Genomic DNA, 56541 nt, shown 5'->3' on the forward strand with positions numbered 1-56541 from the left:
GATCCGGGATCCATGTTGGTTTGCTCGTGCCGCTGGGTATGCCTGCTGGCCGGGACTCGCCCCGGCGGGCGAGGCACTTTTCTTTGCTTCGCCAAAGAAAAGTACCCAAAAGAAAGGCGACCCGATGGTCTGGGTCCCTTCGCTTCGCTGCGGGCAACCTGCGGTGCTCGCCGAAAGCGGGGTCGAGCTCGAACTCGCTACGCTCAGACAATCGCTCGCCCTGATCCGCTTTCGGCTGTGCTCCTCGGCCCAGCCCGACGGGTTTTGTGGATCGGAAGCCAATACCAATTCGGGGAGACAGGACGCGCGAAGCGCGTCCTGTCGGTCTCAAGCGGCCGGCATGTTTGCACGCGAGCGCAGCACACGCGGCCAAATGAAGTCCCCCTCCATCGCCCAGCGGGGCGAGGGAGGGGTTAGGGGTGGGAGTGGGGAGTTGCGCCTACTGTCCAAGGCAAACCGCAGGCGCAGCGTGACGTCTCATGGATTTTTGCGCAACCCTGCCAAAATCTCTCCAATGCAATTTTTTCGAGACCTCAACCTCTCCGCGTTCACCGCAGGCTTCGTGGCCGTGCTGGTCGGCTTCACGAGTTCGGTCGCCATCGTTTTCCAGGCGGCGCAGGCCTTCCACGCCACGCCGGAACAGATCAGTTCCTGGATGTGGGCGCTGGGCTGGGGCATGGGGCTGTGTTCGGCGATTCCTTCGCTGTGGCTGAAAAAGCCGGTCATGGTGGCCTGGTCCACGCCGGGGGCGGCGGTGCTGGCGACAGCGGGGCTGGCCGGCGGCTTCTCGATGGGCGAGGCGGTGGCGGCCTTCATGGTCAGCGCCGCGCTGATCACGCTGTTTGGCGTGACTGGCTGGTTCGAGAAAGTCATGAACCGCATTCCGCTGGCGATTGCGTCGGCGCTGCTGGCCGGGGTGCTGGCGCGTTTTGGCTTGCAGGCGTTTGCCGCGGCTCAGACGGCCTTGCCGCTGGTGCTGCTGATGCTGGCGATTTACCTGGTCGGCAGACGTTTCATGCCAAGGTATGCGGTGGTTCTGACCTTGTTTGGCGCCATCGTGTTTGTGGCTGCACGCGGCGAGATGGCCTGGACGGCCATGAACTTTTCGTTTGCGTTGCCGGTGTTTGTCGCGCCACAGTTCACGCTGGCGGCCATCGTTAGCCTGGCGCTGCCGCTGTTCGTGGTGACCATGGCCTCGCAGAACCTGCCGGGCGTGGCGGCGATACGCGCGGCCGGTTACGGGCCCGACGCGCCGGACGGCGGCATCCCGGTGTCCAAGGTCATCACGCTGACGGGCCTGGCGACGCTGGTGCTGGCGCCTTTCGGCGCCTTTGCGCTGAACCTCAGCGCCATCACGGCCGCCATCTGCATGGGCCCCGAAGCGCACGAGGATCCGCGCAAGCGTTACACCGCGGCCGTGGCTTGCGGCGCGATCTATGTCGTGATCGGCATTTTCGGCGCTGCCGTGACGGGCCTGCTCACGGCGTTCCCCAAGGAACTGGTGGTGGCGATTGCCGGGCTCGCCTTGCTGGGCACGATTGGCAGCGGCCTGGCGCTGGCGGTGCGCGACGAGTCGCACCGCGAGGCCGCGCTGATCACTTTTCTGGTCACGCTGTCGGGCGTGACCCTGGCCGGCATCGGTTCGGCCTTCTGGGGCGTGGTGGCCGGCGCGATTGCGCTATTTGTACAACAATACCGGCAGCGCACTGCCTGAGCAGTCACCACCTCTTTTACCGATGGACCCCGTTCATGAACATTCTCTTCATTGCCGACCCGCTGGCTTCTTTCAAGATCTACAAGGACACCACCTTCGCGATGATGCGCGAGGCGCAGCGGCGCGGCCACAACATCAGCGCCTGCGAGCAGCAGGACCTGATGTGGCAGCGCGGCGCCCCCGTGATGGCCCATGTGCGCGACATCACGCTGACTGGCGACGCGAAGGACTGGTTCAGTGAGCGCGGCACGCGCCAGGTGGCGCTGAAGGCGTTCGACGCCATCCTGATGCGCAAGGACCCGCCGTTTGACAGCGAGTATTTCTACGCCACCCACCTGCTGGAGCAGGCCGAGCGCGACGGTGCCCGGGTCTTCAACAAGCCGCGCGCGCTGCGCGACCACCCGGAAAAACTCGCCATCATGGAGTTCCCGCAGTTCATCGGCCCGACGCTGGTGACGCGCGACCCCGAGGACATCAAACGTTTCCACGCCGAACACCAGGACATCATCCTCAAGCCGCTCGACGGCATGGGCGGCATGGGCATCTTCCGCGTCGGCCCCGACGGGCTGAACCTGGGCTCCATCACCGAAACGCTGAACCGCCACGGCGCACAGAGCCTGATGGTGCAGAAATTCCTGCCCGAGATCGTCAAGGGCGACAAACGCGTGCTGATCATCGGCGGCCGGCCGGTGCCGCACAGCCTGGCGCGCATCCCGCAGGGCAGCGAGGTGCGCGGCAATCTGGCGGCCGGTGGCTTGGGCGTGGCGCTGCCTTTGTCGGCGCGTGACCGCGAGATCGCCGAGGCGCTGGGCCCCATCCTGCACAGCCGCGGCCTGCTGCTGGCCGGTGTCGACGTGATCGGTGATTGCGTGACCGAGATCAATGTCACCAGCCCGACCTGCTTCCAGGAAATTTTCGACCAGACCGGTTTTGATGTGGCGGCGATGTTTGTCGATGCTCTCGAAGCTGCTATCTGAATCAAAAAGCCCTTTAGCCAAGGAAGGACGGGCGCCAATAGCTCCTGAATCGATAGCGTTCAGGGGCGGGCGGCGAGCCGGCGCGCGTGGCGCTTGCGCGCCCAGATCACCAGGCCAGTGACCGACAGCAGCGCCACCATCACGCCCATGAAGGACATCAGGATGCGGCCCGGCAGCCCCAGCAGGCGGCCCGAGTGCAGCGGCAGCTGCAGCTGCACGAAGACGTCGGCGGCCGTGCCTTTCCAGGGCCGGTACTCGCCGAGGACGCTGCCATCCTTCGCGTCGATGTAGAGGTTGGACAGGCCCATGCCCATGGCACCGCTTTCATCGGCCGGGTCGAAGAAGGACACGTTGTAAAACGCAAAATCCCCGCCGTAGTAGATGCCGCTGGGCGGGTATTCGTAGCCGCGCCGTACCGACTCCAGCGTCGCGACCTTGACCGCTTCGGCAAAACCCACGGTCGGCGGCACGTAGCTGCCGAAGGGGGTGGGCGTCCGGGTTTCGTAAGGCCCCGGCGTGGTTGTCGACACCAGCGACATCAGCGGGTAGAACACCTCGCGGTAGAGGTTCAGTGAAAACGAGGTGAAGGCCAGCACGATGATCACGCCCCAGACCCAGAGGCCGCCGGCGCGGTGGATGTCGAAGTTGAGCTTGTAGCCGCCCGCCTTCCAGCGCAGCAGCCAGGACGGTTTCCAGCGTTGCCACCAGCTGGCCGGCGTGCGGTGCGCGGGCGCGGTGTCGCTGCGCTGCTTGAGCCGGCGCGGCGTCGTCAGGTACAACGCCACAAAACTGTCAAGCAGCCAGACCAGCGCCACCCCGCCCATCAGCCAGTAGCCCCAGCGGTCCGTGCCCCAGAAGGCCGGCATGTGCAGGCTGTAGTGCACCGTGCGCAGAAAGGGCATCAGGCTGCGCCGCGACAATGACACCGCCTGCGAATCGCGCCGGCCGGTGATCTGCGCGGTGACCGGGTCGACAAACACGTTGTTGTAATCGGGCGCGTGAGGCTTGCCGGTGGCCGGGTCGGCCAGCGGGCGCACCAGGAAGGAGGCGGCATGGCCTTCCTCCAGCGCCAGCGGGATGTAGCTGACCTGCACGCGCGGGTCCGCCGCCTCCACCACGGCGACGAGTGCCAGCGGGTCGCGCAGCGGACCGCGACCCGGCGTGGTCATGATGTCGGCATTGAGCCACTCGTCGAGTTCGTGGTCCCAGGAGGTCACCGCGCCGGTCAGGCCGGCGACGATGAGGAACAGCGCGACCGTCAGGCCGGCCCAGCGGTGGATCAGCGTCCAGAAGGCCCGCATCGTGATCAGGCGCGCTTCAGAAGTCGAGGGATGCGCTCACGACCAGGGTGCGCGGTGCGCCGAGCACGAGGTAGTTGTCGCTGGGTGTGCTGCCGCCGGCCGAGGCCCAGTAGGACTTGTTGGCCAGGTTGTCGATGCGGGCGCGCCAGGTGAGGGCACGGCCGTTGCCGATGTCCGTCATGTAACGCGCGCCGACGTCCACGCGGCTCCAGGCCGGCACCACCTGGGTGTTGGCCGCATTGGCGTACTGCTTGCTGGTGTGCAACAGCCGTGCATTGAATGCGAGACCCCGCACGCCCGGCACCTCCCATTCGGCGCCGATGTTCCACTGCTGCCGGGGCACGCCGATGGCGTCCTTGCCATCGGTCAGGCCGCCCTGGGTTCTGGTCTGTTCCGCGTTGAGCAGGGTCAGTCCGCCCAGCAGGCGCAGGCCGCGCACGGGCTCGCCATACACCGAGAACTCCAGGCCCTGGTTGCGCTGCTCGCCGAAGGTGCCGTAGGTCTGGTTCTGCACGAAGGCCAGCGGCCGGTTGGTCGAGAACGCGGCCACGCTGGCGCCGAAGCTGCCGCCGTCGTACTTGACGCCGACTTCCTTTTGTTTCGAATGGAAGGGTACGAACACCGCGCCCGCGTTGGTCACCGGCAGGCCGCCGGAGGTCAGCGGCGCGACCGCGCCGGGCACCAGGCCTTCGATGTAGTTGCCGTAGACGGACAGGTTTTTGTTGACCTTGACGACCAGACCGGCGATCGGTGTCGTGCGGCTGGCCTTGTACTGGCTGTCCTGCACGCCGGTGTTGTAGTTGTAGGTAATCTGCTCGATCTCCTGGTTGCGTGCACCGAGGGTCAGCAAGACCGTGTCCTGCGCAAAGGACAGCGTGTCGGCAATAGCCACACTGGAAGTTCTGGTGTTCGCCTGGACCAGGGGGTTGTCGAGCCGCCCGCCGGTGAAGAAATTGGCCGGTGGTGCGGTGACCGTGGTCGGGCTGTAGATGTTGTTGGCAAAGCCGGCGAAGTTGGCAAAACCGTAGGCATTGCGGCGCTCGTTGTCATAAGCGGCGGCCGAAGCGACCACGGTGTGGCCCACGCTGCCGGTGTGGAATTTTCCGCGCAGACCGATCTCGGCAGTGCTGATGCTGTCTTCGCGGGTGTTGTCGAAGCGCGTGGTGGTGGTGGCGCCGGCCGCATTGGTCAGGGTCGGGTTGGCCAGCACATTGGCCTCTTTGCTGCTGCGCACGCCGCCGGCGACCCAGCCGGTCAGGTTGTCGGTGAAGTCGAGTTCGCCGCGCACCGTGGCGAAGGTGTCCCGCTCTTTGGAATACGTCCAGGGCTGGGCAAAGTTGCTCTTGGCATCGGGTGCGTCCGGAATCGGCAGAGTGGCGGCCGGCGTCACGCTGGGGCGGCCACCCGTCAGTTGGTAGTCCTGGTAACCGATGTCGGCCGAGATGCGCGCCCTGCTGCTGCGCCAGTCCAGGCCAAGGCCAACGGCCGTCAGGTCCACTTTTTCATTGTCCACGCCGGTGCCGCCGTCGCGGCGCACCGCGTTCAGGCGGATGCCGGTGCTCTGGTCCGGGCCGAAGCGGCGCGCGATGTCGGTGGAGACCGACGCCTGGCCGCCGCTTTGCACCCCAAAACCGATGCGGGTCAGGGGCTCGTTCGGGGCGCGCTTGGGCAACAGGTTGATGCTGCCGCCCAGGCCGCTGCCGCCGGGCGCGGCGCCGTTCAGAAAGCTGTTGGCGCCGCGGAAGACTTCCACGCGCTCCAGGAATTCCGCTGCGATGTACTGGCGCGGCAACATGCCGTACAGGCCGTTGTAGGCCACGTCGTCCGAGTACACCGGGAAGCCGCGCACGATGTAGACCTCCTGGAAGTTGCCGAAGCCGCGCGCCTGCCGCACCGAGGGGTCGTTGAGCAGCACGTCGGCCACGCTTTTGGCCTGCTGGTCCTGGATCAGCTCATTGGTGTAGCTGGTGCTGGAAAACGGCGTTTCCATGACGTCCTGGTTGCCCAGGATGCCGACACGCCCGCCGCGTGCCACCTGGCCGCCGGCGAACGGCTTGGTCAGACCCTCGGCCGACGCGTCAGCGCTGGCGTTGACGGTCACGGTGCCCAGCGTCGCCACCGGGGGTGTCGCCGCCGGCCCTTGGGCGAAGGCCGGCGGAAGCCAGAGGACCAGGGCGGTGGCGACCGCGACAGGGGTGAGGGCAAAGCGGGAGGACAGCATGGTGATTTTTACAAATGTTAATGAGAATGATTATTATTACTTAATGTTGTCGCCTTTCCAGCCCGGACCCGGTTTCGGGCGGACATATCGCCGGGGTTGTGGCCCGGGTGCAACGGCGGCGGTGGCGACCGGCTGCTGCCGGCCGTGGGTGGTCAGGCGCGCAGGGCGCCGCCTTCGAAAACCTTGAGCTCGCCCGGCGCGAAGGCGACCCAGTGTTCATTGGTGGTCAGCGGCGCCGTCACCACCACCGCGACCCGGTCGGTGGGCTGCGTGTGTTCCGCAAAGTTCACGCTGAGGTCTTCATCGCTGAGCGTGGCGTGCGCAAACGGGTGTTTGCGTTCGACGTAATACAGGCTGGTCGAGGCATGGGCCCACAAGGCCTGGCCGTTGCCGAGCAGAAAGTTGAAGGTGCCGTGGGGCGCAATCTGCGCGGCCAGTTCGCGCAGGGTCAGGGTCAGCTCGCCCACGCTGGGCACACCGGCGTGTGATTTGGCCAGCTCCTGCATGATCCAGCAGAACGCGCGTTCGCTGTCGGTCGTGCCCACCGGCCGGAAGCTGCCGTGCAGGCGCGGTGAAAAATCCTTCAGGTCGCCGTTGTGCGCGAACACCCAGTAGCGGCCCCACAGTTCACGCACGAAGGGGTGGCAGTTTTCCAGCGCGACCCGGCCCTGCGTGGCCTTGCGGATGTGGGCAATCACGTTTCGGCTTTTGATCGGGTAACGCCTGATCAGTTCGGCCACCGGCGAGGCGCAGGCCGACTGGTGGTCGACAAAATGGCGCAGGCCCTTGTCACTGCCGTCGCTGCCGAGGTCGCCGTTGCCTTCAAAAAAGGCAATGCCCCAGCCGTCCGTGTGTTCGCCGGTGTTGCCCCCGCGTTGCGCAAAACCGCTGAAGCTGAAGGTCACGTCGGTCGGCGTGTTGCAGTTCATTCCGAGGAGCTGGCACATGATTCAGGACCCCCTGGACGAAGCAGGTGGCACTTCGCGCAAGCGCCAGGCCGCCACCAGCGCCAGTGCGCACAGTGCCGCCAGCATCATGAAGGACTCGTTGAACGCCGCCAGCCGCGCCGGGCTGGTCGCTGCCTGCGTCAGCGAGTCGCCATGCGCCGCGAGCCGCCATTCCAGCACGATGCCGCACAGGCTCACGCCGATGGCGCCGCCCAGCATGCGCACGAAGTTGATGGCGCTCGAGCCTTGTGAAATCAGGCTGCGGTCCAGCGCCCGCAAGGAGCCGAGATTGAGCGACGGCAAAATGAAACCCAGCCCGATGCGGCCCAGGATGGCCCAGAGCACCAGCACCCAGATGGCGCTGGTCAGCGTCACGGTCAGCATCAGCGCAAACGACAGCGCCAGCAGCGCCAGCCCGGTGCTCACCAGCAGCCAGGTCGGGTGGCGGTCGGCCAGCCGGCCCACCAGCGCAATCGTGACCGCCAGCACAAATCCGGCCGGCAGCAGGATGGTGCCGACATAAGAGGCCGACAGGCCCAGTCCGAGCTGCATGTAGACAGGCAGCAGGTAGGTGGAGCCGAACAGCGCCGTGCCGTAGATGAAGGCCACGATGCTGCCCATTGCGAACGTCCGGTAACCGAACAGCGCCAGGTTCATCAGCGGCTCGCGCCCGGTGCTCGTCATGCGTCGCTGCCAGGCCAGAAAGGCCACCAGCGCCAGCGCCGCGCCGCCCAGCAGCAAGGCCGCTTGCAGCACCGAGCCGCCATGCAGGGCCACCATGCCGTTGAGCAGGCAGAGGGTGCCGACGCCGCCCAGCAGCAGGCCGCGCCAGTCCAGGGTCGCGCCCTTGCGGTTCGGCGCGACGCCGCCCGGGGCGGTGACCGGCACATAGCGGTAGGCCATCCACAGCGAGGCCAGGCAAAACGGGATCACCATGAAAAAAATCGAACGCCAGCCAAACAGGTCGACCAGCACGCCACCGAGGCTGGGGCCGATGGCCGGTGCCAGCACCACACCCATGCCGAAGATACCGCTGGCGCGTCCCTGTTCGTTCGGCGCAAAAGCCCGCATGATGATGATGGCCGGAATCGGCTGCACCACGCCGGCCGCCAGGCCCTCGGCCACGCGCGCGCCCAGCACCAGCGCGAAGCTGTTGGCAAAGCCGCCGCCGATGCCGCCGGCCAGCAGCAGCAGCATGGTGCCCACATAGGTGCTGCGGTAGCCGTAACGCGCCAGCAGCCAGGGCGTGGTCAGCATGGAGACCGTCATCGCCACCATGAAACCCGAGGTGACCCATTGGGCCCGCTCCTGGCCCAGGGTGAAGTGCTGGCTCATGTCGGGAATCGCCACGTTGACGATGGTCGAGGACATGATGGAGGCCATCGTGCCGATCATCACCGACAGCAGCAGCAACCAGCGGTAACGCGCGCCGTAACGCGCCTGCATCTCGTCCAGCGTGGAAGGGCCGCTCACGACCGGCCTTGTTCTGTCGCGGCGCAACGAAACGGCATCAGTCGCGCGGTTCGGACCAGAGCTTGCCGCCGGTGGACCAGTTCTCGCGCTTGATGTCGGTGATGATCACATCCACCGAATCGGGCGCGCCGCCCAGGATCTCGACACTGACCCGGGTGATCTCGGCAACCAGCTTTTTCTTCTGCTCGATGGTGCGGCCTTCCATCATTTCGACGTGGTAGGTGGGCATGGGTTTCCTTTGAATTGATGTGAACCGGTGCCCTGATGATAAAAGCCCGGCGGACGCATGCCATTTTTTTGTCGGCAAAGACTGACAGAAGAACAAGGCGGCCGGGTGCCCGGGCGACGCACCAACCATGGGAAACTCCAAAGGAAACGGCCCACCGGCCCTGCCGGCACGGGCTATTGCCCTTGTTTCCCGCGTCAGGCGCCTTGAGAAATTCCCTTGTTCAACGACAGCCCTTCCTCCGCCCCCGCCCATCTGCCGCGTCTGGCCGGCCGTGCCTACCACTGCCAGTGCGGCTGTCCCGTGTTTTTCAGGAACAGCACCTGCCTGGCCTGCGGCACGGCGCTGGGTTACGACCCGGCGCAGGCCAGCCTCCTGCCCCTGATGCCGGGCGAGCAGCCCGACACCTGGGTCGCCTGGCAGCCCGAGGGTGGCAGTGAGGCGGGACCGGACGGTGCCGCGCAGCCAGACACCCCGGCGGCGGTGTACCTGCGCTGCGCCAACCTGCAGACCCCGGCGGCCTGCAACTGGCTGGTGCCGGTCACCCCTGACCAGCCGCAGCCGCTGCTGTGCCAGGCCTGCCGCCTCAACCGCACGATTCCCGACCTGAACGACCCGGCGCACCCGGACAACGGCGAGCTGTGGGGCAAGATCGAGCTGGCCAAGCGGCGCCTGGTGTCGGCTCTGTTGGTGCTGGGCCTGCCGGTGGCATCGCGGGCGAGTGAGGACAGCGAACACGGCCTGATGTTCGACTTCCTGCGTTCACCCGATTTCGGCCCACACATCATGACCGGGCACGACACCGGCCTGATCACCCTGAACCTCAACGAAGCCGACGACGCCACGCGCGAGGCCACACGCAAGGCCATGCATGAGCCTTACCGCACCTTGCTGGGCCACTTACGCCATGAGGTCGGTCACTACTACTGGGACCGCCTGGTCGCCGGCACCTCCTGGCAATCCGGTTTCCGGACGCTGTTCGGCGACGAAAGCCAGGATTATCTGGCCAGCCTGCAGACCAATTACCAGCAGGGGCCGCGGCCGGACTGGCCGCTGCACTATGTGAGTGCCTACGCCAGCGTGCATCCCTGGGAAGACTGGGCCGAGTGCTGGGCCCACTACCTGCACATGCGCGATACCGTCGATACGGCCCTGAGTTTTGGCCTGTCGGCCGAAAGCGCCCAGCTGGAGTTCACGCCCTTCACGCTGGATGCCTTGTACGAGCCGGAGCACCCGGGCGCGCAGGTCTTCCTGGACTTCCTGAACCAGTGGACACGGCTGACCACCCTGCTCAACGAAATGTCGCGCGCCATGGGGCAGCCTGACTTTTACCCCTTTGTGTTGCCGCGCGAAGTGGTGGCCAAGTTGCATTTCATCCACCTGGTGGTGATTTCCGTCCGTGACGGGGCAGGCCATGGACAGGCGCAGGCCCCAGGCCAGCAGCAACGCCAGTCATGATCAAAAGCGGCCTCAGCCCACTATCCGCGGGCGAAGGCAGCTCCTGATTTGATAGCGGTGGACTGATCAGCCAGGCTGGCCGATGCGGCCCGAGGCAGCTATTCGAGCGCCTGCACGGACAGGCCGTGTTGTTCGGAAAACGCCTTCAGGATGCCGGCAATCTGCATGTCCTGCAAGCTGGTCACCAGCTCGACCATCTTGTGGCCGCTGCCCTTGTGGCTGTCGCTGACGGCCACCGTGGCCGCGCTGTCGTCCACGGCAAACAGCGCCTGCAGCGTCGGGCCCAGCGAGGCCATCAGCTGCGTGCGTTGCGCCTCGGGTGCGTGCGTGTCGGCCGGGTAGTGGATCTCAAACGAAAAATTGGTTTTCTGGCTCATCCTGATCCTTCGTGTGCGTCGGGAAACTCCCAGTGTGCCTGCGCGCGCCATGCAGCGGGCGTCGGACAGGGGCGCGCGCTGCCGTCGGCGGCCCGGCCCCCTAAGCTTCCCCGGCGAGGTCTTTCATTTCCCAGGCGATGCGCCCCAGTTCGGCTTTGAGCTGCAGGCGCGCCGCGTCGTCCAGGCCAGCCAGGCTTCTGGCCAGGCTCAGGCGGCGCGGTGAAATCGCCGGGCCGCGGGAGGCAAACACGACCGCATTGCTTTTTTCCGCAGCCATGACTTCGACCGCGTTGCCGCCGAAGCTGCGCTGGATGCGGCCGGCCAGCACCGGGTAGTCGGGGTGGTCGTGGTGCAGGTTGACCGCCAGCACACCGTCCTCGCCCAGGGCGGCAAAGCAGTCGTCATAAAAACGCTGGGAGCACAGCGCAGCGGGCTGGCCGTCCTGGTCGAAACCATCGACCAGCAGCACATCGAAAACCGGCGCTGCCGCCTGCAGGTAAAGCGCGCCGTCGGCGGCGATCACGACAAACCGTTCGTCGTCGTCGGGAATCTGGAACTCGCGCCGCAGGGCGATCACATGCGGATTGATCTCGAGCACGGTCATGCGCGAGGCCGGCAACTGCCGGTGGCAGAATTTGGCCAGCGAGCCGCCCCCGAGGCCGATCATGCCGATGTGCGTCGGCGCGGGCTGGAACAGCAGGAAACCCATCATGGTCCGGGTGTAGTCCAGGTCCAGCCGCCAGGGCTGGTGCGTCAGCATGCGGCTTTGCAGCTCGCCCAGCGTGAAATGCAGCGACTTCGACGCGCCGTCTTCCCGCACAAAGGGCACGGTGTACTGCAGCGACTGAAAATCGCCGGGCGCCGTGGTCACAGCGACCTCGCGATCTTGCGCAGGTCCAGCACGACGGCCGGCAGGGCCATCGCCACCAGCAGCAGGGCGATCGGCAGCGTGGCACTGAAGCCCATGGCCTTGAAGGCGACGGCGCCAAAAATCCCGCCCGAGAAAAACAGCCCGAGCAGGGTGGCGTGGATGAACAGCTTGTCGGTGTTGGCCTCGACGAACTGGATGCTGTTGGCCTTTTTCGACTGGTTCCAGTAGATCAGCCGCCCCAGCTCGATGCCCAGGTCGGTGATGACCCCGGTCATGTGGGTGGTGCGGATCTCGGCGTGCGAGATCTTGGTGATGATGGCGTTTTGCAGGCCCATGATGAAACACAGCAGCAGCACCGCCGTCGGCACCAGCAGGGTGGCGAACGATTTCAGGTTGGCACCCACCAGGCCGAACAGCAGCAGCAGCACCGCCTCCAGCAGCAGGGCCAGCGCGTACTTGCTGCGCAGTTCCTGCCGCCGCGCCCAGCTGATGAGCAAGGTGGTCGTGATGGCCCCGCCGATAAACGCGGCCAGGCTCACCAGACCGGCCAGCGCCAGGCCGATGCTGCCGACCACCAGGTCGTCGGCGATGGACGAGACGATGCCCGTCATGTGCGAGGTGTAGCGCTGCACGGCGAGAAAGCCGCCGGCATTGATGGCCCCGGCCACAAACGCCAGGATGCCGCCAAACTGCCGGTTGCTGCGGCGCGTGCGTTCCCTGGCGGTGAGTCGAAGCAGAAATTTGAACAAGATGAACCTCTGCCATGCAAGAAGCATGACAGTGGACATTATGGTGCGGGGAACCGGTCGTCCCGGCGGCGCCCGCAAGATTTTTGACGAAACCGGCTTCCGGCCCTCAACTGACGGGCGCAAGACGCTATTGAATTTATAGCGTTCCGGAAATGAGACCCGGGAGCGACCGGCCCGCCGGCGCTAGGCGGCACGGCCTGGCGGATCCACCGGCGCGGCTTCCTTGACGAGGTGGTCCAGCGCCTGGGCCACCACGCCGTGTGTATCGACGGGGCGCATCAGCTTGTCCCTGATCAGGCGTTCGCAACTGCGTTTGGTCATCGAATGGGGCTGGCCGCCGTGGCTGACGAACATGAACAGGGTGCCGCGGGTGCTGGCCCAGATCAGCTGCGCGCGCAGCCAGTGGCGCCGGGAGTAGATGTCCACCCAGCTGCCTTCGCGCAGGCCCATCAGGATGTCTGCGGGCTGGCGCGCACTGTCGCCGGCGGCGTCTGACGGGGTGTCAGCTGCGCCGCTGTCGGGCGCTTTGGAGGCCGGCGTGTTGTCTTGCGGCTCCGGCGTGGCGCCCAGTGCCGCCGGCCCGGACGGCAGGGTGTCTTCGAAGCCGGCCTGGTCGAGTTCCTGCGGCGCCAGCCAGGGCTGGCCGGCGGCCTTGGCCTTGCGCTGCTCGGGGGTGGCAGGCAGAAGGTCGCTCAGGTCGCTCAGGTCGGTTTCCCCCATGCCCACTTCCAGCGGGGCGCTGTCCGATTCGACCGCATCGCGGCGGCTGCGCACGCGGCGCAGCTTGAGCACCGGGCGGTGCAGCCTTTCCATGGCGTCGAAAAACGCCTCGGTCTCGCCCGGGTCCAGCCCCAGCGATGCCAGGCCCGCATGCAGCTTGCCGAGCAGGCCGGGAATCATCGCGATGAGTTTGCCCGGGCGCTTGAGCGTGGCCTGGCGCTTGACACTCCAGAGCAGGTCGGTCACCAGCGAGCCGTAACCCTGGGGGTCGATCTGGCGCGCGGTGTCGGTCAGCCGGGCGTGCGCCATCACCAGCGCCCAGGGCCCGAACAGGAAGTCCAGCACCACCCCGGGCACCTGGTCGAGGTCGGCGCGCAGGCTCATGTCCAGGGCAATCTGGTCGGCCTGCGCCTGCCGCTCTTCGGCAAACTGCATGGTCTGGCGCATGGTGCCGCGCAGGTCGCGCTCGTGCCGGTCCTGCTCGTCCCACAGCGCCTGCAGTTCGGCCAGCGCAGCGCCGAAGGGCCGGGCATCCTCGATCTCGAGGGCGTTGAGCCCGTTGAAGGCCTCGGTCAGCGAGTGGAAAAAAATGTCGAAGGCTGGGCTGTGTTCGTCGTGGTACTTGAAGCTGCGTTGCGCCACCCGTTCCATCAGCCGGCGCGCGGGGTGGTTTTCCTCGCTGAAAAAGCGCGAGTCCACCATGGCCAGGCGCAGCAGCGAAGGCTCCAGCGCCACAATCGCCTCGCGCACCGGCACCAGCAGGCGCGGGTCCTGCGCGACCTGGTTGACCAGCTTTTTCACCACCTCCATGCCCAGCACCTGGCCGACACGGGTGGCGTCTTTCCTGAGCTGCGTGCGCACCAGCGCGCGTTCGCGGGCGCGGCCGTAAACACCCCAGACCTGCGAGCTGAGCTGGCTCAGCACGTCCACGATGCGCGACGGGTTGTGCGGTTCCTCGTCGGCGTCCTGCGCCGGCAGCGCCGGGCGGCGCGGGTCGCTGCGGGTGCCGCGGTAGCTGCGGGCTTCATCGCCAGCATCGGGGGCGGCGGGCTCGGGCTGCAGCGCCGCCTGTGCCGAATCGGGTGTGCCCTTCAGCGCGATCAGTTCTTCTTCAATGGTGGCGTAATAGGCGGGTGCCAGCCCGTGGTCGGCGTTGCTGCCGCCGCGAAACAGGAAGTCCTGGAACAGCGCATCCTTGACGTCGTGGTTGGACAGGTCCGCGTACTGCGACGGCGCCCGGGTGAAGGGTTCGTCCGAGGCGTAGCCGATGCCGACCGGGCCGCCTGGCGCGCCCGGGCCGGCGGCGGTACTGCCGGGCTTCTGGCCGGTGCTGGCGGGCGTCTGCAACACCCGGTAGCTGGCGGCCCGCACCTGGGCCAGTTCCAGCACATTGATCAGGCGTTCGTAGATGCGTTTGAGTTCGCGCCCCAAGGGCTCGCCAAGGTGTTTGATCCACAGCGTGCTGATCGTGGGCGCGACCGGCGCGTCCAGCAGCAGGGTGCGCAGCGTCTGCGCATACACCTCGGGCCGCACCGGGTTGGCCTGCGCGCGGACGTTGACCAGCCCCTGCGCCGAACTCATCAGGCCGTCGAGTTCCGCCAGCACCTGCTCGACCATGGGTGCGACCTGCTGCTGCAGCCGCGCGGACTCGATGCCTTGCTCGACCTCGGTGTCGTCAATCAGCGAGAACATGTCGGCACCCGCCAGCGCATGCACCGGGGCGCGCGTCGCGACGGGCTGCGTAGCCGGCGTTGCGGGCTGGTGGAAGGCGGTCAGCAGGGCCCCGGGGTAGCGCGCACACCAGCCGTCGCGGTGGCGCAGCAGTTCGCGCCAGGCCAGTGCCAGGTCGTCGCGCTCGTTGGCTTTCAGGCTTTGCGCCTCTGCCAGCTGCAGCGCTGCTACCGCGTGGTCGATACAACGTTCAAGCGCCGGCTTGGCGGCTTTGGCAGCCTCCTGCAGACAGCGGAGTAAGACGTCGGCTTGCGATGCCATGGTGGAGGGCGATGTGGCTAAGAGAGGAGAGGGCCTGAGGAGCGGTCAAGTCATGGGTGGGGGAAAAATCCCGGTTCACCCGACCCCGAAGTGTGGGCTGAACTGGCGCAATGCTGCTGGAAATCCCGAAGTATCTTGTAACGATTTCTAACTAACTGCGCAGTAAACAGAGACTGCTTACATTCCGGCGGCGCGGCCGCAGCCGCTCGCGCCTCGGGGCGGCTTTTTTTGCGCGGATCGACCAGGCGATGGGGGTGTGCAGGCAAATCCGGCATGCGCCCAACAGGAACGGGCGCCTTCAGCTATGGTTTGCATAGCGAATCAGGGCGACCGGTGCGGGTGCTGCCGCTGACTGGCCGGTGCACCCCGTTTCTGCGTGGCCAGACCGCAACGGCCAAAGCCACCACAAACCGTTGCAGTTTGTGGTGGCTTTGCAAGGGGCGGCGCGGCCGGTCTGGCCGCCCCGCCCCGGGGTCGGTTCAACCCGGGATCAGTTGGGCAGCAGCACCTTGTTGACCACGTGGATCACGCCGTTGGACTGGTAGACGTTGGCAATGCTGACCATCGCGGTGCCGCCTTTTTCGTCGGTCACCATCACATTGGAGCCGCTGGCCGTGACCACCAGGCTGTCGCCGCTGGCGGTGGTCAGGGTGGTGCGGCCATTGCCGGCCATCACGCGCTGGCTCAGGGCGGCAGCGTCGAGCTTGCCGGGCACCACGTGGGCCGTCAGGATTTTTGTCAGCAGGGCCTTGTTCTCGGGCTTGAGCAGTGTGGCGACGGTGCCGGCCGGCAGGGCGTCAAACGCGGCATTGGTCGGTGCAAACACGGTGAACGGGCCGGGGCTCTTGAGCGTGTCGACCAGACCGGCCGCCTTGACGGCGGCGACCAGCGTCGTGTGGTCCTTGGAATTGACGGCGTTGTCCACGATGTCTTTGGTCGGGAACATGGCGGCGCCGCCGACCATGACCGACGGGCCGCCGGACATCTGGCTGCCGGACATGCCACCGGCACAAGCGCTGAGCAAAACGGCAGCACCGGCTGCAATGAGTAGTTTTTTCATAGTGAGACTCCTGTTGAGGGTTGTTGGTCTGTGTAATCCGCCACAGCGCGCCGGCGTGTTGTCCGCCTGGGAGGAATACGCCCGGAATGCCCCACTGGATTCAAGGGGCAATCGACAACGCGCCATGGCCGGCCCGCGGGGAACAAAGCGGGGCCGGGCGAGGTCAAATTTTTCGCAGCGGGCCCTGTTTTTCCCCGCTGTCAGGAGGTGTCACCATGGAGCAACTGAAACACTGGCAAGACCCGGTCAATGCCTTGTTGGGTCTCTGGGTCCTTCTTTCGCCCTGGGCGTTGGGCTTCCAGGATGAGCGGGTGATCATGCTGAACGCCGTCATCGTCGGCGCGGCCCTGGTCGCCGTGGCGCTGGGGGCGATATTTGTCCCGCGCGCCTGGGAAGAGTGGACCGAGGGGGCGCTGGGCCTCTGGCTGGTCGCCTCGCCCTGGGCGCTGGGATTCAACACGCATGAGCAGGCCACGCTCAATGCGGTGGTCGCCGGCCTGGCGATTGCCGTCCTGGCCCTGTGGACGCTGCTGACCGACAAGGATTACAGCGGCTGGACACGGGACTGGACGGTGCGCTGAGCGGTCGGCGTCGGCCAGCTTGGGCTGGCTGACGCCGGGCTGCGGCCAATGACCACCACAGCGCAATGCGGTGGTGCAAGGGTGTTGGCCCGAGCCCGCTCAGCCCTTGAATAAAAACGGCGCCCGAGGGCGCCGTGGAGGGCGGTTTGTGCATCAAATCTGGCCTCAGCCCAGATGGGGCGGGCGCAACCAGCTATTGATTTCGTAGCGAATCAGGCGCTGCCAGCCTTGACCTTCAGGCGCCAGGCGTGCAGCAGCGGCTCGGTGTAGCCGCTCGGCTGCTCCAGGCCCTTGAAGACCAGATCACAGGCGGCCTGGTAGGCGGCGGACGTGTCGAAGTGGCCGGCCATGGGCCGGTACAGCGGGTCGCCGGCGTTCTGCTTGTCCACCACGGCGGCCATGCGTTCAAAAGTCTCCTTCACCTGCGCTTTTGTCACCACGCCATGCAGCAGCCAGTTGGCCATGTGCTGGCTGGAGATGCGCAGGGTGGCGCGGTCTTCCATCAGGCCGACGTTGTGGATGTCGGGCACCTTGGAGCAGCCCACGCCCTGGTCGATCCAACGCACCACGTAGCCCAGGATGCCCTGGGCGTTGTTGTCGAGCTCCTGCTGTTTCGCTTCGGCGCTCCAGTCGGGTGTGGCCGTGACGGGAACCTGCAGCAAGCCGTTCAGCAGGGTATTGCGCTCCTTGCCGGCGTCGATTTTTTCGAGGTCTTTCTGCACCTTGCTGACCTTGACCTGGTGGTAGTGCAGCGCATGCAGCGTCGCGCCGGTCGGGCTGGGCACCCAGGCGGTGTTGGCGCCGGCCTTGGGGTGGGCAATCTTCTGCTCCATCATGGTTTTCATCAGGTCGGGCATGGCCCACATGCCCTTGCCGATCTGTGCCTTCCCGCGCAGGCCGCAGGACAGGCCGACCAGCACGTTGTTCTTTTCATAAGCCGCGATCCAGGCGCTGCTTTTCATGTCGCCCTTGCGGATCATGGGGCCGGCGTGCATGGCGGTGTGCATCTCGTCGCCGGTGCGGTCCAGGAAGCCGGTGTTGATGAAGGCGACGCGGCTTTTGGCCGCGGCAATGCAGGCCTTCAGGTTGACGCTGGTGCGGCGCTCTTCGTCCATGATGCCGAGCTTGACGGTGCTGTCGGGCAGGCCCAGCATTTTTTCAACACGGCTGAACAGCTCGGCGGCAAAGGCGACTTCGGCCGGGCCGTGCATCTTGGGCTTGACGATGTAGACCGAGCCCTTGCGCGAGTTCTTGATGCCTTTTTTGCCCTTGCGCTTGAGGTCGTGGATCGCGATCGTGGTGGTGACGACGGCGTCCAGAATGCCTTCGGGGATTTCTTTCGTCGAGCCGTCGGCGGCGGTGTAGAGGATGGCCGGATTGGTCATCAGGTGGCCGACATTGCGCACAAACATCAGCGAGCGGCCGTGCAGCGTGACCGGTTTGCCCTTGGGCGAGGTGTATTCGCGGTCCGGGTTCAGGCCGCGGGTGAAGGTCTTGCCGTCCTTGGTGACGCTTTCCGTCAATGTGCCCTGCAAAATGCCCAGCCAGTTGCTGTAAGCCAGCACCTTGTCGTCGGCATCGACCACGGCCACCGAGTCTTCCAGATCCAGAATCGTGGACAGCGCGGCTTCCACCACCAGGTCGCTGACGCCGGCCGCATCGCTTTTGCCGATCGGCGTTGTACGGTCAATCCGGATGTCGATATGCAGGCCGTTGTGCTGCAGCAGCACCGACGACGGCGCCGAGGCCTTGCCCTGGTAACCGATGAGCTGGCTCGCGTCGGCCAGCGTGGTGTTCTTGCCGCCCTGGAGCGTGACGACCAGCTTGCCGGCGCGGACCGCGTAGCCGGTCGAATCGATGTGCGAGCCCTTGACCAGCGGCGCGGTGCGGTCCAGCACATGGCGTGCGTACTCGATCACCTTGGCGCCGCGCACCGGGTTGTAACCCTTGCCCTTTTCAGCGCCATTGTCTTCCGAGAGCACGTCGGTGCCGTACAGCGCGTCGTACAGCGAGCCCCAGCGCGCATTGGCCGCGTTCAGCGCATAACGCGCGTTGAGGATGGGCACCACCAGTTGCGGGCCCGCCTGTTTGGCAAGTTCGGCATCGACATTGCCCGTGGTGATGGTGACTTTTTTCGGCGCGGGCACGAGGTAGCCGGTTTTCTCGAGGAAGGCGCGGTAGGCCTTCATGTCGGCAATCGGTCCGGGGTGGGCCTTGTGCCAGCTGTCCATCTCGGTCTGCAGGCGGTCGCGCTCGGCCAGCAGGGCGATGTTTTTCGGCGCCAGGTCCGCCACGATGGCGTCAAAACCCTTCCAGAAGGCAGCGCGGTCCACGCCGGTGCCGGGCAGGACCTGGTCATCGACAAAGCGTTGCAGAACCGTGGCCACCTGCAGGCCGTGGAGTGTTGTGCGTGGGGTGGTTGTCGTCATGGGGGAACCTCAAAAAAGGGCAAAAAGAAGGAAAGAAAAAAAGGAAGGTCGAATCAATGAAACGGATTATCCCGCCGGGAAGAAACCCAGCACGTCGCGCAGATTGCTGCCGCTGCGCGTCGGCTGTGTGCCCAGCTCCTCGAAGGACAGGGCGTAACGGTTGACCCAGAGTGTCTGGTAGCCGTACCAGGTCGCGGCCAGCGCGTCCCAGCTGTTGCTGCTGACAAAGGCGATCTGCGCTGCGGCCAGCCCGGTGGCCTGGGGCCCGAGCGCATAGGCCTCGGGGTGGGTCTTGTATTTGCGGATGCTGTCGACACTGATCACATGGTCGAGCAGGTCCCCGAGCCCGGCGGACTTGACGGCCACGTCCAGCATCGAAGGATCGCCGTTGGACAGAATGCCGGTGACGATGCCGCGCTTTTTCAAAGCCTGCAGCACCTCGCGGTTTTCCGGAAAGGCCGACAGGTGCCGGTACTGGTTCATCAGCCGCTCTTCGCGTTCGGCCGTCAGGTCCAGGCCCAGACGCTTGCACGCGTAACGCAGGCCGGCACGGGTCAGCGCCCAGAAGGGCTGGTAAAACTCGCCGCCGTTGCTGGTGGTGACCAGGCGCGTGTATTCAATCTGCTTGTCGCGCCACAGTACGCCCAGCGCCTGTCCCTGGCCCGGAAACAGCTGCTCCGCCAGCAGGCCGACGCTGTACACATCGAACAGCGTGCCGTAGGCATCGAACAGGACGGCCTTGGGTTGCTTCATGCCGTGACTTTATTTGATCCTTGGGCAGAGATTAATGTCGATAAATCACATTTATCTTTGACTTGAATGAATGGAATCGACCGCGACCCGAAGCCGGCCAGACCGGCGAAGTCGCCCCGTCTTCAAGCTGATTTGCGCAGGCATAAGTTGCCCAGCCCAAAAATAATAACTATGTATTACTTGTTGAAGATCACGTCAACGCTGTCAATTCATAGAATAATAAATACGTGTTACTAAATGTGCCAAGGAGAAGAGTCACCTTGCATCCACCACCGTCCCGGCGAGCCCGGGGCTTCACTTTGCTGGAGATCATGCTGGTGCTGCTGACGGTGGCGGTGCTGGTGGCGCTGTCCGTGCCGGCTTACAGCCTCTACGTGCAGCGTGCCCAACTGGCGCAGCTGTTGCTGCAGATCGACCAGATCTCGACGGCCGTGCAGATCGAGGACGCGACCGGCGTGAAACGCCTGCAGCGCGACGCCCAGCCGGGCAAGTCGCCGCCGGGTCTGGCGGTGGTGCCCGATGCGTCTTTCAACGAGCCGGGCGGCATTCGCCTGCTGCTGATCCAGGCCCCTGCCGGCTTCTTCCCCTCTTCGCCCAGGGAGGTCCGGTATGGCCTGATTGCGGATCTGACCGGGGCCGCCGATGTCGGCCGCCTGGCGCAACTGCGTCAGGCACTGTCCTTTGACGCGGCCGACAAGATCTGGATTGCCGACGGCCAGCTGGCATTTCCGCTTGTCGCGCTTGCGGTCTCTGGCGCCGTCACGCCGCCGCCACTGCCCGTTACAGGCTGGGAGGGCGTGGGTGTGCCCGGCCGCAAGGACACCTGGTCGGCCCAGGGCACGCTGTCGGTTTATGGCACCGATGGCCAGCCGCTGACCGGCGTGAATGCCGGCATGCGCATCAAGGTCACTCTCCAGGTGACGACCTGGGACGGCCGGCAGATCGAACGCTCCTGGACCGACTTGGGCAACCTCAGTGCCGGCAAGACCTCGTTCCGTATCGATGGACTCGCCGCCCGGACCGGCAAGGGCGAGGTCGTGACCAGTTGCCGTCTTGAGGTGACGGGCATCGACTACTACTGGCCCAGGGATCCGCCGATCAGGTGGGACGGCGTTCTGGCATCGATCCAGATGCCGATGCCACCCTAAGTACTGGCCTGCACGCCATGACCAAACCGTCATCATCTTCTGATGTTCCTCCAGTGACCGAGCTGGACGGGAGGGGGGCCGATTGGGGCTTGCTGATGTCACGCGCGCAGCGTGAAGAGCAAGCCCAGCAGGCTGCAGGCGCTGCGCGTGCACAGGGTGCTGGCCCGGCGCTGCGGCGGGTCGTGTTGGTGCTGCTACTGCTGGCGCTGGCTTGCGCATTGGCCGTGTGGCAGGGGCTGGGGACGCCGGCCGGCCCGAGCCCGGCCGACCGGGACCAGGGGCGCCGAGCCCTGCTGGCCCTGATTGGCAGTTCCCTGGCGGACCACCTGCGCGTGCACGGCGAATACCCCGAGAAGCTCGACGAGGTGCTGCCACTGCAAGCCGAGGTGGCCTATCGGCGCATCGAGGGCGGCTACGAGCTGACGGTGCGCCTGAGCGACGGGACCCTCTTGACCGGAGAGAAACCATGAACACAGAACTTCAACTCGAGCCGGGGCAGGCTGCCAGCGCTTCGGACTGGCTGGGCGGCGTGTTGCGGCGGCTCAGGCCGGATGACGAGGGCTTGCCGGTCCTGCCCGATCAGCTGGAGGCAGCGTGGGACACGGCGGCCGCTTACTGCGGCATGAGCGTGTGGCAACTGTGCGAGGAGATCGCACGCCAATACGGCCTGCCGAGCGAACCCTTGCCCGTCAGACTGTCCGACGAAGCGGTGGCATGGATGGGCTCGCCGGTGGTTCTGGAGGCTGGCGCGGTGCTGGTGCGGCATGCCGAGGGTTACCTGGTGGCGGCGGTGGCCCAGCCGCTGGAGCCCGATGTGATGCAGCGCCTGCGTTTCGTGAGTGGCGTGCCGGTTCAGCTGGTGCTGGTCCCGCCGGCCGAGATCCGGCTGTTGCGCGAGATCCTGGCGCTCCGGACCGCCCCGTCCCGCAGGGACACAGTCGACACCGTGGCCGACGCAGTCGCTCACCAGGAGGCCCGGGACGTGCTCGTGCAGACGCCCGAGGCGGGCAGCGGCGAATTCCACGTCGAGGATCAGGAGACGGACAACGCCATCGTGCGCCTGTGCAACCTGATGCTGCGTGAAGCGATGGCGCATGCCGCCAGTGACATCCATTTGCAGCCCATGGGCGGTGATGGCGTGGTGCGCCTGCGCATCGATGGCCTGCTGCGCATCCAGGGCCGGGGGCCGGTGTCGGTCATGCGGCGGGTGGTCAACCGGTTCAAGGCGGTCGCGGGCATGGACCCGACAGGGCACATGCGTCCGCAGGACGGCCACGCGCGCGTCATGTCGGGGGCTCAGACCCTGGACATGCGGATCTCGTCGCTGCCTGTGGTGGGCGGCGAGAAACTGGTGATCCGCCTGCTCGGCGGCCATAGCGTGTTGCGCATGGACGACCTGGACCTGCCGGAGATCGAGCGTCGGCAGGTCCGCAACCTGATCGACGCCAGCATGGGCGTGGTGCTGGTGGCGGGGCCGACCGGTTCGGGCAAGACCACCACGCTCTACAGCGTGCTGGCCGAGAAAGACACGGCCGACGTCAACATTGTCACGGTGGAAGACCCGGTGGAAATCCGCATGCCCCGGCTGGCGCAGACCGAGGTCAACGCCAAGTCCGGGCTGGATTTCGCCAACGCGTTGCGCTCGGTGCTGCGGCAGGACCCCGACATCATCCTGATCGGCGAGGTGCGTGACCGCGAAACCGCCGCCATCGCGATGCAGGCGGCCATCACCGGCCATCTGGTGCTCGCCTCGATCCACGCCAATGACGCCGTGAGCGTGTTGCCGCGGCTCACCGAGCTGGGCGTGAGCCCGGACCTGGCAGGTGAAGCGGTGCGAGGCATCCTGTCGCAGCGCCTCCTGCGCGCGGTCTGCCACGCCTGCGCGCAGCCGGCGCAGGCGCCCTGGACCCCGGCCGAAGCCTGGCTGCAGGCGCATGCAGGGGTGACCAGCAGCCTGCGCGCTGTCGGTTGCCCTGCCTGCGCAGGCACAGGCTACAAGGGGCGGCGCAGCATCCTGCAGGTGCTGACCAACACGCCTGCAGTGGCACGTCTGCTGGACCATGGTGCGCCGTTGAGTCAGGTGCGCGAACTCGCGCGCCAGGAAGGCATGCGTTTCTTGTCGGAAAGCGCGCTGGACCGCGTGCAGCGCGGCCAGACCACGGTGCAGGAGGTGCTGCGCGTGATGGGAACAGACTTCTGGCGCGAGATCGGTGTGGTGACGGGGCGCACACCTCCGCTGGACCTGATCGAACCGCCCAGCCTCGTGCAGGATGAGGGCGGCCGCGGCGGCGTTTTGCTGATTGCCAAGACCGAAGTCTGGCGCGGCAGGCTGTCGGCCTGGCTGCGCGAACTGAAGTGGCGGGTGGTCACCGCGTCCAATGTGCGCGAAGTGCAGGAGGCGATGACGCACGACTCCGACTTCTCGCTGGTAGTCATTGACCTGGCGACCGCGGACGAGCAGCGCGCCCGGGCGCTGATGTCGGTGCGCGGGACGATAGCGGGCGCGGCCGTGCCCATGCTGGTGTTCGAGGACAGCGGGCCCCCGGCCCTCGCACAGTACTTTGGTCAGCAGCCTTATGTGATGCTGGCGCCGCGGCCTGCCAGTGCCGGGGATCTGCGCCCGCAGGTCGATCGTGCATTGGCAATGTAAACGGCGACGCGGTCCCGCAGCTCAGACCCGGCCATTGAGCCGCCGCGCAGCCTCCAGCACAGGTTTCACATACCGCGCGTCGTAGCGGTGGCTGGGCATCGTCAACGTCAGCGCGGCAGCCAGTGTGTCATCGGCATGGAACACCGGAGCCGAAATGCCGGCCACACCCGCCAGCCGATCCCCGGTGGCGGCGCAGTAACCCTGTTCGCGGACCAGCGCGAGCAGCTTGCGGTCGCGGCTGTGGGCGGCGCGGGCCAGTGGCGGGTCGAAGGCCGTCAGCACCCGGCCGCCGGTGCCGCGCCCCAGCGGCAACACGTCGCCGGCCCGGATGTGGTCGCGCACCGGATGCGGCGAGTCGATGCGATACAGGCACAGCCGGCTGTCACCCTGGCGCACGTGGTATGCCGCGCTCTCGCCGGTGGCGGCCACCAGCGCCTTGAGCACCGGCAGCACCACCCGGTCCAGCGAAAAGGAGGCCGCATAAATGCCGTTCAGCCGGGCCACTTCGGCGCCGATGGCGTAGCGGCCGTCGTCGAGCTTGTGCACCAGGGCGGCATGTTCCAGCGACGCCAGCAAACGCAGCGCCGTGCTCTTGTAGAGGCCGGTGCGCCCGGCCAGCTCGGCGAGGCCGAGCGCGGCGTCGCCGTCGCGGTAGGCGGCCAGCAGCGACAGCGCGCGATCGACCGCAGCGACGCCGCCGGCGGCGGCGTTCCTGTCAGCGATCGAGGCGGTCTGGGCTTTGCGGGGCATGAGGCTGGCCTGCCGGCGACTTGACAAGGCGGGCCGGAATCCGCCATTATTCCAATAGAAAGAATGACGTTCCATCTTACAGAACAAGAAAAAAAACGCAAGCATGACATCGATCCCGAATCCACCGGCTGTCCTGGTCAGCGAGGTCGGCCCGCGCGACGGGCTGCAATCGGTGACCCGCACCATGGCCACCGCAGACAAGAAGCGCTGGATCACGGCGCTGTACGATGCTGGCCTGCGCGAGATCGAGGTCGCCTCCTTCGTGCCGGCCCGGCTGCTGCCGCAGATGGCCGACGCCGCCGAGGTGGTGCGCCACGCCCTGACATTGCCGGGCCTGACGGTGATGGCGCTGGTGCCCAATCTGCGCGGTGCCGAAGCTGCGCTGGCTGCAGGTGTGCACAAGCTGACCATCCCGGTGTCAGCGAGCGCTGCCCATTCGCTGGCCAATGTGCGCAAGACGCGCGAAGAGATGATCGAGGAAGTGCGCCGCATCGTCGCGCTGCGCGACCGCAACGCACCCGGTGTGGCTGTCGAAGCCGGCATCTCGACCGCCTTCGGCTGCAACCTGCAGGGCCTGGTGCCGGAAGACGAGGTGATCCGGCTTGCCGCGCAGTGCGTGGCAGCCGGCGTCGGTGAAGTCGGTTTGTCGGACACCACCGGCTACGCCAATCCGGCCCAGGTACGACGGCTCTTCAAACGCCTGCGCGCCGAAATCGGCGCCAGGGCCGGCGCTGCCCACATGCACAATACGCGCGGCCTGGGCTTGGCGAACTGCCTGGCGGCCCATGACGAAGGCGTGCGCACATTTGACGCCTCGCTGGGCGGGCTGGGCGGCTGTCCCTATGCGCCGGGCGCGTCCGGCAATGTGGTGACGGAGGACCTGGTGTTCATGTTCGAAGCGATGGGCGTGAGCACTGGCGTGGATCTCGGAAAACTGATCGCCGCGCGCGAGCCCCTGAAAGCCGGGCTGCCGGGCGAACCGGTCTACGGCATGACGCCGCAAGCGGGGCTGCCCAAAGGATTTGTACAAGGAATGCTGAATGTCTGAAAAGGAAAAAAAAGGCCCTGAGGACGGGGCCGCGCCTGCAGCGCCGCTGCCGCTGGCAGGTATCCGCGTCGTCGAGTTCACCCACATGGTGATGGGCCCGACCTGCGGCATGGTGCTGGCCGATCTTGGCGCCGAGGTCATCAAGGTCGAGCCGCTGGGTGGCGACAACACGCGTCGTCTGCTCGGTTCGGGCGCCGGGTTTTTTGCGCTGTTCAACCGCAACAAGAAAAGCATCGCCCTGGACCTGCAGACGGCGCAGGGCCGGGAGATTGCGCTCAAGCTGGTGGCGACCGCCGATATCGTCAGCGAGAACTTCAAGCCCGGCACCATGCAGAAGCTGGGGCTGGACTACGCCAGCCTGTCGAAGCTCAACCCGGCACTGATTTACGTCAGCCACAAGGGTTTTTTGCCCGGCCCGTATGACCACCGCACCGCGCTCGACGAAGTGGTGCAGATGATGGGCGGCCTGGCCTACATGACGGGCCGGCCCGGCGACCCGCTACGCGCGGGTACCAGCGTCAACGACATCATGGGCGGCATGTTCGGAGCCATCGGCGCCATGGCTGCGCTGGCTGCGCGCGCCAGAACCGGCAAGGGCCAGGAGGTGCAGGCGGCGCTGTTTGAAAACAATGTGTTCCTGGTGGCCCAGCACATGATGCAGTTCGCCGTAACCGGCCAGCCGGCCGCGCCCATGCCGGGCCGCATCTCGGCCTGGGGCATTTACGACGTGTTCACCGTGCAGGGCGGCGCCCAGATTTTTCTGGCCGTGGTCAGCGACACCCAGTGGCAGCTGTTTTGCGACGCCTTCGGGTTTGCCGACCTGCGCGCTGACCGGCGGCTGGACAGCAACAACGACCGCGTGCGGGCACGTGACTGGCTGCTGCCGCAACTGCGCGAACGCCTGGCGCCGCGAACCGCAGCCGAACTCAGCGCTCTGTTCGAGCAGCACGGCCTGCCTTTTGCGCCCATCACGCGGCCCGAGGACTTGTTTGACGACCCGCATCTCCAGCAGACCGGCGGCCTGGCGTCCCTGACCTTGCCGGACGGCCGCGAGACCCGCGTGCCGCTGCTGCCCCTGACCCTGGGCGGCGAGCGCCCCGGTGTGCGCCTGAACCCGCCACGGCTGGGCGAACACACCTTGGGATTGCTGCAGGAGCTCGGCTATGCCGAGGCGGACATCGAGGCTCTGCAGGACGGAAAGATTGTTGCAGCCTAAGCCGGCGGCGCACGCCGGCCTTGCGGCCACTTGCGCCTCTATACTGCCGAAATGAACGAGTCAGTACATTCCGCGCGCCCGGCGAAGCCGGCGGCCAAAACCGCGGTTCGCGAAACCACCCGCACCAACGATCCGGCCCGTACCATGGCCGGGATTCTCGAAGTGGCGACCGCGGAGTTCGCCAGCAAGGGGCTCAGCGGTGCGCGCATCGACGAGATCGCGGCAGCCACGCGCACCAGCAAGCGCATGATCTATTACTACTTCGGCAGCAAAGAGGGTCTGTACATCGCGGTGCTCGAGGAAGCCTACCGCCGCATGCGCAGCATCGAGGCCGAACTGCACCTCGAGGACCTCCCGCCCGAAGACGCCTTGCGCCGGCTGGTGGGCTTCACCTTCGACCACCACCATGACAACCAGGACTACATCCGGCTCGTGATGACCGAGAACATGGAGCGCGGCGCTTATCTGGCGCAGAGTAAGAGCATCCAGCAGCTCAACGTGCCCGCGATCCAGGCCATCCGCAAGCTCTACGACCGCGGCGTGGCCTCCGGGGTGTTCCGGCCCGGCCTGGATCCGATCGACATCCATGCCTCGATTTCGGCCCTGACCTTTTTCAATGTGTCCAACCAGCACACCTTCGGCCTGATCTTCAAGCAGGATGCCCGCTCCCCGCAGGCGGTGGCCGCGCGCCGCGACAGCATCATCGAGATGGTCGTGCGCTTCGTGCGCGCCTGAAGGTCTAGGCTCCTGCCTGCTCTGGCGACATGCCAAGGGTAAATACCGATTTGTAGAAACTAACTAGTTCGTACATTAATGGCTCCAGGCGCCTTTCGCAGTGCCTGCAGGAGACAGCCATGGTCCGGAAAGTCATCAACAGCTACTGCCAGCTTCTGTCCTGGCTGATGGTCGCCAGCCTGGCGCTCATGGTGGTGCTGGTGTTCACCAACGTGGTGTTGCGTTACGCCTTCAACTCCGGCATCGCGGTGTCCGAAGAACTGTCGCGCTGGCTGTTCGTCTGGCTGACCTTTCTGGGCGCCATCGTGGCACTCCATGAGCGCGCCCACCTGGGCACGGACATGCTGGTGGCCCGGCTGCCGGTGCTGGGCAAGAAAATCTGCCTGGGCCTGGGGCATGTCCTCATGCTGTTCATCTGCTGGCTGCTTTTCAGGGGAACCCTGGACCAGGTCAAGATCAACTGGGACTCCACCAGCGCGGCGATGGAAGTGTCCATGGCCCTGTTTTACGGTTGCGGCCTGGTGTTTGCCGTCTCGGGTGCGCTGATCCTGCTCAGCGATTTGTGGCGGCTGCTCACGGGACAGCTCAGCAGCGACGAACTGGTTGGCATCCGGGAGAGCGAAGAAGTGCCTCACGAAGAACACCAGCCCGCCCGCTAGCCCGCAGGAACGCCGCATGACCATCGCCATCTTCCTGGGCTCCCTGCTCGCCGCCATGGCGCTGGGCATTCCCATCGCCTTTTCCCTGCTGCTGTGCGGCGCCGCGCTGATGTGGCATCTCGACATGTTCGACGCGCAGATCCTGGCGCAGAACGTGATCAACGGTGCCGACAGCTTTCCGCTGCTGGCCGTGCCCTTCTTCATGCTGGCCGGCGAGGTGATGAACGCGGGCGGCCTGTCGCGCCGCATCGTCAACTTTGCCATGACGCTGGTGGGCCACATCAAGGGGGGTCTGGGTTATGTGGCCATCGTGGCCGCGGTCATGATGGCCGCCCTGTCGGGCTCGGCGGTCGCCGATGCCGCGGCTCTCTCGGCGCTGCTGCTGCCGATGATGGTGGCGGCCGGCCACGACAAGGCGCGATCCGCCGGCCTGCTGGCTTCGGCCAGCATCATCGCCCCCATCATCCCGCCCAGCATCGGCTTCGTGATTTTTGGCGTGGCCGCCAACGTGTCCATTTCAAAACTGTTCATGGCCGGCATTGCGCCAGGCATCCTGCTTGCTGCGGCGCTCTGGTTGACCTGGTGGTGGGTGGCGCGCAAGGAAGCCGTCGCGGTTCCGGCGCGCAAGTCCCGCGCCGAGGTCCTCGCCGCCTTCCGCGACGCCACCTTTGCACTGGTGCTGCCGGTGATTGTGGTGGTGGGTCTCAAGTTCGGTGTGTTCACCCCGACCGAAGCGGCGGTGGTGGCCGCCGTCTACGCGCTGCTGGTTTCGACGCTGATCTACCGGGAGCTCAAGCTGAGCCAGCTGTACGGCCTGTTTCTCGCGGCAGCAAAAACCACGGCGGTGATCATGTTCCTGGTGGCGGCGGCCATGGTGTCGGCCTGGCTGATCACGGTGGCGCAGTTGCCGGCGCAGGTGGTGACGCTGCTGCAGCCGCTGCTGGACAGCCCCAAGCTGCTGATGATGGCCATCATGCTGCTGGTGATCGTGGTGGGCACGGCAATGGACATGACGCCCACAATCCTGATCCTGACGCCGGTGTTGATGCCCATCGTGAAGGCCGCGGGCATCGACCCGGTCTATTTCGGGGTGCTGTTCATCATCAACAACGCCATCGGCCTGATCACGCCGCCGGTGGGCACGGTGCTCAACACCGTCGCCGGTGTCGGCAAGGTCAGCATGGACGAGGTCACCCGCGGCGTCTGGCCCTTCATGCTGGCCCAGTTCTCGGTCATGTTCCTGATGGTGCTGTTTCCCCAGATTGTCATGGTGCCCGCGCGCTGGTTCTATGGCTGAACATGTCGCCGTCATGCGTGTTGCTTTGTTGGCTGCGCCGCCGGGGAGGGCGCGGCGCAGATCGTGATTCCCGTGGTGCAGGGCGTGTCTGGTACGCCAGGTCCTGCACCCTCCCTGTTTGCGTACTTTGAACTTTCCCGAGGAGACAACCATGAAACGTCTGATGATCAAAACCCTGGTGGCTGCCGTTGCCATCGCCGCCTTCGGCCTGGCTTCTGCCCAGGACATCAAGGAGCGCACGATCAAGTTCGCCCACCAGAACCCCAAGGGCCACCCCATCGTGATGGGCATGGAGAAGTTCGCCGAGATCGTCACCGCCAAGTCCGGCGGCAAGATCAAGGTCAACCTGTTTCCCGGCGGCGTGCTCGGCGGTGATGCGCCCAACGTGTCGGGCCTGCAGGGCGGCACCATTGAAATGGTGGTGCTGAATTCCGGCATCCTGGCCAGCCAGGCCAAGGAGTTTGCGGTGTACGACTTCCCCTTCCTGTTCGCCAATGCGAAGGAAGCCGATGCGGTGGTGGACGGCCCCTTCGGCAAGAAAATGCACGACAAGCTGCAGGAAAAAGGCATGGTCGGTCTGGCCTACTGGGAGCTGGGCTTTCGCAACATGACCAACAGCAAACGTGCCATCAACAAGGTGGAAGACCTGGCCGGCCTGCGGATTCGCGTGATTCCCAACCCCATCAACCTGGACTGGGTCAAGGCGCTCGATGCCAACCCCACACCCATGGCTTTCCCCGAGGTCTACGCGGCCCTGGAATCCAAGGCGCTGGACGGACAGGAGAACCCGCTGAGCACCATCCTGGCCAACAAGTTCGCCGAGGTCCAGAAACACCTCACCCTGACCAACCACGTGTACAACCCGCAGTCGGTCATCATCAGCAAGAAGTTCTGGGACACCTTGAGCAACGACGAGAAAAAACTGTTGGCCGACGCTGCCGTCGAAGCCGGCAAGTACCAGCGCCAGGCGTCACGCGATGCAGCGGGCGCCACGCTGGAAGCCCTCAAGAAGGCCGGCATGCAGGTCACCGAATTGCCGCCGGCCGAAATGGCCAAGCTGCGCGACCGGATGAAACCTGTGATCGCCAAGTACTCCAGCGGTGTCGGCGAGTCGACGGTCAATGAACTGATGGCCGAGCTGGCCAGGCTGCGCAAATAAGAAGAAGACGCCTGCGCGTCCGGGCCCTGGTCCCGGGCGCCGGGCCTCACCGGTGTCCCCTTGTCTGTCTTGTCTGATTAGCATGAACCCTGACCTGAGCGCTTTTTCCGGCGGCCGCGCCGCGCGCGCTGCCTCTTGTGGGAGGCGGACATGATCCGCGGCACCACCACCCTGATTGCCCACATCGGCTACCCGACGGAGGCTTTCAAGGCGCCGATGATCTACAACCCCTGGTTTGAACAGGCCGGTATCGACGCGGTCGTGGTGCCCATGGGCGTCAAGCCCGAGGACTACCCGCAGGTGCTCAAGAGCCTGTTCAAGCTCACCAACATCCGCGGCGCCCTGATCACCATGCCGCACAAGGTGAGCACCGTGGCGCTGCTGGACGAATGCACGCCAGCCGTTGAAATTGCCGGTGCCTGCAATGCCATCCTGCGCCGTCCCGACGGCAGCCTGCTCGGGGACATGTTCGACGGCGCCGGTTTTGTGCGTGGCGTGGTGCGCAAGGGCCTGCAACTGGCAGGCGCTCGCGTGCTCGTGGTCGGCAGTGGCGGCGTGGGTTCGGCGATTGCCGCGTCGCTGGCGGCGGCAGGCATTGGGGCGATTGGCCTGCATGACGTCCACCCGGCGTCGGCCGAGGCGCTGGGCGCCCGTCTGCGCAAGCATTACCCGGCCCTGCAGGTCGGCACCGGCAGCAACGACCCGGCCGGCTATGACCTGGTGGTCAATGCCACCCCTCTGGGCATGAACGACGGGGACGCATTGCCGGTCGATGTGGCGCGCATGGCGTCATCGACCTTTGCCGGCGAAGTCGTGATGAAAAAGGAGATGACGGCCTTCTTGCGCGCGGCGCAGGCACGCGGCTGCAAGGTGCAGGTGGGCTCGGACATGCTGTTCGAGCAGATTCCGGCTTATCTCGAGTTTTTCGGTTTCGGCGCGGCGACGCCCGAGGCCCTGCGTTCGGTGGCCCGTCTGAGCTACTGACGCCGGCGGACGAAAAAGATCCTCATGTGTCGCGCTGCTCAACCCCGATGGAGAACCCAATGAACACCCCAAGCCAGGCCACAGCCGCCGACCGGGAAGCGATTGCAGAGGCCGCCAACCCGCTCGGGCTGGATGGCATCGAGTTCATCGAATACAGCACGACCCGGCCGCAGGCGCTGGGCCAGGTGCTGGAGATGATGGGTTTCCGGCCGGTAGCCAGGCACCGCTCGCGCGAGGTCCTGCTGTACCGGCAGGGCGCCATCAACGTGATTGTGAATGCCCACACGCCGGCGTTGTCTAACGGAGCAGGACCGCAGGACAAGCCGGTGATCGCCGCCGTGGCACTGCGCGTGCGCGATGCCGCGGCCGCCTACCGTCGCGCGCTGGAGCGGGGCGCGTGGGCCGTGCCGTCCCGCGTCGAGGTGATGGAGCTGAACATCCCGGCGATCCATGGCGTGGGCACCAGCCGCATCTATTTTGTGGACCGTTACGACCGGTTTTCGATTTACGACGTGGACTTCGTGCCGATTCCCGGTGTGGATCCCCACCCGCCGGCGATTGCGGGGCTGCACTTCTTTGGCGTCGTGCAATACATCGGCAATGACCGCGCCGAGGACTGGTCCGAGTTTTACCGCGAGCTGTTCGGCTTTGTCGAGCTTCCCGCCGAGCAGCGTTTCGGCATCCTGCCCAAGGGCCGGATTCTGCGCAGTCCGTGCCCGCCGGCGTCACGCTTTTACATCCAGCTGATCGAGCCCGAAGCCGGTGTGCTCGATGTGGAGGACGACGAAGGCCTGCAGCGCATCGGCCTGGGCACGGCCGACGTGCTGGCCACGGTGGCCGAACTCGGCCGGCGCGGCGTGACCTTTGTCGAATCGCGCGGCGTGCATACCGAAGACCGGGGCGCCCTGACCAACAGCTGGCTGGGCAGTGTGAGTTTCGAGCTCGTGCACGACGAGCGGGGTTGATCACCATGAACCACGACAGCGGAAATATCGCCGACTTCGGGATGGACACCATCTCGCTGGCCGGGCCTCTCGAGGCCAAGCTCCAGGCGGTGCGCGACGCCGGTTTCACCCAGATCATGCTGGCCGCGCGGGACCTGGTGGGTCACCCCGATGGGCTCGACGCGGCGGTGGCCGCCGTGCGTGCCAGCGGCTTGCGTGTGACCGGCTTTCAGGTGCTGCGTGATTTCGAGGGCCTGTCGGGCCACCTGCACGACTACAAGGTGGACATTGCCAAGTCCATGCTGGAGATGTGCCATGCGCTCGGTTGCCGGTTGCTGCTGATCTGCTCCTCGACCTCGGTGCATGCCAGCGGCGAGACACAGGCGCTGGTCAGGGACCTGCGCAAGCTGGCCATGCTGGCGATTCCGATGAACATCCGGATCGCCTATGAAGCCCTGTCCTGGGGCCGTACCGTCAATGAGTTTCCCCAGGCCTGGGCGCTGATTTGCCAGGCTGACATGCCCAATCTGGGGCTGGGTTTCGACTCGTTTCACATGTTCGCGACCCGGACCCCGCTTGACGAACTCGACCTGCTCGATCCCGACAAGATTTTCCTGGTGCAACTCGCCGACTTCATGTGGACCGAGATCAAGTCGGTGGAAGAGCGCATCGCCACCGCCCGGCATTTCCGGGTGTTCCCGGGGGAAGGGGTTCACAGCGCCGACCTTGCTGCGCTGGTGAGCCGCTTGCACGGCCTGGGTTACCGCGGCGACTACAGCTTTGAAGTCTTCAATGACGACTATCAGCAGATGCCGTTGCCGACGGTGGCCCAGCGGGCCCGGCGCTCGGCACTGTGGCTGGGCGAAGAGGTGCTGCGGCGGTCCGTGCCTTTGCCGAACCGCATTCGCCTGAAGCGCGGCCTCGATGCCGCTGCGTTTTGACACACGCTGCGGCAGCGGCGGCGCAATAAAGACCTTCAACGCCCGATTGCCACCTTTTGTGCTCATAATCCCGGGCCATGAGCAAACTCAAACAGATGGAGTCTTTCGTCTCGGTGGCCACGCGCGGCAGCCTGACCGCGGCGGCCAACGCCGAGGGCGTGGCGCCGGCCATCATGGGGCGGCGGCTCGACGCGCTGGAAGAACGTCTGGGCGTCAAGCTGCTGGTGCGCACCACGCGGCGGATTTCGCTGACCCACGAGGGCAGTGCCTTTCTGGAAGACTGCCAGCGCCTGCTGATCGACGTGGCCAATGCCGAGGCCAGCGTGTCAGCCGGTGGCGTCAAGGCCAGCGGGCATTTGCGCATCACCGCGCCGGCCGGCTTCGGTCGCCGCCATGTGGCGCCGCTGGTGCCACTGTTTCGCCAGTCGCATGCCGACGTCACGATTTCGCTGAACCTCAGCGACCGCGTGGTCGATCTGGCAGGCGAGGGTTTTGACTGCGCGGTGCGCGTCGGCGACCTGCCTGATTCCTCGCTGGTCAGTGTGCGCATGGCCGACAACCGCCGCCTGTGTGTGGCGACGCCCGGTTACCTGCAGCACCACGGCACGCCGCAACACCCCACCGAACTCGCGAAATTTGACTGCCTGACGCTGTCCAGCGACGCTTCGCAGACGCGAGGCTGGGCTTTCCAGGTCGATGGCGAAGTGATCCATCTCAAGCCTGGCGGGCCGCTTGACTGTTCGGACGGCCAGGTGCTGCACGACTGGTGCATGGCCGGCTACGGCATCGCCTGGCGCAGCACCTGGGAGGTCGAGGCCGAAATTGCCGCCGGCAAACTGGTGGCAGTGCTGCAGGACTTCGACGCGCCGCCCAACGGGATTTACGCGGTGTTCCCGCAGCGCAAGCACCTGCCGCTGCGCGTGCGCCTGTGGATAGACTTCCTCAAGCACAATTACGGTGAGCCGGCGTTCTGGACTGGCTCGCGCACCGCGCACCTCTGACAATCCCACCGGACCACCGGCAGACCCCCCCCATGACGTTTGAAGCCCTGCTCGCCTATGCCCACCTGCTGGCCATCCTGACCATGGTGGTGTTTCTTGCCAGCGAGGCCGCCCTGTGCCGCAGCGAGTGGCTCAATGCTGCCGTGGTCGAGCGTCTGGGCAAGATCGACCTGATCTACGCCGTGGCGGCGGGTACCGTGTTGCTGACCGGCTTGCTGCGCGTGTTCCTGGGCGCCAAGGGGGCAGGCTGGTACGGCACCAACCCGCTGCTCTACGTCAAGCTGGCCTTGTTCGTCGTCATCGCGCTGCTGTCCATCCAGCCCACGCGGCTGTTTGCCCGCTGGCGCCGCGAGTTGCGCGCCACTGGCCGCTTGCCCGATAACAGCCAGGTCACCAAGGCGCGCAAGCTGGTGATGGTGCAAGCCCATCTGCTGCCGCTGATCCCGCTGGCCGCCGTGTTTCTGGCGCGCGGTTACGGCAAGTAGGCCGCGCGGCAACTGCGCAGGCCCGCTTGCCGGCCCGCGCCCGTAAAATCAGCGCATGCTCCTAGTCAAACAAGAATTGCTCGCGGTCCTGGCCGCTGAGCTGGACAAGCTGTCCCCCGGTGCCGGCCAGAAGGCCGCTTTCGAGTCGCCCAAGGTCGCCGCCCATGGCGACTTCGCGTCCACGGCCGCCATGCAGCTGGCCAAACCGCTCAAGCTCAACCCGCGTCAGCTCGCCGAGGGCCTGCGCGAGTCGCTGCTGGCGGCGCCGGCGTACCAGCGCTGGGTTGATGCCGTGGAAATCGCCGGACCGGGCTTCATCAACTTCCGGCTCAAGCCGGCGGCCAAGCAGGAAACCGTGCGCGAGGTGCTGACGACGGCCGCCCGGTTCGGCGTCAAGCCGGTGGACAAGGCGCGCCGCGTGGTGGTCGAGTTTGTCTCGGCCAACCCGACCGGGCCGCTGCACGTGGGCCACGGCCGGCAGGCGGCGCTCGGCGACGCGATCTGCAACCTGTTTGCGACCCAGGGCTGGGACGTTTACCGCGAGTTCTATTACAACGACGCCGGCGTGCAGATCCACACGCTGGCCACCAGCACGCAGGCACGCGCCAAGGGACTCAAGCCGGGCGACGCCGGCTGGCCCGAGCCGGCCTACAACGGCGACTACATCGCCGACATCGCCGCCGACTTCATGGCCCAAAAAACCGTCAAGTCCGACGACCGTGAGTTCACGGCTTCGGGCGACATCGAGGACCTGGACGCGATCCGCCAGTTCGCCGTGGCCTACCTGCGCCACGAGCAGGACCTGGACCTCAAGGCTTTTGCGGTCGGCTTCGACAACTACTACCTCGAGTCCAGCCTGTACAGCTCGGGGCGCGTCGAGTCTACCGTGGCCAGGCTGAAGGCCGCCGGAAAAACCTACGAGCAGGACGGCGCACTTTGGCTGAAGTCCACCGACTACGGTGACGACAAAGACCGCGTGATGAGAAAAAGCGACGGCAGCTACACCTACTTCGTGCCCGACGTGGCCTACCACCTGGCCAAGTGGGAGCGCGGTTTCACGCGCGCCATCAACATCCAGGGCATGGACCACCACGGCACGATTGCCCGCGTGCGTGCCGGCCTCCAGGCTGCCGGCGCCGGCATTCCCCCCGGTTACCCGGACTATGTGCTGCACACCATGGTGCGTGTGATGCGCCACGGCGAGGAAGTGAAGATCTCCAAGCGCGCCGGCAGTTATGTCACGCTGCGCGACCTGATCGAGTGGACCAGCAAGGACGCGGTGCGCTTTTTCCTGCTCAGCCGCAAGCCCGACACCGAGTATGTGTTTGACATCGACCTGGCCCTGGCGAAGAACAACGAAAACCCGGTGTACTACGTGCAATATGCGCACGCCCGCATCTGCTCCGTGCTGGCGGCCTGGGGCGGCGATGTCGCCACGCTCAAGGGCATGGACCTGTCTGCCCTCGACAGCCCGCAGGCGCAGGCCCTGATGCTGCTGATGGCCAAGTACCCCGACATGCTGGCCAATGCCGCCACCGGGTTTGCGCCGCACGACGTGGCGTTTTACCTGCGCGAGCTCGCTGCCAGCTACCACAGCTATTACGATGCCGAGCGCATTCTGGTGGATGACGAAGTGGTCAAGCTGGCCCGCCTGGCACTTGTCGCCGCCACCGCGCAGGTGTTGCACAATGGCCTGAAGGTGCTGGGCGTTGACGCCCCGCAGAAGATGTAAACCAGAGCCTGACACCATGACGCGTAACCGCAACCCTTTCACCAAGCCAACCGGGCAAGGCATGAACACACAACGAGGCGGGACCCTGCTGGGTCTCATTATTGGTGCGCTGATTGGCCTGGCCGCTGCCCTGGCGGTGGCCGTTTACATCACCAAGGTGCCGGTGCCCTTCATGAACAAGAGCCAGTCGCGCAGCCCCGACCATGACGCGGCCGAGGCCAAGAAAAACCGGGACTGGGACCCCAATGCCCCCCTGTATGGCAAAAACCCGGCCAAGCCGTCTGCAGCATCGGGCGGACCGGTGACCGATGTCACGCCCCAGAAGCCGGCGCCTGCGACCCCGGCCGAGCCTGCGACCAAGACCGCAAAACCTGCGGCCGACCCGATCGGGGACCTGGCCAAGGCCAAGCTGGCCACGCCGGCCGCCACCCCCGGGGTCGACCCTTTCAGCTATTTTGTGCAGGTGGGTGCTTTTCGCACCCCCGAGGATGCCGAGCAGCAGCGCGCCAAGATCTCGCTGATGGGCCTGCAGGCCAGGGTGACCGAGCGTGAGCAGTCCGGCCGCACCGTGTACCGCGTGCGTCTCGGGCCTTTCGACAAGAAGGACGACGCCGACAAGGCCAAGGAGCGGCTTGACGCCAGCGGCATAGAAACCGCCCTGGTTCGCGTCCAGCGCTGAACTTTCTGGAATCTGGGTGTCCAACCTTGCGTATTAACGGAGAAATGATCGATGCAACGACGTGAATTTTCGATAGCTACCGCTTCGGTGGCTGCTGCCGCCTCGCTGGGCGCCCTCAGTACTTCTGCCCGAGCCCAGGCGCTGGCGCCGCGCGCGGGAACTGACTTTCTGGTGCTGGACAAACCGGCACCGGTCGAGGCGCCGGCCGGCAAGGTCGAGGTGGTGGAGTTCTTCTGGTACAGCTGCCCGCACTGCAACAGTTTTGAGCCGGCACTGGACGAGTGGATCAAAAAGGCGCCGAAAGACGTGGCGGTCCGCCGCGTGCCGATCGCCTTCCGTGCCGATTTCGAGCCGCAGCAACGCCTTTTTTACGTGCTCGAGGCCATGAACAAGGTCGACGAACTCCACAAAAAGGTGTTTTACGCCATCCATGTGGAAAAGCAGATGCTCAACACGCCGGACCTGATTGCGGCCTGGGCGGAAAAGCAGGGCCTCAACAAGGCGAAGTTTCTCGAGACCTACAACTCGTTTTCGGTGGCGACCAAGGCCCGCAAGGCGACCCAGCTGCAGGATGCCTACAAGATCGATGGTGTTCCCGCGCTGGGCGTTGCCGGGCGTTATTTCACCTCGGGGTCGATGGCCCAGACCATGGCGCGCGCGCTGCTGGTCACCGACTACCTGATTGCCCAGGTCAGGAAAGGTTAACCCCCACGGTCGCTCACTGCGGGTAGCTCCAGCTCCCTGCCCCCCGAGGGGGCCGCTGCGCCTGCGGCCCGGCAGAGCCGGTTCCGCGGCCCCGGCTGGATTGAAGAGCCTTCAAATCCGAGCATCCTGAGCGTGTCAGCGCATGTCTCTTGGTGGCTATCGAGCCCGCCCCGAGTGGGCGAGTTTTTTATGGGCGTGGCGGTTTACCCGGAGTTGCGTCGCTACAATGGGCTGACACCACCAAAGCAGCAAGATTCGTGCCTTTATGAAAAAACCCGCCTGTGTATTGATACTGGCCGCCGTCTTCGCGGTTTTTCCGGTTGCGGCTGAAAAGGCCGACCGCGACAAGCCCATGAATGCCGAGGCCGACGCGCTGCGTTATGACGACCTCAAACAAACCAGTGTTTTCACCGGCAACGTGGTCATCACCAAAGGGACCATCATTGTTCGTGGCGCCCGGGTCGATGTCCAGCAGGACCCTGAGGGCTACCAGAACGCAATCGTGATTGCGGCGCCCGACAAGCTGGCCTACTACCGCAAGAAGCGCGAGGGTGTCGATGAATACATCGAGGGCGAGGGCGAAAGAATCGAATATGACAGCCGCGCCGACACGGTCAAGTTCATCAAGCGCGCCGTGCTGCGCCGTTATGTGGGCGCCACCCTGGCCGACGAAACCACCGGCGAGCTGATTGTTTACGACAACCCGACCGATGTCTTCACGGTCGACGCCGGCGCGCAAACCAAGACCCCGTCCAACCCGACCGGGCGCGTGCGTGCCCTGCTGGCCCCGCGCAACACGGTCTCCGGATCCGGCGCACCGCCAGCGCCGGCCGGGCCGTCTCCCTCCCTTCGACCCAGCACCACGCTGGGCAACGACAAGAAATAAGCAAACCCTCATGGATGTGTCCCCGGAAAACGCTCCCGTCAGCCGCCTCGTCGCCACCGGCCTGAAAAAATCGTACGGCAGCCGCCAGGTCGTCAGGGACGTTTCCCTTGCGGTGAAAAAGGGCGAGGTGGTCGGCCTGCTCGGTCCCAACGGCGCCGGCAAGACGACTTCGTTTTACATGATCGTCGGGCTGGTGCGTGCCGATGCCGGCGAGATCACCATCGACGGCGAGTCGATCGAGCACATGCCGATCCACAAGCGCTCGCGCCTGGGCCTGAGCTACTTGCCGCAGGAAGCCTCGATCTTCCGCAAACTCACGGTCGAGCAGAATGTGCGCGCGGTGCTGGAGCTGCAGACCGACGCCGCCGGCAAACCGCTGGCTGCAGCAGTACTCAACAAGCGGCTGGACGCCTTGCTGCAGGACCTCCGGGTCGACCACCTGCGCGACTCGCCGGCACCGGCGCTGTCCGGCGGCGAGCGTCGCCGCGTTGAAATCGCCCGCGCGCTGGCCACCCAGCCGCGCTTCATCCTGCTCGACGAACCGTTTGCCGGCATTGACCCGATTGCGGTGATCGAGATCCAGCGCATCATTGGTTTCCTCAAGTCGCGCGGCATCGGTGTGCTCATCACCGACCACAACGTGCGCGAAACGCTGGGCATCTGCGACCACGCCTACATCATCAGCGACGGCCATGTGCTGGCCACGGGCACCCCGTCCGAAATCGTGAACAATGCCGACGTGCGCCGGGTTTACCTCGGTGAGCACTTCAAGATGTAGCCCATGGCTCCCCCCCGTTGTCGCTCACTGCGTGTAGCTCCCTCCCCCCTGCAGGGGGCGGCGCCTGCGCCCCGGCAAAGCCGGTTTCGCGGCCCCCGCTTGTTTAATACATCCCCGTCCGCTTTGTCGCGCGCTTAGGGGGTGTCATGAAGCAAGGTCTTTCGCTCCGGGTCTCGCAGCATCTGGCGCTCACGCCCCAGCTGCAGCAGTCGATCCGCCTGCTGCAACTGTCCACGCTGGAGCTGAGCCAGGAAGTCGAGCAGATGCTCGACGAAAACCCGTTTCTGGAGGTGGCCGAAGAGGCCGCCCCGCGTGAGGATTTCGGCCTGGGCCAGGTGGACACGCCGGTCAGCCAGGAAACCCGCGAGTTTGAATCCACTACGGATTCCATAGCAGTCAGCGCAGACGATTCGGGCGCTGCAGGCCAAAATGATGCCGAACCGAGCAGCGAGGCCAAACTCGAGGAAAGCTGGGAGGGCGACGGCAGCGTCGACACCGCGCCCGACGACAGCGAGTGGGGCGGCGACGCCACGCCGCGCAAGAACAACAACGACGACAGCGAGGTCGATGCCACCGAACTGGCGCGCAGCCAGGAGTCGCTGCAGGACCATCTGCACCGCCAGGCCCTGTCGCTGCGCCTGTCGCCCGAGGGCAAGGCCGCGCTGCACTTCCTGATCGAATCGCTCAACGACGACGGTTACCTCGAAGACAGCCTGGCCTCGCTGGCCGCCGGCCTGGCCGGGGACGACGTCGAGCAGCTGGAAGCGGTGGAGCATGAATTCGCGGTCGCGCTCAAGCTGCTGCAACACATGGAGCCTGCCGGCGTGGGCGCGCGCAACCTCGCCGAGTGCCTGAGCCTGCAACTGCTCGACTGCAAGGACAACGACGAGACCCGCGCCGCCAACGCGATGTGCCAGCAACCCATGGAGCTGCTCGCCAAGCGCGACGTCAAGCGCCTGTCGCAGCTCTGCGGTTTCCCCGAAGCGGTGATCAAGGGCGCGATCGGCCTGATCGGCCGGCTCGACCCGAAACCGGGCCGGCGTTTTGTCAACGTCGAGCGCAACCTGATCGTCCCCGACGTGCTGGTGGTCAAGTCCGGCCGCGGCTTCAAGGTCTCGCTCAACAGCGACGTGATGCCGCGCCTGCGCGTGCATGACATCTACGCCAATGCGCTCAAGCAGAACAAGGGCCAGGGCGGGCAGGCGCTGCAGCAGCGGCTGCAGGAGGCGCGCTGGTTCATCAAGAACATCCAGCAGCGCTTCGACACCATCCTGCGTGTCAGCAGCGCGATTGTCGAGCGCCAGAAAAACTTCTTCACCCACGGCGAACTCGCGATGCGGCCGCTGGTGCTGCGCGAGATCGCTGACGAGCTGGGCCTGCACGAATCGACGATCTCGCGTGTGACCACCGCCAAATACATGAGCACGCCCTTCGGCACTTTTGAACTCAAGTATTTTTTCGGCTCGGCGCTCGGCACCGAAACCGGCGGCAATGCGTCCAGCACCGCGGTGCGCGCACTGATCAAGCAGTTCGTCGCCTCCGAGAGCCTGAAAAAACCGCTCAGCGACAACCAGATTTCCGAGATGCTCAAGGAGCAGGGCATCGAATGCGCGCGCCGCACGGTGGCCAAATACCGAGAAGCATTGCGTATTGCGCCCGCCAACTTGCGAAAATCCCTCTAGACCTATTGGCAAACTCCGTTCGCGTTGAGCTTGTCGAAACGTCGCCGAAATCCTCGGGAAAGAATTACCCATGAACCAACTTCAATTGTTTTTGCCTTGCGCCGCCGGCGTCGAGGAACTTCTTGCCGCCGAGGTCAAACGCATCACCGGCAGCCAGGGCAAGGCTTGGCGCGCCGGCGTGCAGGTGACGGGCTCATGGCGCGACGCGCTGCAGCTCAACCTGCACAGCCGGCTGGCGCAGCGCGTGCTGATCGAGTTGCAGCACAACAGTTACCGCAGCGAGCAGGACCTGTACAACGCTGCAGCCAGTGTGGCGTGGGAGATCTGGTTCACACCCAAACAGACCTTCAAGGTCGAGATCACCGCGCAGCACAGTCCGCTGACCAGCCTGAACTTTGCCGCGCTGAAGATCAAGGACGCCATCGCCGACCGCTTCCGCGACAAATACGATGTGCGTCCCGATGTCGACACGCGCTGGCCCGACGTGCGCGTCTACGCCCACCTGACCACCGACACCGTCACGCTCTACATCGACACCTCGGGTGAGCCGCTGTTCAAGCGCGGCTGGCGCGAGGACAAGGGTGACGCGCCACTGAAGGAAACCCTGGCCGCCGCCATGCTGGCCGCCAGCGGCTGGAGCGGTGAAAACGGCTTGTGCAAGCAGGGCGTGCCGTTGTACGACCCTTGCTGCGGCTCGGGCACCATCGTCATCGAGGCGGCGCAGATCGCCTGCAACATCGCGGCTGGCATGGGCCGGCACTTCGCATTTGAAAAATTCGTGCCCTTCCAGCCCCACGTCTGGGAAGGGCTGCTGGATCAGGCCGAGCAGGCCATCACGCCGCCGACCGCGCCGGTGTTCGGCAGCGACGTGTCCTTCCGCATGGTCGACTTCGCCGAGCGCAATGCCGAACGCGCCGGCGTCGCGCACGCGGTGCAGCTGCGCGGTGGCGACGCCTTGCAGCGCATGCCGCCCGCGCCCTCGGGCGTGATGCTGGTCAATCCGCCCTACGGCGAGCGTATCGATGTGGCCGGTGTGGCCGGCATCCCCGCGCTGCAGGGCCGCGACCAGCGCCGCCAGCAGGGCGGCCAGGCCCCGCACGACCACCGCAACCAGCCGATCGACGAGTTCGGCCAGCCATTGAATCGCGACGCCGGTGACAGCCGCGACACCCAGGATGAGCCCGCCTTCGAGACCTCGCGCGACCGCTCGGCCAATCCGGGCCGCGAGCAGGCCGTCAATGCCTGGGGTGAGGAGGCGTCCGACTTCTTTCCGCAGCTGGCCAGCCACTGGAAGAAAAACTACGCCGGCTGGACCGCCCACGTGCTGACGCCCGACATGAAGCTGCCGCAGAAAATGCGGCTCAAGGAATCGCGCCGCGTGCCGATGTGGAACGGCCCCATCGAATGCCGGCTGTTCCGCTTCGACATGGTGGCCGGTTCGGCGCGCGAGAAAAAGCCCGCCGCCACGCCGTGAGCCCGGTCGCCATGGACAGCCCGGCGCGGGCCGGTGATTGCGTGGTGCTCGACACCAACATCGTGCTCGACCTGTTTGTGTTTGGCGACCTGGCGGCGCAGGCGCTCAAAAGCGCGGTGGTCACCGGGCAGCTGCACTGGCTGGCCACCGCCGCCATGCGGGTCGAGCTGGCCCGTGTGCTGGGCTACCCGCAGGTTGCCAAGCGGCTGACGCGCGACGGCCTGGCCGCGGCGCAGGTGCTGCTGGCCTTCGACACCCATGCGCGCACCGTGGTAGCCGGAGGCAAGGCGCCGGTGACCTGCAGCGACGCGGACGACCAGATCTTCATCGATCTGGCGGTGGCCCACAAAGCCTGGCTGCTGAGCAAGGACCAGGCCGTACTTTGCATGCGAAAAAGGCTTCTAGCCCTTGATGTGCGGGCGCGAGCAGCTATCAATATAGTAGCAATCTAGGGTTTCATGCGGCGGCGGGGGCGAGCTCGCCGGTGCTGGAGACCTTGTCTTCCGGCGGGGTCACCGCAAAGCTGTGTGCGCTGGCCAGCGGCCAGTACAGCTTGAAGACCTGGTGCTGGCTCTCCAGGTCGGTCAGCAGCGAGCCCTCTTTCACATGCAGCACCAGGTTCGACAGCAGCCGCACCTCGGTGTCGTTGATGCGCCGCACGATGTGGTGCGCGGTGAGTTCGCTGGTGTGGCGCAGTCCGGCCGCTTCCAGCAGTTCCTTGAGCGCCTTCAGCGTGCTCTGGTGAAAACGCCAGACGCGCTCGGCCTTGTCGGGAACGATCAGCGCCTTTTGCCGCAGCGGGTCCTGCGTGGTCACGCCGGTCGGGCAGTTGCCGGTGTGGCAGGTCTGCGCCTGGATGCAGCCGAGCGCAAACATGAAGGCTCGGCCCGAATTGCACCAGTCGGCACCCAGCGCCAGCATGCGCGTGATGTCGAAGGCGCTGATCACTTTGCCGGCGCAGCCGATGCTGATCTTTTTCCGCAACCCGGCGCCGAGCAGCGTGTTGTGCACCAGCAGCAGCCCTTCCTGCACCGGCGCGCCCACATGGTCGGTGAATTCCAGCGGCGCGGCGCCGGTGCCGCCCTCGGCGCCGTCGACCACGATGAAGTCCGGCGTGATGCCGGTTTCCAGCATGGCCTTGACCATGGCAAACCACTCCCAGGGGTGGCCGACGCAGAACTTGAAGCCGGTCGGCTTGCCGCCCGAGAGCTCGCGCAGGCGGGCGATGAAATGCATCATTTCCACCGGTGTCGAAAACGCGCTGTGGGACGACGGCGAGACACAGTCCATCCCGATCGGCACACCACGGGCCGCGGCAATTTCGGCGGTCACCTTGGGGCCCGGCAGGATGCCGCCATGCCCGGGCTTGGCGCCCTGGCTCAGCTTGAGCTCGATCAGCTTGACCTGCGGGTCGGTGGCGCCCGCTGCAAACCGCTCGGGGCTGAAGCTGCCGTCGTTATTGCGGCAGCCGAAATAACCCGAGCCGATTTCCCAGATCAGGTCGCCGCCATGCACGCGGTGGTGCTGGGAGATCGATCCCTCGCCGGTGTCATGCGCAAAGCCGCCGCGTTGGGCGCCGCTGTTGAGCGCCAGGATGGCCGGCGCCGACAGCGCGCCGAAACTCATGGCCGAGATGTTGAAGATGCTGGCGCTGTAGGGCTGCGCCGTGTCCGGGCCGATGGTGATGCGAAAGTCGTGCGAGCTTATGTGGGTGGGTTGCACCGAATGGTTGATCCACTCGTAACCGTGTTGGCTCACATCAAGCTGCGTGCCAAACGGCCGGTTGTCCAGCTCGCCCTTGGCGCGCTGGTAGACCAGCGAACGCTGCGCGCGCGAAAACGGCGCGGCTTCCGAATCGCTTTCAATGAAATACTGGCGCATCTCCGGGCGGATGAACTCCAGCAGAAAACGCAGGTGGCCCATCACCGGGTAGTTGCGCAGGATCGAGCTTTTGGTCTGCAGGACATCGTGGATGCCAACGCCGCAGAGACCCCCGAACAGCAGCAGCGCCAGCAGGCCCCGGCCGGAATCGAACAGCATGTAAACGCCCAGCAGGAAACCGGCCGCGCACAGGACAAGGGCGGTGTAGCGGACGGGGTACCCCGCGGTGAAACGATGGCGCATGCAAGCCTTTGCAGGGGGAAGGGGGAAGGGGGAGGGGGGAGGAGGCCGGGGCTCGCCCGCCAGAGGGGCTGCAGCTACACTGCCCATCATACGAGTTAAACCACCACGGACACCCCATGACAGACGCCCCCGCCCCTGCCGATTCGACTTTCCCGGGCGCCCTGAGCCCCGAGGATTTCGAGACCCTGGACACCATTCTGGATGACCTGCGCAACCGCGAGGAAGAGACGCCGCAGTGGGAGTTCTGCGAGGGTTTCATGGCCGCGCTGGCCTGCACGCGGCGCGAGATCCCGCCCGACGAATACATGGCCGTGCTGCTCGACTTCGAGGGCGCCGAAGACGAGGCCGTCGCCCGGCAGCTGTTTGCCAGCGATGCGCAGCGCGCGCAGTTCATGGACCTGTGGAACCGTCGCTACCAGGACATCTGCCGCGCGCTGGACGCCGACGTGGAAAGCCTGCAGGACGAGCGCGCGTTTTACCCGCAGGTTGGCGACATGCGCGGCATGCTGGCCCGGCTGCCCGAGGAAGAGCGCAAGGACATCGACATGGACAGCGTGCCCTCGTTCGCCCAAGTCTGGGCACTGGGCTTCATGTACGCGGTCGAGTCCTGGCCCGACGAGTGGGCGCTGTCGCGCCAGGAAGCCAAGGACAAGCAGGCCGTCGAGGACCTCGACGCCGCGCTGGGCGCCATCATCGAGCTGACCGACGACGACCCGGGCCCGATGCAGGTGCCCATGCTCGGCGAAGACGCCGCGCCCAGCGCCAGCGAAACGCGGCTCGAACAATTCGGCGAAGCCTTATGGGCGGTGTACGACCTGCGCGGCTTCTGGCGAAGCTTCGGCGCCAAGGTGGCGACCATTCACAAAGAGGCCACGCCCGGCCGCAACGATTTGTGCCCCTGCGGCAGCGGGAAGAAATACAAGAAGTGTCACGGGGCGGGGTGAGGGCCGCGGCTCGAGCTCAGGAGATTCAGGCGACTCAGGCGGAATAGGGCTCATGGACGATTCGCTGGGATAACCACCATATGTTGCCGTGGGTATCACGCACGCCGCCCTGGCGATCACCGTAGGGCATGTCGGCAACAGCCATCTCGAGTGTCGCGCCGTGCGCCAGTGCCTGCTTCATCGACGCGTCGGCATCTTCCACATACAGGTAAAAGGCGCCGGTCATGGCCGGGTACTCCGGCGAGGACTCGCTGACCATGACCGTCGAGGTTCCGAGCACCACCTGGGCGTTGGCGATGCAGCCATCGGCCCGCAGGCTGCGCAGCGTTTCATAGCCACCCAGGCCATGAACCAGGAAGTCGACAAAGCGCGCGGCGTCATCCACAAAAAAGTAAGGGGTGACGGTTTCGAAACCAGGCGGGATGTACATGGCGGTGACTCCGACAGGGGGTGACTCAGGCAAGCCCTCTGCCTTGACATCAAGGCTTGAGGCTTTTCAGATAGTCTTCGTTGATGCGATTGGCCTGCACGGCAGCCGGGCGCGCATAAAGCCGTCCGACATACGCTTCAAACAGGGCGCGCTTTTCAATGGTGCCAAACATCATGCCCCAGCCAAGCTGGGAGCCCACGTACACGTCGGCAGCGGTGAATTGCTCGCCGCAGATGTAGGGTCCGGGCATGAGCGCCGTTTCAAGTGCATCCATCGTGGCACTGTAACTGCCGAACCCGACAAAGCTGCTCTTGCCTTCGGGAACCTGCCAGCCGAGTGCCTTGGCGGTCACGGCCAGTTCCAGCGGACCTGCCGCAAAAAACAGCCATCGAAAATAGGCGGCGCGGGACGGATGACCGGGGGGAGGAATCAGGTGCTTCTCGGGAAAACGATCAGCAAGGTAGGCGCAGATGGCGCCCGCTTCCGTGACTGAAACGTCGCCGTGCTTGAGGGCGGGAACCTTGCCCATGGGGTTCACGCGGAGATAGTCGCTGCTTTTCATGGTGGACCCAAAGTCGAGCCACACAGTTTCATAGGGCACGCCCGTCTCTTCGAGCATCCAGTGGGCAATGCGGCCGCGTGACTGCGGGTTTGTAAAAAACACAAGATCGTTCATGGCGGGATGTCTCCTTGGACAGAGGGAGTGCCGGTATTGGAGCGAAAAGCGAACATATGTCGGGTCTGCGCGGAGAGGTGCAGCCGCAAACAGCCATCACTTTAAGAGACTGCCGAAGCTACCGCCATAAAAAAACTGTGAAAAAAAGCCACGCGCCTCCTTTGTTCTTCCTGACGCATCGATCCGGCGATTTCTATGGTCTCTTTGCCTTCCGGCCCAATGGAGATAAGCGCCAGCAGCTATTTATTTGATAGCGTATCGAGGCAGGCATCGGAACGCCACCTCCTCATGGAAAGCGTCACAGTCGCCGCGGTCAAACCTCCTGCGAATAAACAATGAAGCCCGTGTGTTGGGCCACCTTGTCATAAAGAAGCCGGCCGGCTGCATTGGTGGTGTGTGTTTGCCAGTACACCCGCTTGATGCCGGCCGCCTTTGCCTGCTCGTACACACCCTCGATCAACGCCCGCCCGACGCCCTGGCCGCGAACCAGCGGGTCGGTGAACAGGTCCTGCAGATAACAAGTGAGTTCAATGCGGGTGGTGCTGCGGTGGTAGAGGTAGTGGGTCAGGCCGCACAGCTTGCCGTCGCGCTCGGCGACCAGCGCAAAGACGGGTTCGGCCGGATCAAAGAAGCGCTGCCAGCTGATCTTCGTGATTTCCGGCGCCAGCGCGGTTTTGCCCTCGCGGCCGTAGAACGCGTTGTAGCCGTCCCAGAGCGGCGTCCAGGCGGTGAGGTCGGTTTCGCGGAGCGGGCGAATGAGAACGGCAGGAGCCATGTTGTGCTGAGTCCCTTTTTGTTACCGGCCGGGTTTGCCTTCGTAGACGCGTGCCAGCAGCAATCCGAAAGCGGGCAGGCTGGCGGCCGGCGTGGGGCGAAGCACGCCCTGGGCCTGCAAGATGGCAATCAGCTTCTTGGGGGCCACCTGCTTGTCGCCGACGATCTCGACATGGCCTGCACCCACCTCGACCCGCCGGGTACGGCCATCGGCCTCCACGAGGGGGTGGCGTTGCTCTGCCAGTGAAAAAATATCGTCGCCTTCCACGCAGCGCCCGTTTTCTTCACGCCGACAGGTGCCACGTTCGTCGGTATCAATCTTCAGGTGGCTGGCCACCTGCGGCGCCAACGGCCCGGGCTCGCGAATGAAGCGCGACGAATAGGTGATGTCCGCCCACTTCGCGCCGGTGGCGATATAGCAGCTCAAGGGCAACATGCCCAGCGTGACTGGGTATAGCCAGGTCTTGCCGCAGGTTCTGGCCGAGTCGATGCCGGAGAAGGGTCCCGAGACGGTCACCAGCCGCAGATCGACAGGCCGCCCCCGTGACGGCGGGGTTGGCGCTTCCGTCATCGACTTGCGCGCAATCAGCGCACCCTGGCTGTGCCCGATCACCGTGATCTGGGGCACGCGCGATTGCGCGGCCAGCTGCTGGACCGCCTGCCGGAGTTCGTCTGCCGCCGTTGCCAGCCTGGCACGGTCGTCATAGGTGAAGCAGGCCGTCTGCTGGCCGTGAAAGGCCAGCACCTGGGCCAGCCCCCGGAACTGGCCGGAGGAGCCGAAGCAGCCATGCACCAGCACCTGCACCGGCTGGGTCGAATCAATGCGCAGGCTGCGGTCGGCGCTGTCTGTGCAGGGGCCCAGGCCGGGAATCTGGAGGGTGATGTCGGGCGCGGGCAGGCGGCCTTGTTCCAGGTCCACGGTGTTCATCGCCTGTTTTGAAGCACAGCCGCCGAGCAGGCCCAACAGGCCAAGCAGGGGGATCCAGCCAGCCCGGCGCTGAAGGCCGGTGCGCATCGTCGCTGCGCGGCTCATGCGAGCGCACCATACACCGGCTCGCAGCGCACGTCGGTCTTGACCGAGTTGGCGATGAAGCAGGCGTCGTGCGCCTCGTGGTGCAGACTGTCCAGCTCTTCGCGGGTCGGCTGGCGCGCGCCGGAAAACTCCACGTCGGGACGCAGCGTCACGATGGTCATGGCCATCTTGCCGTCGGCATTCCTTTCCATGATGCCTTCCGCGGCGTCGAAATAACGGTCCACGCAGAATTTGCGTTTGGCCGAGATCGACAGAAACCACAACATGTGGCAGCTGGCCAGCGAGGACACAAAGGCTTCCTCCGGGTCCAATGCCGAGGCATCGGACATCGGCGGCGGCACCACATGCGGTGACGAGGAGCCGGGTACCTCCAGGCCGCCGTCAAAACGCAGCAGGTGCCGGCGGCTGTAGCGGTTGCCCGCAAAGTCGCCTTCGTTGCGCAGCCATAAAACTTCGGCGGTGTAGTGGGCCATGGTTATTTGAAGAAGGTGTGCAGGGCGTGCGCTGTTTCCAGCGGCAGCTCTTCGGGAATGAAATGCCCGGCCGACAGGGCCTGGCCGCTGACAATGCCGTCACATTGTGCCTGCCACAGCGCCAGCGGCTGAAACAGCTGCTGCACCACACCGCGCTCACCCCAGAGTACGTGGGTGTCGCAGGCGATCTTTTCGCCGCGCGCCCGGCTCTCGCGGTCATGCACCAGGTCGATGCCGGCGCTGGCGCGGTAGTCCTCGCAGGCGGCGTGGATCGCCTCGGGCGTGCAGAAGCAGCGTTCGTACTCGATCAGCGCCTCGGGCTCGATGTAGCTCAGGCCGCGGCTGCCCCAGCCGCCGAGCTTGGCGTGCAGGTAGTCGACGGCGCAGCCGCCAATCATGGTTTCTGGCAGCGGGTTGGGCTGGATCAGGTGGAACCAGTGGTAATACGCGGTGGCAAAACGCATGTCGGTGGCGTTGTACATGTCCAGCGTGGGCGCAATGTCGATCAGGCAGAGCCGGTCCACCCGCCCGGGGTGGTCCACGGCCAGGCGGTGCGCCACGCGGCCGCCGCGATCGTGGCCGCAGAGGAAAAAACTGCCGCGGCCCAGCGCGTCCATCACGGCCACGGCGTCCTGCGCCATGTTGCGTTTGCTGTAGTTGCTGTGGTCGGGCAGGCCGGCCACCTTGGAGGAGTCGCCGTAGCCGCGCAGGTCGGGCATAACCAGGAAAAAATGCGCCTGCAGCGCCAGCGCCACGCGGTGCCACATCACATGGCTTTGCGGAAAGCCGTGCAGCAGCAGCAGTGTCGGGCCGGCGGCATTGCCGCCATAGCGGGCGAAAATGGAGGTGCCGTTGACTTCGAAGTCGCGCGCTTCAAAGCCCTCAAACCACAGATCGGGCAGGGTGGAGGCCATGCTCAGTGCCCGCCCTGTTTGCGGCGCGCCAGGTAGGTGTGCAGGTTGGCCGCCGCCGTTTTGCGCACCTTGCTGCGCAGGAAGGGCGTCCAGCCCAGCAGCAGGCCCGGCGTGCCCAGCGCCTGACGCGCCCAGGCCCAGAAGTTGAAGCGGTCACGGTGCGTGGCGATCAGCCCCTGAGGCGTGAAGGTGAAGCGCCCGTCGATCACGTTGTGCACCAAACGCCCGGTGGCACTGAAGCGGTAGTGCGCCTCCCAGTGCGCCTGGCCGGTGGCCGCGTCGGCCTGGACGTCGCTGTAGTCGAGTTTCCACACATCGCGCCCCTTGGCCCGGGTGGCGTCGCACAACATGTGCCACATGCCCGTGACCTGCTCGTGCCCGCGCAGCGAAAACGCCTCGTCGTCAAACGTCGCGTCGGGCGCATAACACTGGGCCATGGTGTCCGGGTCCAGGCGTGCGAAGGCGCTGTAGAACTTCTCCAGGGTCTGCTCGTTGGGGTGCATAAGCGCTTTCGGAAGTGAGGGAACCCGCGAAATCGTACACCGTCCGGCTGTGCCCGCGCAGCGACCTGTAACAGGTCGCAGGCACGCCGGCGACAGGCCGGGCATTGATAATGCGCCAACGCGACCCATCTGCTTGCCCATGATCCCATTTTCCGTTCTGGACCTCTCCCCCATCGTGGAGGGCAGCGACGCCGCGCAGTCCCTGCGCAACACCCTGGACCTGGCGCAACACGCCGAACGCTGGGGCTTCCAGCGCTACTGGCTGGCCGAGCACCACGGCATGGCCGGCATTGCCAGTGCGGCCACGGCAGTTGTCATGGCGCATGTGGCAGGCGGCACCTCGCGCATCCGCGTCGGTGCCGGCGGCATCATGCTGCCCAACCATTCCCCGCTGGTGATTGCCGAGCAGTTCGGCACGCTGGAATCGCTGTTTCCCGGCCGTATCGACCTCGGGCTGGGCCGGGCGCCGGGTTCCGACCAGGCAACGGCACGCGCGTTGCGGCGCGACCTGAACGCCGACCCCAACGAGTTTCCGCAGGACGTGGTCGAACTCATGCATTACTTCGATCCGGTGTCCGAGGGCCAGCGCGTGCGCGCCGTGCCCGGCGCCGGCCTGAAGGTGCCGATCTGGATTCTGGGCTCCAGCCTGTTCGGCGCGCAGCTGGCGGCCCAGCTCGGCCTGCCGTTTGCTTTTGCCTCGCACTTTGCGCCGGCGCAGATGATGCAGGCCATCGAGATCTACCGCAGCCGCTTCCGCCCCTCGGAACAGCTGGCGCGCCCCTATGTGATGCTGGGCTTCAATGTGTTTGCGGCCGACAGCCACGAGCAGGCGCAGCTGCTGTCGTCGTCGATGCAGCAGGCCTTTGTCAACCTGCGCAGCGGCCGGCCTTCGCGCCTGCAGCCGCCGGTGGCCGGTTACGAGGAGCGCCTGACACCACCCGAGCGCGCCATTCTGGAGCAGACCCTGTCGTGCTCGGCCATAGGCGCCCCGGGGACGGTACGCCAGGCGCTGGAAGCCTTCGTGGCCCGCACCGGCGCCGACGAGCTGATGATCACCTCACAGATCTTCGACCACAAGGCGCGCCTGCGCTCCTACGAGATCACGTCCGGCCTGCAGGACTGAGGCTGGTCGGGAACAGCCGCAACCGTGGGGGCTACTTCTTGACTGACAGCAGCTCAATCTCGAACTGCAGCGTGGCGTTCGGCGGAATCACGCCGCCCGCACCGCGCGAGCCATAGGCAATCGCCGCCGGGCAGGTCAGCTTGGCCTTGCCGCCCACCTTCATTTTCTGCACGCCTTCGGTCCAGCAGGGGATCACGCGGTTCAGCGGAAACTCCGTGGGTTCGTTGCGTTTGTAGGAGCTGTCGAATTCCTTGCCGTCGGGAAAGCTGCCACGGTAGTGCACCTTGACGGTGTCGGTGGCGGCCGGGCTGGCGCCGCTGCCGTCTTTCAGCGAGCGGTAAACCAGCCCGCTGGCCGTGACGGCCGCACCCGCCTCCTTGGCGGCCGCGGCCGCCGCTGCATCGGCTTGCGCCCAGGCGGCGGGCAACACGAACAATGACAAAACGCTGGCGCAGAGAATGGATCGCATGAAAATTCCTTGGGTGATGTTCAGAAGGCCAATTGACCGGGATGCAGCCATGTTAGCGCGGTGCAAAAAGTTACATGAAGCGAGCGAGCGGGAATGAGCAACCGCAGGGGTCTTCAGACCAGCCAGGGCCGTGGATCTGGCTCCGCCAGTCCGCAGGCGCAGCGGCCCCCGAGGGGCTGGAGCCTGCGGCTCCAAAGCTGCTTGAGCAGCTTTGGACAGGCGACAGAAGCGAAGCCTCTGGCGAGCGGCGGCCTGCAAGGCCTCGCGCAGTACGCGAAGCGACAAGCGTGGGGGCCAGGTTCTATCGCGGCGCGTCGCGCAGCAGGTCTCGGTTGTCGTTCCACCAGGGGTCGTTGACGCCCTCCAGCAGCTTGTCGAAGGCAAACGCCTTCTGGCTGATCACCAGCCGGGCCGCGCAACGCCGCACGGCGTGAAAGGACTCGTCCGTGCTGTCCAGTGGCGGACAGCGGGCGCTGAGCCTCTGGTAATAGTAGGGGGGCCAGGTGCCGGTGGTGTTGACCTCCTGGCCGGACAGCCAGTACACCCCGCCGGTGCGGCTGGCCCTCCAGCGCTCGTACACCGGCACGGGCAGGCCCTGCTTGACGAGGTAGTTGCGCAGCCCGTCGATGGACGCCTTGTCCGGCGCGGACCCCGGAGCTTGTTGCAGGCCAATCCGCCCGGCGGGCAACAGGCGCCAGGCGCCGGCCAACCAGACGATGGCGCAGGCGCCCGCGCAGTCGGCGCTCGCGACCGTGTGCGGGTACAGGGCGGCCAGGGTGTCGGCCAGCAGCAGGGCTTCCGTGGTGTCGCCGCCTGAAATGGCCAGCTCGACCCGCCCGAGGGCATGCCAGGCGTCAGCCGGTTTGCGCCGTACCAGTTCGGTCAGGCGGGCGGCGTCACCCGGCAGCAGTTCGCCGCTGATGGTCAGGCTGCGGGCCACGCCAGCCAAGGGGCCGTCGGGGAAGGGGTTGCCGTAGCTGAACTCCAGCGCGTGGGCGCCAGGCAAGACCAGCAAGGAGCCCAGCAGCTGCGGCAGCAGCATTCGCATCGGTGCGGGGCCTGGCACGCGGCCCGCCGCAGCGGGGCGATGCCAAAACGTCAGGAGCCAGCGGGGTATCAGCATTCAATCCTTGTCAAACCCGTCAGCCGCGCTGGGGGTGCTACCGGCCAAAAAAACAAAACCACTTTACACGTCCCGCTCCTGCGGCGCTGCAGGGCAAGGCCTACTTTACACAGCCCGCAAAAACCCTTCGCCACGACACCCTGAACGTCGCCGGCCTGGCGTTGATCTGCGGCAAGCCAGCCTGGCGCTCCTGTGTCATCCTGTTGCCATGAACACAGTCACCGCCTCTGCTCCGGGTTTTCTGTCTGCCGCCACGCGTTTTCTCTTCTTCACCGGCAAGGGCGGGGTGGGCAAGACCTCCTTGTCGGCCGCGTCGGCCATTGCCCTCGCTGATGCGGGCCGGCGCGTGCTGCTGGTCAGCACCGATGCCGCGTCCAACCTCGACGAGATGCTGGGCGTGTCGCTGCGCAACCAGCCGGTGGACGTGCCCGGCGTGCCAGGTCTGGCCGTGCTCAACATCGACCCCGACACGGCCGCCGAGGCCTACCGCCTGCGCGTGCTCGCGCAGCTGGAAGCCGATGCCAGCGAGGACGAACGTGCCACCGTGCGCGAGCAGCTGTCCGGCGCCTGCACCACCGAGATTGCCGCGTTCGACGAATTTGCCGCCTTGCTGGCCCAGGAGGGCGGCGGCTGGGACCATGTCATCTTCGACACCGCGCCCACCGGCCACACCTTGCGCCTGCTCAGTCTGCCCAAGGCCTGGAGCGGTTTTCTGGCCGGCAACGACCGCGGTGCCTCCTGCCTGGGCCCGCACTCGGGCCTGAAGATGCAGGAAACGCGCTTCAACGCCGCCCTCGCCGCGCTCAGCAATGCGGCCATCACCACCGTGGTGCTGGTGACGCGGCCCGACCCGCGCCCCATGCAGGAGGCCGCACGCACCGCCGAGGAGCTGCGCACGTTGGGGCTGTCCAACCAGCGCCTGGTGGTCAATGGCGTGTTTCACGCCAGCCGGCCGGATGACGCCACGGCCAAAGCCTTCGAAGCCCTGGGTCGCGAGGCCATGGCTCACATGCCGCAGGCGCTGGCGCGCCTGCCGCGCGACGAGGTGCCGCTGCGCGCTTTCGATACCGTGGGCCTGCCGGCGCTGCGTGCGTTGTTGGGGGCCGGTCCGATGCCGGTCACCGTGCCCGATGCCGCTGCGGGTGTGGCCCCCTTGCCGGCCGAGCCGCTGTCCCGCCTGGCCGACGAACTGGCGACCCTGGGCCACGGCCTGATCATGGTGATGGGCAAGGGTGGCGTGGGCAAAACCACCATTGCCGCCGCACTGGCCGTGGGCCTGGTGCAGCGTGGCCACAGCGTGCACCTGACCACCACCGACCCGGCCGCCCATGTGGCCGAGACGCTCAACGGCAGCCTGCCCAACCTGAAGGTCGGGCGCATCGACCCCAAGGCCGAAACCCAGGCCTACATCGCCAAAATCATGGCCACACGCGGCAAGACGCTCGACGAACAGGGCCAGGCGTTGCTGCTGGAAGACCTGCAGTCGCCCTGCACCGAAGAGGTGGCGGTGTTTCATGCCTTCAGCCGCGTCGTCAACGAGGCGCGCAGCGCCTTTGTGGTGCTGGACACCGCGCCCACCGGCCACTCGCTGCTCCTGATGGATGCCACCGGCGCCTACCACCGGCAGATGATGCAGCAGTACGAGAGCAGCAACAACGCCGCGCACATCATCACGCCGCTCATGCGGCTGCAGGACGCGTCCATGACCCACGTCATCCTGGTGACCCTGCCCGAGGCCACGCCGGTGAGCCAGGCCGCGGCATTGCAGGACGATTTGCGCCGCGCAAAAATCGAGCCCTGGGCCTGGGTCATCAACAAAAGCGTGGCCGCCACCGGCACCACCGACCCGCTGTTGCAGGCCCGCCTGGCCGGCGAGCACCGCCAGACCGCGCGTATTGCCGGCGGCCTGGCGCGCCGCACCTTTGTGCTGCCCTGGCTGGCCGAACCGCCGGTGGGGGTGTCGGCCCTGGGCGCGCTGGTGGAACCGGCTGCGGAGGCGGCGAGTTCATAGCGCCTTCGGCACCGCCTGGCTCAAAAAGTCATACACCGCGCGTATGCGGCGGCTGGTGCGGATCTCGCGGTGCACCGTGAGCCAGATCGGCAGCGGCGGCACCTTGATCATGGGCAGCACGGCGACGACGTCCTTGTCGGTGGCGGCCAGGTAGTCGGCGATGAAGCCTATGCCCAGACCGGCGCGCACGGCTTCCCAGTAGGCGATCAGGTCGTCGCAGCGAAACGCAAATGCGTCGCGTGTCACCGGCAGGCCAAAGCCCGCCATGCCCTTGAGGATGGCCTCGTCGCGGTCACTGCCCACCAGTTCGTGGTTCAGCAGATCCTGCGGCTGCTTCGGCGTGCCGCGCCGGCGCAGGTAGTCGCGGTGTGCATAAGTGCCCAGCGTGACTTTGGCAATGCGCTTGACCACCAGGCTGGCTTGGTCGGGCTGCACCATGCGCAGCGCGATGTCGGCCTCGCGCCGCAGCAGGTTGCTGACCGCATTGCTGGCCACCAGCTCGACCTGGATGTCGGGCAGGGCCAGGCGCATCTGCGCCAGGATGGGGGGCAGCACAAAACAGGCCACCGGCTGGCTGGCGGTGATGCGCACCCTGCCCGAGATGCCCGGCTCCAGGCCCGACACGTTGCGCGCAAGCTCGTTGGCGGCGTTGTCCATGGCGCGGGCCGACTCGGCCAGCTGAAGCGCCGTGGCGGTGGGCAGCAGGCCACGCCCGGTGCGCTCGAACAGCGACACGCCGAGCTGTGCTTCCAGCTCGGCGATGTGGCGGCCGATGGTGGGCTGGCTGGCGCTGAGCACACGCGCCGCGCCCAGCAGGCTGCCCTGGTCCAGTGCCGCCAGGAAGGAGCGCACCAGGCGCCAGTCGAAATTGTTATTCATGGATGAATACCTGATGTGAAGCGTTAGGGGATTGTCGAACAGCTGGCCGGTTTCCACAATCACGCCATGTCCACCCCTTTTCTTCAGGAGATTTCCATGACGCAGCCTGCCACCGTTCTCATCCTCGGCGCCCGCGGACGGTTTGGCCTCGCGGCCACACGCGCCTTTGCCCAAGCGGGCTGGCGGGTGCTCGCCCAGCTGCGCCCGGGCGCCAGCGGCCCGGTGATTCCGGGTGTGGTGTGGCTGGCCGCGCAGCCCGGCGA

At 65.9% G+C, this 56541-nt stretch carries 54 protein-coding genes (1 of these 54 only partly in view); 30 read left to right on the plus strand and 24 right to left on the minus strand.

Translation table 11 applies throughout. The features are described from left to right. Positions 1–514 precede the first annotated feature (514 nt). Both AAG813_RS12635 and gshB read left to right on the plus strand, forming a co-directional pair. On the plus strand, positions 515–1714 hold the full coding sequence (locus AAG813_RS12635; RefSeq protein ID WP_341915716.1) for a benzoate/H(+) symporter BenE family transporter: 1200 nt from the start codon (positions 515–517) through the stop codon (positions 1712–1714). 35 nt (positions 1715–1749) lie between these two features. Continuing rightward, entirely contained in the window at positions 1750–2691 is a 942-nt protein-coding gene (gene gshB / locus AAG813_RS12640) for a glutathione synthase (RefSeq protein WP_341915718.1), read from the plus strand. 59 nt (positions 2692–2750) lie between these two features. Here gshB and AAG813_RS12645 read toward each other — a convergent pair whose 3' ends face one another. From AAG813_RS12645 to AAG813_RS12665, 5 genes are all read right to left on the minus strand, one after another. Further along, positions 2751–3992, minus strand: coding sequence for a PepSY-associated TM helix domain-containing protein (locus AAG813_RS12645; RefSeq protein ID WP_341915723.1), 1242 nt, complete (start codon positions 3990–3992; stop codon positions 2751–2753). 16 nt (positions 3993–4008) lie between these two features. Further along, positions 4009–6213, minus strand: a complete 2205-nt coding sequence (locus AAG813_RS12650; protein WP_341915727.1) for a TonB-dependent siderophore receptor — start codon at positions 6211–6213, stop codon at positions 4009–4011. Positions 6214–6365: 152 nt separating this feature from the next. Further along, positions 6366–7160 (minus strand): class II glutamine amidotransferase, encoded by a 795-nt coding sequence (locus AAG813_RS12655; RefSeq protein WP_341915730.1) that lies wholly within the window; start codon positions 7158–7160, stop codon positions 6366–6368. Between the two features lie 3 nt (positions 7161–7163). Continuing rightward, positions 7164–8633 carry an MFS transporter gene (locus tag AAG813_RS12660; RefSeq protein WP_341915733.1) on the minus strand — a complete coding sequence of 490 codons (1470 nt, stop codon included), beginning with the start codon at positions 8631–8633 and terminating at the stop codon, positions 7164–7166. A gap of 37 nt (positions 8634–8670) precedes the next feature. Further along, a complete protein-coding gene (locus AAG813_RS12665; RefSeq protein WP_341915736.1) occupies positions 8671–8862 on the minus strand; it encodes a 4-oxalocrotonate tautomerase in 192 nt (63 codons plus the stop codon). Between the two features lie 216 nt (positions 8863–9078). Between AAG813_RS12665 and AAG813_RS12670 the strand changes: the two genes are divergently transcribed. Then, on the plus strand, positions 9079–10317 hold the full coding sequence (locus AAG813_RS12670) for a putative zinc-binding metallopeptidase (RefSeq protein WP_341915740.1): 1239 nt from the start codon (positions 9079–9081) through the stop codon (positions 10315–10317). Between the two features lie 98 nt (positions 10318–10415). On the opposite strand, the gene AAG813_RS12675 is transcribed toward AAG813_RS12670, so the two are convergent. From AAG813_RS12675 to AAG813_RS12695, 5 genes are all read right to left on the minus strand, one after another. Beyond that, the gene (locus AAG813_RS12675) at positions 10416–10694 is read right to left on the minus strand and encodes a hypothetical protein (RefSeq protein WP_341915743.1); all 279 of its coding nucleotides are present in this window, start codon (positions 10692–10694) and stop codon (positions 10416–10418) included. A 100-nt stretch (positions 10695–10794) separates the two neighbouring features. Beyond that, positions 10795–11565 (minus strand): fused MFS/spermidine synthase, encoded by a 771-nt coding sequence (locus AAG813_RS12680; protein WP_341915747.1) that lies wholly within the window; start codon positions 11563–11565, stop codon positions 10795–10797. Beyond that, entirely contained in the window at positions 11562–12314 is a 753-nt protein-coding gene (locus AAG813_RS12685) for a YoaK family protein (protein WP_341915751.1), read from the minus strand. The genes AAG813_RS12680 and AAG813_RS12685 overlap by 4 nt, the downstream gene beginning before the upstream one ends. A 183-nt stretch (positions 12315–12497) precedes the next feature. After that, positions 12498–15026, minus strand: coding sequence for a DUF1631 family protein (locus AAG813_RS12690; protein ID WP_341915754.1), 2529 nt, complete (start codon positions 15024–15026; stop codon positions 12498–12500). Between the two features lie 490 nt (positions 15027–15516). After that, positions 15517–16086 carry a fasciclin domain-containing protein gene (locus tag AAG813_RS12695; RefSeq protein ID WP_341915758.1) on the minus strand — a complete coding sequence of 190 codons (570 nt, stop codon included), beginning with the start codon at positions 16084–16086 and terminating at the stop codon, positions 15517–15519. 215 nt (positions 16087–16301) lie between these two features. Between AAG813_RS12695 and AAG813_RS12700 the strand changes: the two genes are divergently transcribed. Beyond that, positions 16302–16667, plus strand: coding sequence for an SPW repeat protein (locus AAG813_RS12700; RefSeq protein WP_341915762.1), 366 nt, complete (start codon positions 16302–16304; stop codon positions 16665–16667). A 212-nt stretch (positions 16668–16879) separates the two neighbouring features. Here the strand turns inward: AAG813_RS12700 and AAG813_RS12705 are convergent, their stop codons facing one another. Both AAG813_RS12705 and AAG813_RS12710 read right to left on the minus strand, forming a co-directional pair. Then, entirely contained in the window at positions 16880–19096 is a 2217-nt protein-coding gene (locus tag AAG813_RS12705) for a malate synthase G (RefSeq protein WP_341915764.1), read from the minus strand. A 66-nt stretch (positions 19097–19162) separates the two neighbouring features. Further along, positions 19163–19849: a haloacid dehalogenase type II gene (locus AAG813_RS12710; RefSeq protein WP_341915766.1), complete on the minus strand. Its 687-nt coding sequence runs from the start codon at positions 19847–19849 to the stop codon at positions 19163–19165. A gap of 260 nt (positions 19850–20109) precedes the next feature. On the opposite strand from AAG813_RS12710, the gene AAG813_RS12715 reads away from it, so the two are divergent. The 3 genes from AAG813_RS12715 to AAG813_RS12725 all read left to right on the plus strand — a co-directional run bounded on the left by AAG813_RS12715 (position 20110) and on the right by AAG813_RS12725 (position 23647). Beyond that, a complete protein-coding gene (locus AAG813_RS12715; RefSeq protein WP_341915770.1) occupies positions 20110–20997 on the plus strand; it encodes a prepilin-type N-terminal cleavage/methylation domain-containing protein in 888 nt (295 codons plus the stop codon). Positions 20998–21092: 95 nt separating this feature from the next. Then, complete coding sequence (locus tag AAG813_RS12720) at positions 21093–21467, plus strand: hypothetical protein (RefSeq protein ID WP_341915773.1); 375 nt, start codon at positions 21093–21095, stop codon at positions 21465–21467. Further along, the gene (locus tag AAG813_RS12725; RefSeq protein ID WP_341915777.1) at positions 21464–23647 is read left to right on the plus strand and encodes a GspE/PulE family protein; all 2184 of its coding nucleotides are present in this window, start codon (positions 21464–21466) and stop codon (positions 23645–23647) included. Before AAG813_RS12720 ends, AAG813_RS12725 begins: the two co-directional genes overlap by 4 nt. A gap of 21 nt (positions 23648–23668) precedes the next feature. Here the strand turns inward: AAG813_RS12725 and AAG813_RS12730 are convergent, their stop codons facing one another. Beyond that, positions 23669–24397, minus strand: a complete 729-nt coding sequence (locus AAG813_RS12730) for an IclR family transcriptional regulator (RefSeq protein WP_341915781.1) — start codon at positions 24395–24397, stop codon at positions 23669–23671. Positions 24398–24500: 103 nt separating this feature from the next. Here AAG813_RS12730 and AAG813_RS12735 point away from each other — a divergent pair, with 103 nt between their 5' ends. From AAG813_RS12735 to AAG813_RS12825, 19 genes are all read left to right on the plus strand, one after another. Further along, positions 24501–25445: a hydroxymethylglutaryl-CoA lyase gene (locus tag AAG813_RS12735; protein ID WP_341915785.1), complete on the plus strand. Its 945-nt coding sequence runs from the start codon at positions 24501–24503 to the stop codon at positions 25443–25445. An 85-nt stretch (positions 25446–25530) separates the two neighbouring features. Continuing rightward, positions 25531–26661 carry a CaiB/BaiF CoA-transferase family protein gene (locus tag AAG813_RS12740; protein ID WP_341915981.1) on the plus strand — a complete coding sequence of 377 codons (1131 nt, stop codon included), beginning with the start codon at positions 25531–25533 and terminating at the stop codon, positions 26659–26661. Between the two features lie 51 nt (positions 26662–26712). After that, on the plus strand, positions 26713–27396 hold the full coding sequence (locus AAG813_RS12745; protein ID WP_341915789.1) for a TetR/AcrR family transcriptional regulator: 684 nt from the start codon (positions 26713–26715) through the stop codon (positions 27394–27396). A gap of 119 nt (positions 27397–27515) precedes the next feature. After that, a complete protein-coding gene (locus AAG813_RS12750) occupies positions 27516–28055 on the plus strand; it encodes a TRAP transporter small permease (RefSeq protein ID WP_341915791.1) in 540 nt (179 codons plus the stop codon). Between the two features lie 16 nt (positions 28056–28071). After that, positions 28072–29352, plus strand: a complete 1281-nt coding sequence (locus AAG813_RS12755) for a TRAP transporter large permease subunit (RefSeq protein ID WP_341915795.1) — start codon at positions 28072–28074, stop codon at positions 29350–29352. A gap of 151 nt (positions 29353–29503) precedes the next feature. Then, positions 29504–30511, plus strand: a complete 1008-nt coding sequence (locus AAG813_RS12760; RefSeq protein ID WP_341915799.1) for a TRAP transporter substrate-binding protein — start codon at positions 29504–29506, stop codon at positions 30509–30511. A gap of 150 nt (positions 30512–30661) precedes the next feature. Continuing rightward, positions 30662–31495, plus strand: coding sequence for a ThiF family adenylyltransferase (locus tag AAG813_RS12765; protein WP_341915802.1), 834 nt, complete (start codon positions 30662–30664; stop codon positions 31493–31495). A 59-nt stretch (positions 31496–31554) separates the two neighbouring features. Beyond that, on the plus strand, positions 31555–32460 hold the full coding sequence (locus AAG813_RS12770; RefSeq protein WP_341915807.1) for a 4-hydroxyphenylpyruvate dioxygenase: 906 nt from the start codon (positions 31555–31557) through the stop codon (positions 32458–32460). Positions 32461–32465: 5 nt separating this feature from the next. After that, positions 32466–33380, plus strand: a complete 915-nt coding sequence (locus AAG813_RS12775; protein WP_341915811.1) for a sugar phosphate isomerase/epimerase family protein — start codon at positions 32466–32468, stop codon at positions 33378–33380. A gap of 77 nt (positions 33381–33457) precedes the next feature. Beyond that, entirely contained in the window at positions 33458–34381 is a 924-nt protein-coding gene (locus AAG813_RS12780) for a LysR family transcriptional regulator (RefSeq protein WP_341915815.1), read from the plus strand. Between the two features lie 32 nt (positions 34382–34413). Next, complete coding sequence (locus AAG813_RS12785; RefSeq protein WP_341915819.1) at positions 34414–34866, plus strand: DUF2214 family protein; 453 nt, start codon at positions 34414–34416, stop codon at positions 34864–34866. A 55-nt stretch (positions 34867–34921) separates the two neighbouring features. Beyond that, complete coding sequence (gene argS / locus AAG813_RS12790) at positions 34922–36598, plus strand: arginine--tRNA ligase (protein ID WP_341915822.1); 1677 nt, start codon at positions 34922–34924, stop codon at positions 36596–36598. Between the two features lie 61 nt (positions 36599–36659). Then, positions 36660–37277, plus strand: a complete 618-nt coding sequence (locus tag AAG813_RS12795; RefSeq protein WP_341915825.1) for an SPOR domain-containing protein — start codon at positions 36660–36662, stop codon at positions 37275–37277. A 51-nt stretch (positions 37278–37328) separates the two neighbouring features. Continuing rightward, positions 37329–37982, plus strand: coding sequence for a thiol:disulfide interchange protein DsbA/DsbL (locus AAG813_RS12800; RefSeq protein ID WP_341915829.1), 654 nt, complete (start codon positions 37329–37331; stop codon positions 37980–37982). 265 nt (positions 37983–38247) lie between these two features. Beyond that, a complete protein-coding gene (gene lptA / locus AAG813_RS12805) occupies positions 38248–38868 on the plus strand; it encodes a lipopolysaccharide transport periplasmic protein LptA (RefSeq protein ID WP_341915834.1) in 621 nt (206 codons plus the stop codon). 10 nt (positions 38869–38878) lie between these two features. Continuing rightward, complete coding sequence (gene lptB / locus AAG813_RS12810) at positions 38879–39646, plus strand: LPS export ABC transporter ATP-binding protein (protein ID WP_341915837.1); 768 nt, start codon at positions 38879–38881, stop codon at positions 39644–39646. A gap of 146 nt (positions 39647–39792) precedes the next feature. Beyond that, complete coding sequence (locus AAG813_RS12815) at positions 39793–41328, plus strand: RNA polymerase factor sigma-54 (protein ID WP_341915841.1); 1536 nt, start codon at positions 39793–39795, stop codon at positions 41326–41328. A 70-nt stretch (positions 41329–41398) separates the two neighbouring features. Continuing rightward, positions 41399–42802: a THUMP domain-containing protein gene (locus AAG813_RS12820; protein WP_341915844.1), complete on the plus strand. Its 1404-nt coding sequence runs from the start codon at positions 41399–41401 to the stop codon at positions 42800–42802. Between the two features lie 11 nt (positions 42803–42813). After that, a complete protein-coding gene (locus tag AAG813_RS12825) occupies positions 42814–43254 on the plus strand; it encodes a putative toxin-antitoxin system toxin component, PIN family (RefSeq protein ID WP_341915982.1) in 441 nt (146 codons plus the stop codon). Between the two features lie 4 nt (positions 43255–43258). Here the strand turns inward: AAG813_RS12825 and AAG813_RS12830 are convergent, their stop codons facing one another. Further along, positions 43259–44926: an FMN-binding glutamate synthase family protein gene (locus AAG813_RS12830; RefSeq protein WP_341915847.1), complete on the minus strand. Its 1668-nt coding sequence runs from the start codon at positions 44924–44926 to the stop codon at positions 43259–43261. A gap of 116 nt (positions 44927–45042) precedes the next feature. Here AAG813_RS12830 and AAG813_RS12835 point away from each other — a divergent pair, with 116 nt between their 5' ends. Continuing rightward, positions 45043–45870, plus strand: a complete 828-nt coding sequence (locus tag AAG813_RS12835) for a UPF0149 family protein (RefSeq protein ID WP_341915850.1) — start codon at positions 45043–45045, stop codon at positions 45868–45870. Positions 45871–45904: 34 nt separating this feature from the next. Here AAG813_RS12835 and AAG813_RS12840 read toward each other — a convergent pair whose 3' ends face one another. From AAG813_RS12840 to AAG813_RS12870, 7 genes are all read right to left on the minus strand, one after another. Then, a complete protein-coding gene (locus tag AAG813_RS12840) occupies positions 45905–46300 on the minus strand; it encodes a VOC family protein (RefSeq protein ID WP_341915854.1) in 396 nt (131 codons plus the stop codon). Positions 46301–46349: 49 nt separating this feature from the next. Continuing rightward, positions 46350–46976, minus strand: coding sequence for a glutathione S-transferase family protein (locus tag AAG813_RS12845; protein WP_341915859.1), 627 nt, complete (start codon positions 46974–46976; stop codon positions 46350–46352). Positions 46977–47289: 313 nt separating this feature from the next. After that, a complete protein-coding gene (locus tag AAG813_RS12850; RefSeq protein ID WP_341915861.1) occupies positions 47290–47751 on the minus strand; it encodes a GNAT family N-acetyltransferase in 462 nt (153 codons plus the stop codon). 21 nt (positions 47752–47772) lie between these two features. Then, positions 47773–48765 (minus strand): hypothetical protein, encoded by a 993-nt coding sequence (locus AAG813_RS12855; RefSeq protein ID WP_341915864.1) that lies wholly within the window; start codon positions 48763–48765, stop codon positions 47773–47775. A 14-nt stretch (positions 48766–48779) separates the two neighbouring features. Further along, complete coding sequence (locus AAG813_RS12860; protein WP_341915867.1) at positions 48780–49256, minus strand: OsmC family protein; 477 nt, start codon at positions 49254–49256, stop codon at positions 48780–48782. A gap of 2 nt (positions 49257–49258) precedes the next feature. Continuing rightward, a complete protein-coding gene (locus AAG813_RS12865; RefSeq protein WP_341915870.1) occupies positions 49259–50170 on the minus strand; it encodes an alpha/beta hydrolase in 912 nt (303 codons plus the stop codon). A 2-nt stretch (positions 50171–50172) separates the two neighbouring features. Beyond that, positions 50173–50673 (minus strand): nuclear transport factor 2 family protein, encoded by a 501-nt coding sequence (locus tag AAG813_RS12870; RefSeq protein WP_341915874.1) that lies wholly within the window; start codon positions 50671–50673, stop codon positions 50173–50175. 139 nt (positions 50674–50812) lie between these two features. On the opposite strand from AAG813_RS12870, the gene AAG813_RS12875 reads away from it, so the two are divergent. Continuing rightward, the gene (locus AAG813_RS12875) at positions 50813–51796 is read left to right on the plus strand and encodes an LLM class flavin-dependent oxidoreductase (RefSeq protein ID WP_341915876.1); all 984 of its coding nucleotides are present in this window, start codon (positions 50813–50815) and stop codon (positions 51794–51796) included. Between the two features lie 31 nt (positions 51797–51827). Here AAG813_RS12875 and AAG813_RS12880 read toward each other — a convergent pair whose 3' ends face one another. Beyond that, on the minus strand, positions 51828–52265 hold the full coding sequence (locus AAG813_RS12880; RefSeq protein ID WP_341915879.1) for an FKBP-type peptidyl-prolyl cis-trans isomerase: 438 nt from the start codon (positions 52263–52265) through the stop codon (positions 51828–51830). A 301-nt stretch (positions 52266–52566) separates the two neighbouring features. Further along, positions 52567–53313, minus strand: coding sequence for a hypothetical protein (locus AAG813_RS12885; RefSeq protein ID WP_341915882.1), 747 nt, complete (start codon positions 53311–53313; stop codon positions 52567–52569). A gap of 283 nt (positions 53314–53596) precedes the next feature. Here AAG813_RS12885 and arsA point away from each other — a divergent pair, with 283 nt between their 5' ends. Continuing rightward, positions 53597–55399, plus strand: a complete 1803-nt coding sequence (gene arsA / locus AAG813_RS12890) for an arsenical pump-driving ATPase (RefSeq protein ID WP_341915885.1) — start codon at positions 53597–53599, stop codon at positions 55397–55399. Here the strand turns inward: arsA and AAG813_RS12895 are convergent. Continuing rightward, the gene (locus tag AAG813_RS12895; RefSeq protein ID WP_341915888.1) at positions 55394–56278 is read right to left on the minus strand and encodes a LysR family transcriptional regulator; all 885 of its coding nucleotides are present in this window, start codon (positions 56276–56278) and stop codon (positions 55394–55396) included. The genes arsA and AAG813_RS12895 overlap by 6 nt on opposite strands. Positions 56279–56374: 96 nt before the next feature. On the opposite strand from AAG813_RS12895, the gene AAG813_RS12900 reads away from it, so the two are divergent. Beyond that, positions 56375–56541: the beginning of an epimerase gene (locus AAG813_RS12900; RefSeq protein WP_341915890.1), read on the plus strand. Its footprint extends 874 nt past the window's final position; 167 of the gene's 1041 nt are visible here — the first part of the coding sequence; the start codon lies at positions 56375–56377; the stop codon falls past the right edge of the window.

This window comes from Polaromonas sp. YR568 (genome assembly GCF_943371715.1).
Lineage (GTDB): Bacteria > Pseudomonadota > Gammaproteobacteria > Burkholderiales > Burkholderiaceae_C > Polaromonas.

Bases quoted from the DNA above. Each gene is read 5' to 3' on its own strand.
- AAG813_RS12635 (WP_341915716.1), top strand. From the start codon at position 515: ATGCAATTTTTTCGAGACCTCAACCTCTCCGCGTTCACCGCAGGCTTC.
- gshB (WP_341915718.1), top strand. From the start codon at position 1,750: ATGAACATTCTCTTCATTGCCGACCCGCTGGCTTCTTTCAAGATCTAC.
- AAG813_RS12645 (WP_341915723.1), bottom strand. From the start codon at position 3,992: ATGCGGGCCTTCTGGACGCTGATCCACCGCTGGGCCGGCCTGACGGTC.
- AAG813_RS12650 (WP_341915727.1), bottom strand. From the start codon at position 6,213: ATGCTGTCCTCCCGCTTTGCCCTCACCCCTGTCGCGGTCGCCACCGCC.
- AAG813_RS12655 (WP_341915730.1), bottom strand. From the start codon at position 7,160: ATGTGCCAGCTCCTCGGAATGAACTGCAACACGCCGACCGACGTGACC.
- AAG813_RS12665 (WP_341915736.1), bottom strand. From the start codon at position 8,862: ATGCCCACCTACCACGTCGAAATGATGGAAGGCCGCACCATCGAGCAG.
- AAG813_RS12675 (WP_341915743.1), bottom strand. From the start codon at position 10,694: ATGAGCCAGAAAACCAATTTTTCGTTTGAGATCCACTACCCGGCCGAC.
- AAG813_RS12690 (WP_341915754.1), bottom strand. From the start codon at position 15,026: ATGGCATCGCAAGCCGACGTCTTACTCCGCTGTCTGCAGGAGGCTGCC.
- AAG813_RS12695 (WP_341915758.1), bottom strand. From the start codon at position 16,086: ATGAAAAAACTACTCATTGCAGCCGGTGCTGCCGTTTTGCTCAGCGCT.
- AAG813_RS12700 (WP_341915762.1), top strand. From the start codon at position 16,302: ATGGAGCAACTGAAACACTGGCAAGACCCGGTCAATGCCTTGTTGGGT.
- AAG813_RS12705 (WP_341915764.1), bottom strand. From the start codon at position 19,096: ATGACGACAACCACCCCACGCACAACACTCCACGGCCTGCAGGTGGCC.
- AAG813_RS12710 (WP_341915766.1), bottom strand. From the start codon at position 19,849: ATGAAGCAACCCAAGGCCGTCCTGTTCGATGCCTACGGCACGCTGTTC.
- AAG813_RS12720 (WP_341915773.1), top strand. From the start codon at position 21,093: ATGTCACGCGCGCAGCGTGAAGAGCAAGCCCAGCAGGCTGCAGGCGCT.
- AAG813_RS12725 (WP_341915777.1), top strand. From the start codon at position 21,464: ATGAACACAGAACTTCAACTCGAGCCGGGGCAGGCTGCCAGCGCTTCG.
- AAG813_RS12730 (WP_341915781.1), bottom strand. From the start codon at position 24,397: ATGCCCCGCAAAGCCCAGACCGCCTCGATCGCTGACAGGAACGCCGCC.
- AAG813_RS12735 (WP_341915785.1), top strand. From the start codon at position 24,501: ATGACATCGATCCCGAATCCACCGGCTGTCCTGGTCAGCGAGGTCGGC.
- AAG813_RS12740 (WP_341915981.1), top strand. From the start codon at position 25,531: ATGGTGATGGGCCCGACCTGCGGCATGGTGCTGGCCGATCTTGGCGCC.
- AAG813_RS12745 (WP_341915789.1), top strand. From the start codon at position 26,713: ATGAACGAGTCAGTACATTCCGCGCGCCCGGCGAAGCCGGCGGCCAAA.
- AAG813_RS12750 (WP_341915791.1), top strand. From the start codon at position 27,516: ATGGTCCGGAAAGTCATCAACAGCTACTGCCAGCTTCTGTCCTGGCTG.
- AAG813_RS12755 (WP_341915795.1), top strand. From the start codon at position 28,072: ATGACCATCGCCATCTTCCTGGGCTCCCTGCTCGCCGCCATGGCGCTG.
- AAG813_RS12760 (WP_341915799.1), top strand. From the start codon at position 29,504: ATGAAACGTCTGATGATCAAAACCCTGGTGGCTGCCGTTGCCATCGCC.
- AAG813_RS12765 (WP_341915802.1), top strand. From the start codon at position 30,662: ATGATCCGCGGCACCACCACCCTGATTGCCCACATCGGCTACCCGACG.
- AAG813_RS12770 (WP_341915807.1), top strand. From the start codon at position 31,555: ATGAACACCCCAAGCCAGGCCACAGCCGCCGACCGGGAAGCGATTGCA.
- AAG813_RS12775 (WP_341915811.1), top strand. From the start codon at position 32,466: ATGAACCACGACAGCGGAAATATCGCCGACTTCGGGATGGACACCATC.
- AAG813_RS12780 (WP_341915815.1), top strand. From the start codon at position 33,458: ATGAGCAAACTCAAACAGATGGAGTCTTTCGTCTCGGTGGCCACGCGC.
- AAG813_RS12785 (WP_341915819.1), top strand. From the start codon at position 34,414: ATGACGTTTGAAGCCCTGCTCGCCTATGCCCACCTGCTGGCCATCCTG.
- argS (WP_341915822.1), top strand. From the start codon at position 34,922: ATGCTCCTAGTCAAACAAGAATTGCTCGCGGTCCTGGCCGCTGAGCTG.
- AAG813_RS12795 (WP_341915825.1), top strand. From the start codon at position 36,660: ATGAACACACAACGAGGCGGGACCCTGCTGGGTCTCATTATTGGTGCG.
- AAG813_RS12800 (WP_341915829.1), top strand. From the start codon at position 37,329: ATGCAACGACGTGAATTTTCGATAGCTACCGCTTCGGTGGCTGCTGCC.
- lptA (WP_341915834.1), top strand. From the start codon at position 38,248: ATGAAAAAACCCGCCTGTGTATTGATACTGGCCGCCGTCTTCGCGGTT.
- lptB (WP_341915837.1), top strand. From the start codon at position 38,879: ATGGATGTGTCCCCGGAAAACGCTCCCGTCAGCCGCCTCGTCGCCACC.
- AAG813_RS12815 (WP_341915841.1), top strand. From the start codon at position 39,793: ATGAAGCAAGGTCTTTCGCTCCGGGTCTCGCAGCATCTGGCGCTCACG.
- AAG813_RS12820 (WP_341915844.1), top strand. From the start codon at position 41,399: ATGAACCAACTTCAATTGTTTTTGCCTTGCGCCGCCGGCGTCGAGGAA.
- AAG813_RS12825 (WP_341915982.1), top strand. From the start codon at position 42,814: ATGGACAGCCCGGCGCGGGCCGGTGATTGCGTGGTGCTCGACACCAAC.
- AAG813_RS12830 (WP_341915847.1), bottom strand. From the start codon at position 44,926: ATGCGCCATCGTTTCACCGCGGGGTACCCCGTCCGCTACACCGCCCTT.
- AAG813_RS12835 (WP_341915850.1), top strand. From the start codon at position 45,043: ATGACAGACGCCCCCGCCCCTGCCGATTCGACTTTCCCGGGCGCCCTG.
- AAG813_RS12840 (WP_341915854.1), bottom strand. From the start codon at position 46,300: ATGTACATCCCGCCTGGTTTCGAAACCGTCACCCCTTACTTTTTTGTG.
- AAG813_RS12845 (WP_341915859.1), bottom strand. From the start codon at position 46,976: ATGAACGATCTTGTGTTTTTTACAAACCCGCAGTCACGCGGCCGCATT.
- AAG813_RS12850 (WP_341915861.1), bottom strand. From the start codon at position 47,751: ATGGCTCCTGCCGTTCTCATTCGCCCGCTCCGCGAAACCGACCTCACC.
- AAG813_RS12855 (WP_341915864.1), bottom strand. From the start codon at position 48,765: ATGCGCACCGGCCTTCAGCGCCGGGCTGGCTGGATCCCCCTGCTTGGC.
- AAG813_RS12860 (WP_341915867.1), bottom strand. From the start codon at position 49,256: ATGGCCCACTACACCGCCGAAGTTTTATGGCTGCGCAACGAAGGCGAC.
- AAG813_RS12865 (WP_341915870.1), bottom strand. From the start codon at position 50,170: ATGGCCTCCACCCTGCCCGATCTGTGGTTTGAGGGCTTTGAAGCGCGC.
- AAG813_RS12870 (WP_341915874.1), bottom strand. From the start codon at position 50,673: ATGCACCCCAACGAGCAGACCCTGGAGAAGTTCTACAGCGCCTTCGCA.
- AAG813_RS12875 (WP_341915876.1), top strand. From the start codon at position 50,813: ATGATCCCATTTTCCGTTCTGGACCTCTCCCCCATCGTGGAGGGCAGC.
- AAG813_RS12880 (WP_341915879.1), bottom strand. From the start codon at position 52,265: ATGCGATCCATTCTCTGCGCCAGCGTTTTGTCATTGTTCGTGTTGCCC.
- AAG813_RS12885 (WP_341915882.1), bottom strand. From the start codon at position 53,313: ATGCGAATGCTGCTGCCGCAGCTGCTGGGCTCCTTGCTGGTCTTGCCT.
- arsA (WP_341915885.1), top strand. From the start codon at position 53,597: ATGAACACAGTCACCGCCTCTGCTCCGGGTTTTCTGTCTGCCGCCACG.
- AAG813_RS12895 (WP_341915888.1), bottom strand. From the start codon at position 56,278: ATGAATAACAATTTCGACTGGCGCCTGGTGCGCTCCTTCCTGGCGGCA.